The organism is Streptomyces sp. NPDC018964, from assembly GCF_044390325.1.
In the GTDB taxonomy this organism is placed as follows: Bacteria; Actinomycetota; Actinomycetes; order Streptomycetales; family Streptomycetaceae; genus Streptomyces.
The window spans coordinates 249,673-307,343 of the sequence record NZ_JBIRYZ010000002.1 but is presented as its reverse complement, the minus strand read 5'-3'; the positions used below and the strand labels follow the sequence as shown (position 1 = coordinate 307,343).

Sequence of the window (57,671 nt, the reverse complement as noted above, 5' to 3'; positions counted from 1 at the left end):
GAGCTTGGGGTCGGGGAACAGGCCGAGGCCGTCGGCGAGTTCGTAGGCGCGGGCGAAGTGCGGCAGGGAGCGTGCCGACTGCAGGCCGCCGACCATCGTGAAGTGGGACTGGTGGCCGGCCAGCCAGGCCAGGAGGACCACGCCCGTCTTGTAGAAGCGGGTGGGGGCCTGGAAGAGGTGGCGGGAGAGCGCGACGGTGGGGTCGAGGAGGGCGCGGAAGCCCTCCGTGTTCCCGGTGTCGAGGACGCGGACCGCCTCCGCCGCGAGCGGGCCGAGCGGGTCGAAGATGCCGAGCAGGGCGTGGCTGAAGCCCTGTTCGTCGCCGGCGATCAGCTCGGGATAGTGGAAGTCGTCGCCGGTGTAGCAGCGCACGCCCTGCGGGAGGCGGCGGCGCAGGTCGACCTCGCGCCGGGCGTCGAGGAGGGAGACCTTGATGCCGTCGACCTTGTCGGGGTGGGCGGCGATGACCTGCAGGAAGGTGTCGGTGGCCGCGTCGAGGTCGGAGGAGCCCCAGTACCCCTCGAGGGCCGGGTCGAACATCGGGCCGAGCCAGTGCAGGATCACCGGTTCGGCGGCCTGGCGGAGCAGGTGGCCGTAGACCTCCAGGTAGTCCTCCGGGCCCCGCGCCGTCGCGGCCAGGGCGCGGGACGCCATCAGGATGGCCTGCGCGCCGGACTCCTCGACGAGCGCGAGCTGTTCCTCGTAGGCCGCGCGGACCTCGGCGAGGGTGGCGGCGGCGGTGAGCTGGTCCGTTCCCACGCCGCAGGCGATGCGGCCGCCGACGGCCTTCGCCTCGGCGGCGGAGCGGCGGATCAGCTCGGCCGCGCCCGCCCAGTCCAGGCCCATGCCGCGCTGCGCGGTGTCCATGGCCTCGGCGACGCCCAGGCCGTGCGACCACAGGTGGCGGCGGAAGGCGAGGGTGGCGTCCCAGTCGACGGCGGCCGGTGAGTCGGGGGTGGTGTCGGCGTACGGGTCGGCGACGACGTGCGCGGCCGAGAAGACCGTACGGGAGGTGAAAGCGCTTCCCGGAGTGACGGCGAGGGGCTCGGTGCGGGGCTCGTAGGCGCGCAGGGTGCCGTTCGCGTCGGGCAGGTGGAGGGTCACAGCGCGATCTCCGGGACGTCGAGGCGGCGGCCCTCGGCCGAGGACCTCAGGCCCAGCTCGGCGAGCTGGACACCGCGGGCGCCGGCCAGCAGGTCCCAGTGGTAGGGGGCGCCGGCGTAGACGTGGCGCAGGAACAGCTCCCACTGGGCCTTGAAGCCGTTGTCGAACGCGCCGTTGTCCGGGACCTCCTGCCACTGGTCGCGGAAGACCTCGGTGGCGGGGATGTCCGGGTTCCAGACCGGCTTGGGGGTGGCGGAGCGGTGCTGGACGCGGCAGCCCCGCAGTCCCGCGACGGCGGAGCCCTCGGTGCCGTCGACCTGGAACTCGACGAGTTCGTCGCGGTGGACGCGGACCGCCCAGGAGGAGTTGATCTGGGCGATGGCGCCGCCCTCGAGCTCGAAGACGCCGTAGGCGGCGTCGTCGGCGGTGGCGTCGTAGGGCTTGCCGTTCTCGTCCCAGCGCTGCGGGATGTGGGTGGCGGTGAGGGCCTGGACGGACCTCACGCGGCCGAACAGCTCGTGCAGCACGTACTCCCAGTGCGGGAACATGTCGACGACGATGCCGCCGCCGTCCTCGCTGCGGTAGTTCCAGGACGGGCGCTGGGCCTCCTGCCAGTCGCCCTCGAAGACCCAGTAGCCGAACTCGCCGCGCACGGAGAGGATCCGGCCGAAGAAGCCGCCGTCGATGAGGCGCTTCAGCTTGAGCAGGCCGGGGAGGAAGAGCTTGTCCTGGACGACGCCGTGCTTGATACCGGCCGCGTTCGCCAGGCGGGCGAGTTCCAGGGCGCCGTCGAGGCCGGTGGCGGTGGGCTTCTCGGTGTAGACGTGCTTGCCGGCGGCGATCGCCTTCTTGATCGCCTCCTCGCGGGCCGAGGTGACCTGGGCGTCGAAGTAGATGTCGACGTCGTCGTCGGCGAGGACGGCGTCCAGGTCCGTCGAGACGTGCTCGAGTCCGTGCCGTTCGGCCAGCGCCCTCAGCGCGTGCTCGCGGCGGCCGACCAGGACCGGCTCCGGCCACAGCACGGTGCCGTCACCGAGGTCGAGGCCGCCCTGCTCGCGCAGGGCCAGGATGGAGCGGACGAGGTGCTGGCGGTAGCCCATGCGCCCGGTCACGCCGTTCATGGCGATACGCACCGTCTTGCGTGTCACGTCATTCCCTTCGTACGCGGTTCGCGCGCCGCGTACGCCCCACTGGTGAGCGTGACAGCAAGCGCTTTCTATGTACGTAGAAGCTAGCCTCTGGACAGCGGTGCGGACAAGACCACGGCGAACCCGAGTTGTTCGAGGGGGCGAACAGTCGGTCGGATGGCCGTAGGGTCTGGTCGGAACCACGGGTGTGGGCGTGGGTGTGGGTGTGTACGACGGCGTACGGCGAACGTGCGAGGCGGAGGACGAGACATGACGGTGACCCTGGCGGACGTGGCGGCTCGCGCGCAGGTCTCCCCCGCGACGGTGTCGCGCGTGCTCAACGGGAACTATCCCGTGGCCGCGTCCACCCGTGAACGGGTGCTGAAGGCCGTGGACGAGCTGGACTACGTCCTCAACGGCCCCGCGAGCGCCCTGGCCGCCGCCACCTCCGACCTGGTGGGCATCCTGGTGAACGACATCGCCGACCCGTTCTTCGGGCTCATGGCGAGCGCGATCCAGGCGGAGATCGGCGGGCCGGGCGGGCGCGCGGGCGGGGAGAGACTCGCGGTCGTGTGCAACACGGGCGGCTCGCCCGAACGCGAACTGACCTATCTCACGCTGCTCCAGCGGCAGCGGGCGGCGGCGGTGGTGCTGACCGGCGGCGCGATCGAGGACGCGCCGCACAAGGCGGCCATGGACGCGAAGCTGCGGAAGCTGGCGGACGCCGGGACCCGGGTGGTGCTGTGCGGCCGGCCGCCGGCACCGGAGACCGGGGCGATCGCGCTGACCTTCGACAACCGGGGCGGCGGGCGGGAACTCACCGAGCACCTCATCGGGCTGGGGCACCGGCGGCTGGCGTACATCGCGGGCCCCCGGGAACGCACCACCACCCGTCACCGGCTGGAGGGACACCGGGACGCGCTGGCCGCGCACGGCATCGAGGAGGACCCGCGGTGGACGGTCCACGGCCGGTACGACCGGCGGTCGGGGTACGAGGCGACGCTCGAACTCCTGCGCCGTGATCCGTCGTTGACCGCCGTCGTCGCCGCGAACGACTCCGTCGCGCTGGGGGCGTGCGCGGCGCTGCGGGAGTCGGGGCTGCGGATCCCGGACGACGTGTCGGTGGCCGGGTTCGACGACCTGCCGTTCAGCATCGACGCGGTGCCGGCGCTGACGACGGTGCGGTTGCCGCTGGCGGAGGCGGGGGCTCGGGCGGGGCGGATCGCGATGGGGCGGGAGGAGGCGCCGCACGGGGGGATCGCGTCGGTGCGGGGGGAGTTGATGGTGCGGGGGTCCACGGCGGGGCCGCGGGACTGATCGGACCTCGGTCCGGGGTCTTGCACCGCCGGTGCGGGTTCGTTTGGGTTCTGCGCAGTTCCCCGCGCCCCTGGAAAGGTGCGGCTCCGTCGGGGGATTCGCGCAGTTCCCCGCGCCCCTGAAAAGGTGCGTCGTCAAGCGCGGGTCCGTGGGGGCTGTTCGCCGGATTCTTCGTGACTCCGGCGCGGGCACCTCCTCAGGGGCGCGGGGAACTGCGCGACAAGCCACGACGGACCCGCACCCGACCGAAGGTCTCCCAGGGTCGCGGCGAACCCCTGCGGATTCGCGACGCCGACACCACGGTGAGGGAGAGGAGTCGGTCCGGGCGACGCGGGTAGGGTCCGGTTTCATGAAGCTGGCGTTCTCCACCCTCGGCGTCCCCGGGTTGCCCCTCACCGACGTGCTGGGCCTCGCGACCACGCACGGCTATCACGGTGTCGAGCTGCGCGCCCACCCCGAGGAACCCGTCCATCCGGGGCTCGGCCCCGCCGAACGCGCCGACGCGGCCGCCGCGTTCAAGGCGGCCGGCGTGGAGGTCCTGGGCCTCGCCGGGTACGCCCGGGTCGCCGCGCCCGGCGAGGACGAGCCCGTCCTCGCCGAGATCCGCGCCCTCCTCGACCTCGCCCGGGACCTCGGCGCCCCCTTCGTCCGGGTCTTCCCCGGCGGCGGCGAGCAGAGCCCCGAGGAGGCGGACGCGACGGCCGCCCGCCGGCTGGGCACGGCCGCCGAGTACGCCGCCGACCTGGGCGTACGGATCCTGCTGGAGACCCACGACTCGCACCGTACCGGCGCCGACGCGATCAGGGTCCTCGGCCTGGTCGGCCACCGTCAGGTGGGCGCCCTGTGGGACGTGATGCACACCTGGCTCGGCGGCGAACAGCCCGCCGAGAGCCACGCGGCCCTCTCCCCGCACCTCGGCTACGTCCAGGTCAAGGACATCGCCTCCGCCGACGACACGACGCCGTTGCCGCTCGGCGCGGGCGTCCTCCCGCTGGCGGACTGCGTGGAGGTCCTCTCCCGCCACGACTGGGACGGCTGGCTCTGCTGGGAGTACGAGAAGCGCTGGTACGCCGACGCCGCCCCGCTGCCCGGCCTGCTCACCCCCGGCCGGGAGCACCTGACCCGGCTGCTGAACGAGTCGGCCTGACCGGCCGCGGAAATTCACTGGCCGGGGCGGCCGGCGTCCGGTTAGCGTCCCCTCCATGCCTCAGTACGCCCGCCGCTCCTCCGCCATGCCCTCATGAGCCTGTCGCGCACGTTCATCGACGTGCGTCCCCTGCGTACCTCGCCGGTCTTCCGGCGTCTGCTGATCGGGCGGACGGTGTCCACGCTCGGCGGCTTCATGACCATGGTCACCGTCATGTACCAGGTCTGGGAGATGACGCACAGCGCGGCCTGGAGCGGCGCGGTGGGGCTCGCCCAGGCGGTGCCGCTGGTCTGCTTCGGCCTGTTCGCCGGGGCCTGGGTGGACCGGGGGGACCGGCGCCGGATCTTCCTGGCGGCGACGGTGGGCCAGGCGCTGTGCTCACTGCTGCTGGCGGTCCAGGGGTTCACCGGGAACGTGCCGGTGGCCGGTGTGCTCGCCCTGGTCGCCGCCCAGTCCGCCTGCGCGGCGGTCGGTGGTCCGGCGGCCGGTGTGTTCGTCCCCCGGCTGCTGCCCAAGGAGCAGGTGGCCTCCGGACTGGCGCTCTACCAGGTCACCGGTCAGGCGATGATGCTCCTCGGCCCCGCGCTCGGGGGCCTGCTGCTCGGCTGGTTCGGCATCGGCGTCTGCTATCTGCTCGACGCGCTGAGCTTCCTGCTGTCCTTCTACGGCGCGTTCGGTCTGCCCGCGCTGCCACCCGAGGGCGAGCCGTCCCGCGCGGGGCTGCACGGGGTGCTGGACGGGCTGCGCTTCCTGGCCGGCCACCGGGTGGTGCGCGGTGCGCTCGTCACCGACCTCGCCGCCACCGTCCTGTCGATGCCGGCCAGCCTGTTCCCGCTGATCAACGACGAACGGTTCGGCGGTGATCCGCGCACGCTGGGCCTGTTCCTGTCGGCGATCGCGATCGGCGGCGTGCTGGCGTCCGCGCTGTCCGGGGCGGTGACCCACCTGGGCCGTCCCGGCCTCGTGATGCTGTGCGGGGCCGGCGTGTGGGGTGCCGCGCTGGCCTCGTTCGGCGTCATGAGCAGCCCCTGGGTCGGTCTGGGGCTGCTGGTCGTGGCCGGTGGGGCCGACGCCCTGTCGGTGCTCTCCCGCACCACGATCGTGCAGACCCGTACGCCCGACGCCCTGCTGGGCCGGGTCACGGCCGCCGAGCAGATCGTCGGGCAGGCCGGCCCGCACCTCGGCAACATGCGCGCGGGGCTGGTGGCCGGCGCGACGTCCGGTGTGACGGCGCTGGTGACGGGCGGGCTCCTGTGCGTGGTCGCGGTGGTGTACGTGGGGGTGAGTACGCCGGAGCTGCGTGAGAGGGCTCCCGCGCCGGAGGCGCCCTGACCCTCCGGGGGTGGGGTGGCTGGAAGGCTCGGGGTGGTGGTGTCGTGGGGCGGGTGCGGGTGCGTCGTGGTTGGTCGCGCCCACGCGGCGGAGCCGCGGATGTCACAGCCCCGTGCCCCTGAGGAACGCTCCGCTCCCCGGCGTGTCCCGAAACCCTCCGTTCCGGCCGGTGGTGGACCTCCGGCCGGTCCTCCCCCGTGACCGAGCGGACCACCGAGTCGCACGGGCGGTCCCCTCACCCGCCGACCGGGGAGTCCTCCGTACGCGCCCCCGTCCGGTGAACGGGTTTCACCGCCGGCACCGCCACCGGCCGCCGCCGCAAGGTCACCGAGGCCAGCGCCACCCCGCCCACCAGCAGTGCCGCCGCGCACCAGCGCAGCGGGGTCACCGGCTCGCCCAGGAACAGCGCGGCCGACGACATGCCGAAGACCGGGACCAGCAGGGAGAAGGGCGCGACCGTGGAGGCGGGGTGGCGGCGCAGCAGCCAGCCCCAGGCGCCGAAGCCGAACACCGTGGCGACCCAGGCGACGAAGAGCACCGTGCCCGCGCCCTGCCAGTCCAGGCCGCGCAGGGCGTCGAGGTCCCGTGACGGGCCCTCGAGGAGCAGGGAGAGGCCCAGCAGCGGAAGTACCGGCACCGTGCTCACCCAGATCATGAAGTTCAGGGCGTCGGGGGGTGCCGCCTTGCGGGTGAGGATGTTGGAGACGCCCCAGCAGGCCGCCGCCGCGACGACCAGGGCGAAGCCGAGCAGCGGCCCGGAGGTGCCCTCGTCGACCGCGGCCACGCCGATCCCGGCCAGCGCCACCGCCATGCCCACCAGCCGTACGCGCGAGGGGCGTTCGCCGAGGAGCGCGAAGGCGAACAGGGCGGTGAACACCGCCTGGATCTGGAGCACCAGCGAGGACAGTCCGCCCGGCATCCCCGCGTCCATGCCGACGAACAGCAGCCCGAACTTGGCCACCCCCAGCGCCAGTCCCACCCCCACGATCCACTTCCACGCCACCTTGGGCCGTCCCACGAGGAACACCGCGGGCAGCGCCGCCACCAGGAAGCGCAGGGCGGAGAAGAGCAGCGGCGGGAAGTGGCCGAGCCCGATCTCGATGACGGTGAAGTTCACTCCCCACACGGCGGTGACGAGGACGGCGAGGAACAGGTGGGAAGGGCGCATGCGTCGAGGATCGCCGCCCACCACACTTCAGCACCAGCGATGATTCCTGCATGGTTGGATGAAGCATTACTAACCGATCGGGGAGCCGTCATGCTCGACCTCCAGCGGCTGCGCGCCCTGCACGCCGTCTCCGTCCACGGCACCGTCGGCGCCGCCGCCGTGGCGCTCGGCTACACCTCGTCCGCCGTCTCCCAGCAGATCGCCAAGCTGGAGCGGGAGACGCGGACGGTGCTGCTGGAGCGGGAGGGCCGGGGCGTGCGGCTGACCGACGAGGCGCATCAGCTGGTGCGCGCCGCGCGGGAGCTGCTCGCCATCGTGGAGCGGGCGGAGACCGAGCTGGAGGAGCGGCGCGGAGTGCCGGCCGGGCGGCTGACCGTCGCCGCGTTCGCGTCGGCGGCGCGCGGGCTGATGCCGTCCGTCCTGGCCGACCTGGCCCGCCGGCATCCCACGCTGGACACGCGGCTCACCGAGATCGACCCCCATCTCTCGGTGGACCTGGTCGCCAAGGGCGCGGTCGACCTCGTCGTCGCGCACGACTGGGACATCGCGCCGCTGCCCGCTCCGGCGGGCGTGGAGCAGGCGGTCATCGGGGACGACCTGTGCGATCTGCTGGTGCCCGAGGGGCACCGGTTCGCGGGGCGTACGGCGGTACGGCGGGAGGAACTGGGCGGTGAGCGGTGGATCTGCCAGCCGCCGGGGCGGGTCTGCCACGAGTGGCTGGTGCGCACCCTGCGCACGGCCGGGCACGAGCCGGAGATCGTCCACCAGGCCGACGAGAACCCGACCCTGGTCGCCCTGGTCGCCGCCGGGCTCGGCATCGCGCTGATCCCCCGGCTGGGGCGCGGCCCGCTGCCCGCCGGGGTGGTGGAGGTGCCGCTCGACCCCGTGCCCGTACGGCGGCTGTACGCGCTGTGGCGCACCGGGGCGGCCCGCCGCCCGGCGATCGCGGAGACCGTCCGCGCGCTGGGCGCGCACTGGCCCGGAGTGTCGGCCCGCACGCCCCGCTGACCCCCACCGGCCCCTCGGTTCCCGATTTCGGGGAACACGCCCCGGGCGGGGAACCCGTCCCCGCCTCCGTCCGTCCCATGTGCGGCTGCCGGATGAGTCTCCGTGGCGCGGTGTCGGCTCTCGCTGCTGGCTGCGATCGCTGACCACCCCTCTCCGCCGTGCCGCGGCCGGCAGCACGCCGTCATCGGCGCGCCCCCTCCCTTTGCGCCGATGACGGCCCCTCCCGGTTGCCGCGCACGCCCTTGACTGGCAGAAACTTCCCGGATATTGGTGGCTTCCCGGCAGTTTCCTTCAAGCGGATCCCCGGTCCCCGCGGATCACCTTCCAAAGGAGCGCACGTGCCCGACAGCAGTACCGGCAACGCCGGAAGCACGGGATGCACCGCACGTCCGTCCAGACGCGCCGTCCTCGCCGCGACGGCGGGCGTCACCACCGCCCTCGCGGCCGGCGGCACCGCCCACGCGGCCGGCGGCCCGTCCGCGCACGACGACAGGAGGCTGCGCGCCCTCGTCTCGCGCATGACGCTGGAGGAGAAGGTCGGCCAGCTGTTCGTGACGCGGGTCTACGGCCACTCCGCCACCGACCCGGACCAGGCCGACGTCGACGCCAACCTGAAGGAGATCGGCGTCCGCACGGCCGCCGAACTGCTCGCCAGGTACCGGGTCGGCGGCATCATCTACTTCACCTGGGCGCACAACACCCGCGACCCGCACCAGATCGCCGACCTGTCCAACGGCATCCAGAAGGCGTCCCTCGGTCTGGAGCGCGGGCTGCCCGTGCTGATCTCCACCGACCAGGAGCACGGCATCGTGGCCCGCGTCGGCGAACCCGCCACCCTGTTCCCCGGCGCGATGGCCGTCGGCGCGGGCGGTTCCCGTTCCGACGCCCGGACCCTCGGCCGGATCGCGGGCCGTGAACTGCGTGCCCTGGGCATCCGCCAGAACTACTCCCCGGTGGCCGACGTCAACGTCGACCCGGCCAACCCCGTCATCGGCGTCCGTTCCTTCGGCGCCGACCCGCGGGCCGTCGCGGAGCTCGTCGCGGCGGAGGTCGAGGGCTACGAGTCGTCCCGCGTCGCCGCGACGGCCAAGCACTTCCCCGGACACGGCGACACGGTCACCGACAGCCACGCCGAGCTGCCGTACATCCACCACACCCGCGAGGAGTGGGAGCGGCTGGACGCGCCGCCGTTCCGGGCCGCGATCGGCGCGGGCATCGACTCCGTCATGACCGCGCACATCGTCGTCCCGGCCCTCGACGCCTCCGAGGACCCGGCCACCCTCTCCCGCCCCATCCTCACCGGCATCCTGCGCGAGGAGCTGGGCTACGACGGGGTCGTGGTCACCGACTCGCTCGGCATGGAGGGCGTCCGCACGAAGTACGGCGACGACCGGGTGCCGGTGCTGGCGCTGAAGGCGGGCGTGGACCAGCTGCTCAACCCGCCCTCCCTGGACGTCGCCTGGCACGCGGTCCTGAACGCCGTGCGCGACGGCGAGCTGACCGAGGAGCGGCTCGACGAGTCGGTCCTGCGGGTGCTGCGGCTGAAGGCGGGACTGGGCCTGTTCGAGGACCCGTACGTCTCGCACGCCGGGGTCGACCGCACCGTCGGCACCCGTGCGCACCTGGCCGCCGCCGACCGGATCGCCGAGCGCACCACCACCCTGCTGGTCAACGAGGGCGGCCTGCTGCCGCTGTCCCGGCGCCGGCAGCCGAGGCTGCTGGTGACCGGCGCCGACCCCGCCTCCCCGTCCGGTACGACGGGGCCGCCGACCGGGGTGCTCGCGGACGCCCTGACCGGGCTGGGCTTCACGGCCACCGCCCTGCCCACCGGCACGGCACCGTCCGCCGCCACCGTCGCCGAGGCGGTCGCGGCGGCCCGGGACGTGGACGCGGTGGTCGTCGGGACGTACAACGTCGACGCGGCGAGCAGCCAGAAGACGCTGGTCGAGCAGTTGCTGGCGACCGGGAGGCCGGTGGTGGCGGTCGCGATCCGCAACCCCTACGACGTGGCCCACCTGCCCGGCGTGGCGGCGTGCCTGGCGACGTACTCCTGGACCGACGTCGAACTGCGGGCGGCCGCACGGGTGATCGCGGGCGCGGTGGACCCGCGCGGGACGCTGCCGGTGCCGGTACCGCGGGCGGACGACCCGACGGCGGTGCTGTACCCCGTCGGGCACGGGCTGACCTACTAGCCGCCGCGCACGGGCACCGCTTCTCCCCCGTCGGACGTAGCGCCCGTACGTCACACACCCGACGCACCACCCCCAAGGTGCGCAAACCGTCCTGTATGTCTGGCGTGACCCGGCGGACCGGGTCACGCTGGACGGGGTGTCCGGGGGGATGACGATGCACGTGGGAAACGGGTGGGGGACGCGCGCCGCGCTCGCGGCGGCGGCCGTGGTGCTGCTCACCGGCTGCCGGGGCGCGCCGGGCGGCGCCGCCGAGGAGGACCTCCGGCCGGACGGGCGGCGCACGGCGACGCCGACGGCGGTCCCGCCGTCCGGGTACGGGGCGGTGTTCCTCGCGGTCGACGAGTGCAGCTCCTTCGGCCGGACCAGCTTCACCGAGGTGTCCTGCGGGAGCGAGCGGGCGGCGGCCCGGGTCGTGGCCCGCCACGACGGGACCGTGCGCGACGGGCCGCGCTGCCCGGCCACCACCGACTTCGTGCTGCACATCAGCGAGCGGCGCCCCTCCTCCGACGAGGACGGCGACGGTTCGGTGCCGCGCGGCTACGCCTGCATGCGCCACCTCCAGCCGCCGCACCCCGGGGACCCCGGCGGCGGGGGCGGGCCGCGCACCATCGTCGGCGACTGCGTCTACGACCTGGGCGACGGCAAGGTCCGCGAGACGGCGTGCGACGGCAGCGGCGAGCGGAGACCGGAGTTCGAGGTGACGAAGGCCGTGGACGCCCGGTCGAAGTGTCCGGAGTCCACGGCCCTCTACGTCCGGCTCGGCGGGGCCACCCCGGTGGGCTGCGCCCGCCCGGTGTAGTCCCGCGCGGGCCCTACGGCCGCAGCGTCCGCTGCCGCTCGACGTCCCGCTTGTCGAGCTTGGCGTCGAACGCCGCCAGCGGCTTCGCCGCCGCCGGGTTCTCCTGGACCGCGTTCGGCGCGACGTCCGCCCAGTCGAGGATGCGGGCCGTGGCGAGCGCCTTCTCCTCGGCGACGAGTCCGGCCACGTTCGCACCGTGGTTCATGCCGGGCGCGGTGAACACGTACGCGTCACGCGCGCCGTGCCCGACCCGGAACGGCTCGGCGCCCCACGGGTCGTTCTCGCCGTACACGAACAGCATGTGCCGCGCGTGGTGGCGGACCCAGGAGTCGACGTCCCGCATCGCCCGCGGCTCGAACTCCATGTCGATCGAGCGGGGCACGAAGTTGCGCGGCGGCTGGTAGCCGTAGCGGACGTACTTCTTCTCGATGTGCGGGAAGTGGATGGTCGGCGCGCCCAGCTGCGTGCCGGCCTGGTAGTAGTACGGCGTGTACGGGCTCAGGCCCTGGTCCGTGTAGAACGAGAACCCGGAGACCGTGTCGATCGAGGTCCAGATCTCGTCGTCGGTGGCGTTCTTCGCGTCCGCCGGGATCTCCTCGCAGTCGGCGAGGGTGCTGTACTGCCAGAAGCCCCACACGTAGTCGAGGACGACGGCCTCGTAGGCGCGGTCCAGGCTGCCGATGGTGTCGAAGGTGTAGCCGTTCTCGGCGGCGTACGCCTCGTACCTCTCCTCCAGCGGCGCCCGGCGCACCAGCGCCTCGCGCTGCACGGCGTTCAGGCGGTCGCGGCACTCCTTGGTGCCGACGGTGCGGAAGAAGCGGTCGTAGGCCGAGTCCTCCTTGTTCACCACGTCGTTGGGGGCGACGTAGGCGACCACGCCGTCCATGTCACGCGGGTAGAAGCGCTCGTAGTAGGTGGCGGTCATGCCGCCCTTGGAGCCGCCGGTGGAGATCCAGTTCTCGGGGTAGATCTTCTTCAGCGCCTTGAAGATGCGGTGCTGGTCGCTGGCGGCCTGCCAGATGTCCAGCTTCGACCAGTCGGCCGGCTCGGGCCGGGACGGGGTGAAGAAGCGGTACTCCATGGAGACCTGGTTGCCGTCCACGATCTGGGTCGGCTCGGCGCGCCGCGGCGTCGTGGAGACGCTGTAGCCGCCGGTGTAGAAGACGGTGGGCCGCGCGGTGTCCTTGTGCAGCACGGTGATCCGCTGCTGGAACGTGCCCTTGGAGGGCCTGCGGTGGTCGACCGGCTGGGTGTACTCGAGGACGAAGAAGCGGTACCCGGGGGACGGCTTCTCCTCGATCAGGCTCATGCCCGGTACGGAGAGCAGTCTCTCCTTGATGTCAGTGGTGCCGGTGGCCTCCGGCTCGGCGGCGGTGGCCGCCCCGGCCGTACTCATGGTGCCTATGAGCACCGTGAGCGCCAGCAGCCATCTGAGCGCCTTGCGCATGCGCACTCCCCTGTGAGACAGATGTGCGCCGGAAGCTACTGGACCAACTCCCCGCAGCACCAGGGGACATAGGGTTAACCCTCGGTCGGGCGCCGGTCAGCACAGGATCCAGCCGGAGCTGACGGACCCCCGGCCGACCTTCCCCTTCACCCACACGCAGCGGCGGCCGGCGTGCACGGTCACCGGCCCGGCGTGGTGCTTGAAGTCGCCCTCGTCGACGACCGGGCGGCCCCCGCGCGCCCGCACGCTCACCGACATCTTCCGCCGGGTGCCGGGCTTCTCGGCGAGGGTGACGGCGCAGACGTAGCCGCCCCGCTTGTAGACGGCCACCGAGCCGGTGGAGAACGGCAGCGTGCGCACCTTGCGCCCGGCGCAGTACGCGGCGGCGTGCGCGTCGGCCGGCGCGGCGACGACGAGCAGCCCCGAGACGGTCAGAGCCGCAAGGACCGGCGCGAGTCGCCGACGTATCGCTCCACTGCTCACAGTCGTCCTCCCCGTACCGCACCTGCCGCGTCAGGCGGCGTACGCGTGTACGGACGCATGGCGTACGCCGGATGGTTGCGCACGGAGCCGTCGTGACCGCCGTTCACGCCGGTGCCGGTACGTCCTCCCCCACGAACGTCCGCCACAGCCGGGCGTACGCGCCGCCGAGCCGGAGCAGTTCCTCGTGCGTGCCGTCCTCCACGACCCGGCCGTGGTCCATCACGACCACCCGGTCGGCGCGGGCGGCGGTGGTGAGGCGGTGGGCGACGACGAGCGTCGTACGGCGTCCCGCGAGCCGGTCGGTGGCCTGGTTGACCTGCGCCTCGGTGGCCAGGTCGAGCGCGGCCGTCGCCTCGTCGAGGAGCAGGACGTCCGGGTCGACGAGTTCGGCGCGCGCCAGCGCGATCAGCTGGCGCTGTCCGGCGGACAGGTTGCGGCCCCGCTCGGCGACCTCGTGGAGGTAGCCGCCGTCCAGCGTGGCGATCGTCTCGTGCGCGCCGACCGCGCGGGCCGCCGCCTCCACCTCGGCGTCGGTGGCGTCCGGGCGGCCGTAGGCGATGGCGTCGCGGACGGTGCCGGGGAAGAGGTACGCCTCCTGCGGTACGACGCCGAGCCGGTGCCGGTAGGCGGTGAGGTCCAGGTCCCTCAGGTCGGTGCCGTCGACGGTGACCCGCCCGCCCGTCGGGTCGTAGAACCGGGCGACCAGTTTGACCAGCGTGGACTTCCCGGCGCCGGTCTCGCCGACGAAGGCGACGGTCTGCCCGGCGGGGATGGTGAGGTCGATGCCGTCGAGGGCCTCCTCGCCGTCCCCGTACGCGAAGCGCACGTCCTCGAAGGTGATCTCGCCGCGCAGCGACGGCACGTCGAGCGGCTCGGCGGCGGCGCCCGTGGAGGCCGGCTCGCGCAGCAGTTCCTGGATGCGGCCCAGGGAGACGGACGCCTGCTGGTAGCCGTCGAAGACCTGGGAGAGCTGCTGCACGGGCGCGAAGAACAGGTCGATGTAGAGCAGGTAGGCGACCAGCGAGCCGATCGCCAGCGTCCCGTCGTCGACCCGGCCCCCGCCCACGACCAGCACCGCCACGGCCGCGACCGAGGACAGCAGCTGCACGAACGGGAAGTACACCGAGATCAGCCACTGGCCCCGTACGCGCGCCTCGCGGTAGTCGGCGCTGCGCTCGGCGAAGCGGCGTCCGCCGTCCCGTTCGCGGCGGAACGCCTGCACGATCCGCAGTCCCGCCACCGACTCCTGCAGGTCGGCGTTGACCACCGACACCCGTTCCCGCGCCAGCTCGTACGCCTTCACGCTGGCCCGGCGGAAGAAGTACGTGCCGACGACCAGCGGGGGCAGGGTCGCGAAGACGACCAGGGCGAGCCCGACGTCGAGGACCAGCAGGGCCACCATGATGCCGAAGAAGGTGACCACCGAGACGAACGCGGTGACCAGGCCCGTCTGCAGGAACGTCGACAGCGCGTCGACGTCCGTCGTCATCCGGGTCATGATCCGGCCGGTCAGCTCGCGCTCGTAGTAGTCGAGGCCGAGCCGCTGGAGCTGGGCGAAGATCTTCAGCCGCAGCGCGTACAGGACGCGTTCGCCGGTGCGTCCGGTCATCCGGGTCTCGCCGACCTGCGCCGCCCACTGGGCGAGCACGGTGAGCAGGCCCAGCAGGGAGGCCGCCCAGACCGCGCCGAGGGCGGTCTGGGTGACGCCCTCGTCGATGCCGTGCCGGATCAGCACCGGCAGCAGCAGGCCCATGCCGGCGTCCACGGCGACGAGGCCGAGGCTGATGAGGAGGGGGGTGCGGAAGCCGCGCAGGAGGCGGCGCAGGCCGTAGGAGTCCTCGGGCCGGACGGCCTGCTCCTCGTCGACGTCGGGGACGTCGTCGGCCGGGGGCAGCGCCTCCACCTGGGCGAGGAGTTCCGGGGTGGCCGGGGTGCCGGCCAGGGCGGTGTCCTTGGGTTCGCGGTCGCCGGTCCACAGCCGGGGGGTGACCCCGCGTTCGGCGTCGAACTCGGCGTCCAGCTCGGCGCGGACCGAGGTGTCCTCCTCCCGCGGTCCGGCGGGCGGGGTGTGGCCCGGGGAGACGGCGCCGAGCTCGTCGGGGTCGGTGAGCAGCCTGCGGTAGAGGGCGGAGCGCCGCTGGAGCTCGTCGTGGGTGCCGATGTCGGCGAGCCGGCCGCCGTCGAGGACGGCGATGCGGTCGGCGAGGTTGAGGGTGGAGCGGCGGTGGGCTATCAGCAGGGTCGTACGGCCCCGCATGACGCTCTTCAGCGCCTCGTGGATCTCGTGCTCGACGCGGGCGTCCACGGCGGAGGTGGCGTCGTCCAGGACCAGCAGGCGCGGGTCGGTGAGGATCGCGCGGGCGAGGGCGACGCGCTGGCGCTGGCCGCCGGAGAGGGTCAGGCCGTGCTCGCCGACGGTGGTGTCGTAGCCGTCGGGCAGCTCGTCGATGAACCGATCGGCCTGGGCGGCGCGGGCGGCGGCGGTGATCTGCTCGTCGGTGGCGTCCGGGCGGCCGTACGCGATGTTGTTGCGCACGGTGTCGGAGAAGAGGAACGAATCTTCCGGGACCAGTCCGATCGCGGCCCGCAGGGACTCGGTGGTCAGTTCGCGCACGTCGTGGCCGCCGACGAGGACGGCGCCGTGGGTGACGTCGTAGAAGCGCGGCAGGAGCAGGGAGACGGTGGACTTGCCGGAGCCGGAGGCGCCGACGACGGCGAGGGTCTCCCCGGGGCGGATCTCGAAGGAGAGGCCGTCCAGGACGGGCCGGGCGGGGTCGTAGCCGAAGGAGACGTCGTCGAACTCGACGGTCGCCGGGGCGTCGGCGGGCAGCTCCTTGGTGCCGTCGGTCAGGGACGGCTCGGTGTCGATCAGCTCCAGGACGCGTTCGGTGCCGGCGCGGGCCTGCTGGCCGACGGTGAGGACCATGGCGAGCATCCGGACCGGGCCGACGAGCTGGGCGAGGTAGGTGGAGAAGGCGACGAACGTGCCGAGCGTGATGTGCCCGCGCACCGCGAGCCAGCCGCCGAGGGCCAGCATCGCCACCTGGCCGAGGGCGGGGACGGCCTGGAGGGCGGGGGTGTAGCGGGAGTTCAGCCGGATGGTGCGCAGCCGCCCCGCGAACAGCCGCCGTCCGACCTCGCGCAGCTTGCCGGTCTCCTGCTCCTCCTGCCCGAAGCCCTTCACCACGCGTACGCCGCTGACCGCGCCGTCGACCACCCCGGCCACGGCTCCCGCCTGCGCCTGCGCGTACCAGGTGGAGGGGTGCAGCCGGGTGCGGCTGCGCTTGGCGATCCACCACAGGGCGGGGGCGACGGCGAGGGCGACGGCGGTGAGCGGCAGCGACAGCCACGCCATGATCACCAGGGAGATCAGGAACAGCAGGAGGTTGCCGATGGTCATCGGCAGCATGAAGAGCAGGCTCTGGATGAGCTGGAGGTCGCTGGTGGCGCGTCCAACGACCTGCCCGGTGGACAGTTCGTCCTGGCGTCTGCCGTCGAGCCGGGTGATCGTCCCGTACATCTCGGTGCGCAGGTCGTGCTGGACGTCGAGGGCGAGCCGGCCGCCGTAGTAGCGGCGGACGTAGGTGAGGACGTAGACGGCGAGCGCGGCGCCGACGAGCAGTCCGGCCCAGGTCGTCATGGACTTGGTCTTGTCGCCGATGACGTCGTCGATGATCACCTTGGTGATCAGCGGGACCAGTGCCATGACGGCCATGCCGCCGAGGGAGGAGCCCAGCGCGAGGATCACGTCCCCCGGATGCCGCCACGCGTATGCGGCCAGTCGCCGTGCCCATCCCCGTTGCGGTGTCACGCGGGTGCCCTCCGATCGTCCTGATCTGCCGGAAGGCACCAACGCGGCCGGCGGCGGATTTCATCCCTCCGCAACATTCAGAGGCGTACGCGCAGAGCGTAGAGGCGGGTGGTCTGGCTCGCGTTCTGGTTGTCGTCGCTGACCAGGAGGAGGTTCAGGCGGCCCTTGGACCGGCCGGTGACGGTCATGCCCTCGATGTTGTCGAGGAGGGGGTTGGCCTGGGGCTGCTTGGCGGTGGCGCCGAGGGTGGGGCAGTCGGCGAGGTCGGCGAGCAGGGTCTTGTCGTACGCGGTGCCGTGCCGGCCGGCCAGGTAGAGGCGGACGGTGTTGCCGACGCCGGAGGTGAAGCCGCGTTCCAGGACGAGCAGCCGTCCGTCGGGGACGGCGGCGATCTCGGTGACCCCGAGCCCTCGGTCGGTCGTGTACGTGTACTGGGCACCGAGCCGGAAGTCACCGTGGGCGGTGCGCCGCCAGGTCTGGAGACGGACCTGGTCGTCGGGGTCGCCGGTGAGGGCGTACTCCATGGACGCGATCAGGGTGCGTCCGCCGGGGAGGAGGGTCAGCCCCTCGAAGCTGCCGTTGGCGCGGGCGCGGGTGCCGAGCTCCTCGGGCACGGGCAGCCGGTCGAGGATCTTCCCGTCCCGGGAGTAGCGGCGTACGGAGGGTTCGGTCTCGGAGGAGACGAGGTACGTGCCGGTGGGGGTCCCCCCGCTCGAGCGGAGCCGGGAGTGGGGGAGGTCGACGACCAGTCCCTCGGCGTCGAGCGCGGCCCCGTTCTCGTCGGCGAGCGGGATCACGCCCTCGGGCCGCAGGGTGCGGGCGTCCAGCCGGAACAGGGCGGACCGGTCGGAGAGGGCGACGACCGTGCGGTGCCGGTCCCTGGCGAGGGCGGAGAGGTTGCCGACGTAGGTGCCGTCGTAGGTCGTCTTGTCGAGCGCGTCGGAGAAACGGTCGACGGAGACGGACGTGGAACAGGCGTGGCGCGTCCCGTGCCCCTGGGCGCCGGCGGGTCCGGCTGCGGTCAGGCAGGTCGCGGCGGCGAGGGCGGCGGCGGTGGTGGCGAGGAGGGTTCTCAGGCGCATGCCGCCACGGTAGGGCGGCCGGGTGACGGCCGGTCACCGCCTACCGACACACGACCGACACCTCTCCTTCACCCCCACGCATACATGTCCATGTCACTCTTCGGTTCGGCCGCTCAATCAACTCGCGTAGATCGGACGCCCCCATGCCCGTGACACCCATACGCCGCCGCTGGAAGAGCCTCGCCCTGGCCACCTCGGCCGTCCTGGTCGGCCTCGCCGTCCCCGCGCTGAACGCCCCCTCCGCCGGCGCCGCGACCACCGCGTACGACGACACGTACTACGCCGCCGCGATCGGCAAGTCCGGCACGGCGCTGAAGGACTCCCTGCACACGATCATCAGCGACCAGACGAAGATCTCGTACTCGGCCGTCTGGGAGGCGCTGAAGGTCACCGACCAGGACCCGAACAACAGCGGCAACGTGATCCTGTTGTACTCGGGCATCTCCCGCAGCAAGTCCCGCAACGGCGGAGACTCGGGCGACTGGAACCGCGAGCACGTGTGGGCCAAGTCCCACGGCGACTTCGGCACCTCCACCGGTCCCGGCACCGACCTGCATCACCTGCGCCCCGAGGACGTCCAGGTCAACTCCGTGCGCGGCAACAAGGACTTCGACAACGGCGGCAGCTCGTTCACCAACAGCGGCGGCAGCCTGACCGACTCCAACTCCTTCGAGCCGCGCGACGCGGTCAAGGGCGACGTGGCCCGCATGATCCTCTACATGGCCGTCCGTTACGAGGGCACCGACGGCTGGCCCGACCTGGAGCCCAACGACTCCGTCACCAACGGCAGCAACCCGTACCACGGCCGCCTCTCGGTCCTGAAGCAGTGGCACCAGGAGGACCCGCCGAGCGCGTTCGAGGAGCGCCGCAACGAGGTCATCCACGACTCGTACCAGCACAACCGCAACCCGTTCATCGACCACCCGGAGTGGGTCGAGTCGATCTGGTAGCCACCGGGTGGACGCCCCGGCTCCGGGCGATCCGACGCATGCCGGTGAGCGACTCGCGCATGCGTGCGAGCAGGGACCGGAGCTGGTCCGCGGTCACGCGGCGGTCGGCCGGCAGGTCCGCCGCGTGACCGAGCGGTTCGTCGGCCGTGGTGAGTCGCGTCCGCTTCGACGGCCTCGGCATGGCGCGAGAGGTGCCTGGTTCCGTCGGTGACGAGGCAGCAGGGTTTCCGCTGGACCCCGTCCAGGGCAGGAGGCTCGGTTCGGGGTCCTGGTACGTCATGCCGCCCTACCTTCCTGAGTGCGTCCCACGAGTTCGCGACTCTGGGACTGCGCGGGTGAGGCAGGGATGGCTCTCATGCCGGCTGCCCTCGATGGCTCAGGTGGCTGATCCCCCTGCCCCGCCGCTTCTTCCGGACTGCTGATCGGGCTCTGCGGACCATCGCTCGGTAGGGCGAGGACAGGCGGGAAGAGCCGCGCCGCCCGGCGCGATCCGCCGCGGGACGGGCGCGGAGACGGTGCGGTGCCGGAGAGGTCGCGCGGAACGGCCGTGGACAAGCCGTCCCCGCCCGACGCCCCAGGAGAACCGGCCCGACGGCGCGATGCGGGACGCAGGCCCCGAGCCCGTACCTCCCCGCACGTGCGGCACCTGTGCAACAGCACACCAACCCGCGGAAGACCACACCCCGCACCTACGGCACCCGCGCCACAGCGCACCACCCCCACAGACCACCGGACCCCGCACCCCTCGCGCGCGGCGCCCGCCGCTCGGTGTGAAGCGCCTCCGTCGGGTCTCCGGTTCGCCCCATCAGGTGATGTGGACGGTGGCGGGGGGGGGGGGGGGGCCCCCCCCCCCCCCCCCACACAACCCCCCCCCCCCCCCCCCCCCCCCGCCCCCCCGCGGGGGGGGGGGGCGCGCGGGCGCCGCGGGGGGGGGGGGGGGGGGGGCCCCCCCCCCCCCCCCCCCCCCCCCCCCCCCACGACCATGGAATCGCCCCGGTACGGACACCGGGGCGATTCCGCGCTTCGACGACGCCTTACTGGAGAGTGCCGTGAAGACTCGTTCCTGGTCCCTCGCCGCCACCCTCGGCCTGACCGCCCTCCTGCTGCCCGCCCACACGGCGTCCGCCGCCTCGGACGAGCTCCCGCCCTGCCCCGGCGGGGCGGTGTGCTTCTGGAGCGAGGAGGACTTCAGCGGCGACTACTGGGAGTGGCACACGCGCAGCGGCTACCGCGACGCGCCGTCCCGCTTCCACGACCACGTCGGCTCGTTCGTCGCCAGTACCCGGGCCTGCTTCGTGAACTGGCAGTCGGCCGAGAAGCAGGACGTCTCCGAGGGCGACTGGCGCTCCCACTACCTCGGCGACTTCGGCGGACGCATCGACGGGGTCGGCCCGGGCGGCTGCTGACCCACCGGGGTCGCCCCGGGAGCACCGACGGCACCCTCGCGAAGCCGGCGCTCCTGGTTTCCGGAGCCGTACGGGCTCCCGGGCCCGAACGCCCCGGTGCCGGCGCTCAGTTCGCGGGCCACCCGCCGGTGACGGACGACGGGCGGCCGCACGTGAGGGTCAGCGTGCGCCTCTGCCGGTCGACCCCGGTGACGGCGACCGTGAGCTCATCTCCGACCTGGACCGCGTCCGACGCGGCGCCCACGGGCGCCCCGGGGAGGTCCCGCAGGTGAACCAGCCCTACGATGCCGTCGGTGACCTCGACGAAGGCACCGAACGGCGCCAGCCGGATGACCCTTCCCCAAAGGACCCGGCCCACCGGGGTGCGGTCGGCGAACTCCTGGAAGGGGTCCGGCCGCATGCCTCGCAGGGACAGCCTGGCCTCCATGTTCCACGTGTCGAACTGGAGGAACACGCAGGAGACACGCCGTCCGACCTCGACGGCCTCCGCGGCCGAATCGAGGATCCGCCAGGACAGTTCGGGGATCGTGATGAACCCGACGCCGGGGAAGACCGGATGGTCGGGGCCCTCGTCCAGCGCCACGAACACACCGAACCGTTCGATCGCGGCGACGGTGCCCGAGAGGACCTGACCCTCGGTCAGTGATTCCAGGAACGTCCGCAGTTCCGGGGTCTCGAACCGGCTCTCCACACCGGTCAGCCTCTCACGGGGAGCGGGCGCGGACGAGCCCGGGACGGGCCTCGCCGGTCGCTCCGGGTGAGGGTCACTTCATGTGGGTCGGGGCGAACATCCGCAGCACGGCGGGGAGGACGACCACCGCCGGGCCCGGTGTCGTCAGGGCCTTCGCGAGGTCCTGTTCCAGGGTTTCGGGGCTGGTCCGCAGGCCGGGGACGCCGAAGGACTCCGCCAGGGCCACGTAGTCGGGGCGGGTGAGTTCCGTCGCCGTGGGCTCGCCGAAGGCGTCGGTCATGTACTCGCGGAGGATGCCGTAGCCGCCGTCGTCGACGATCAACCAGGTGACGTCGAGGTCGTGCTGGCGGGCCGTGGCCAGCTCGGCGACGGAGTACAGGGCGCCACCGTCCCCGGAGACCGCGAGGACCGGGCGGGTGGGGTCGGCGACCGCCGCGCCCAGGGCGGCCGGGAAGCCGTAGCCCAGGCCGCCGGCGCCCTGCGCGGAGTGCAGGTGGTTGGGGCCCATGGCGTCGAACGCGGACCAGGCCCAGTACGTCAGGATCGTCATGTCCCAGAAGGACGGCGATCCGGTGGGCAGGGCGCGGCGGACCGCCGTCAGCACCTGCTGTTCCAGGGCGAGTTCCTGGGCGGCGAGGCGCTCGCGGACGCGGTCCAGCACTCCCCGTACGCGCTCGGGCGCGGTCGCGTCCTCGCGGGCCTCCACCGTCTCCAGCAGCGCCTGGAGGGCGAGGCGGGCGTCGGCGTGGATGCCGAGGGCCGGGTGGTTGGACTCCAGTTTGCCGAGGTCGGCCTCGATCTGGACGACCCGGCCGCGCGGCTCGAACGTGTGGTAGTTGGAGGAGAGTTCGCCGAGGCCGGAGCCGACGACCAGCAGGACGTCCGCGTCCTGAAGGAAGTCGGTGGTGTGGCGGTCCTCCAGCCAGGACTGCAGCGACAGCGGGTGCGTCCAGGGGAAGGCGCCCTTGCCGCCGGGGGTGGTGACCACGGGCGCCTGGATCCGCTCGGCAAGCTGCCTCAGCTTGCCGGAGGCGTCCGAGCGGACCACGCCCCCACCCGCGATGATCGCGGGACGGGCGGCGTTCGCCAGCAGACGGGCGGCGAGCGCGGTGAGTTCGGGGCGCGGGGGCAGCTCGTCGGGGGTGGCGTCCATCGCCGTCACCACCGGCAGGGCGGTCTCCGCGAGCAGGACGTCCTGCGGGATCTCCACCCACACCGGCCCGTGCGGGACGGTCAGTGCCGACTTCCAGGCCTCCGCGATCGCGGACGGGATCTGGGACTGCGTACGGGCCGTGTGGACGGACTTGACCACGCCGCGGAACGAGGCCGCCTGGTCGGGGAGTTCGTGCAGGTAGCCGTGGCGGCCACCGCCGAGCCCCGGCGTCGGGACCTGGCTGCAGATCGCCAGCACGGGGGCGGAGGCGGCGGCCGCCTCCTGGAGCGCGGCCAGCGAGGTGAGGGCTCCCGGGCCGGTCGACAGCAGCAGCGGGGCGGCCTCACCGGTGATCCGGCCGTACGCGTCCGCCGCGAACCCGGCGTTGTTCTCCACCCGCAGGCCGATGTACCGCAGGTCGGAGCGGCGCAGGGCGTCGAACACGCCGAGGGCGTGCTGGCCGGGCAGGCCGAAGACGGTGGTCGCGCCGAGCCCGGCCAGGGTCTCCACGACCAGGTCTCCGCCGTTGCGGCCGGGGGGAGGGTTCAGCGCGGCCTCCGTCTGGGCGGCGGTCGGGCGGAGCACCAGGTCGTGGTCGTGGGTCACTGTGCGCGGGCCTCCGCGATCCGGCGGGACATGATCGTGGTCAGCTCGTACGCCGTGTGGGACGCGGCGACCGAGGTGATCTCGGCGTGATCGTACGCGGGGGCCACCTCGACGACGTCGGCCGAGACCAGGTTGCAGGAGGCCAGTCCGCGCAGGATCTCCAGGAGCTCGCGGGAGGTCATGCCGCCGGCCTCGGGGGTGCCGGTGCCGGGGGCGTGGGCCGGGTCGAGGCAGTCGATGTCGACGGAGATGTACAGCGGGCGGTCGCCGATGCGCTGGCGCAGCTGGTCGGCGACCTCGTCGGCGCCCCGGCGGTAGACGTCCGCGGAGGTGACGATGCCGAAGCCCATCTTCTCGTCGTCGGTGAGGTCCTGCTTGCCGTAGAGCGGGCCGCGGGTGCCGACGTGGGAGAGGGCGGAGGTGTCGAGGATGCCCTCCTCGACCGCGCGGCGGAAGGGGGTGCCGTGGGTGTACTCGGCGCCGAAGTAGGTGTCCCAGGTGTCGAGGTGGGCGTCGAAGTGGAGCAGGGCCACGGGGCCGTGCTTCCTGGCGACGGAGCGGAGCAGCGGCAGGGCGATGGTGTGGTCGCCGCCCAGGGTCATCAGGCGGGCGCCGGTGCCGAGGAGGTCGTCGGCGGCGGCCTCGACCGTCTCCACGGCCTCGTTGATGTCGAAGGGGTTCACGGCGATGTCACCGCCGTCCGCGACCTGGGCGAGGGCGAAGGGGGAGGCGTCCTGCGCGGGGTTGTAGGGGCGCAGCAGCCGGGATGCCTCGCGGATGGCGTTGCCGCCGAAGCGGGCGCCCGGCCGGTAGGAGACGCCCGAGTCGAAGGGCACGCCCACCACGGCGACGTCGGCGCGGCCGACCTCGTCGAGGCGGGGCAGCCGGGCGAAGGTCGCGGGGCCGGCGTACCGCGGGACGCGGGACGAGTCGACGGGGCCGCGGGGCGTCTCGTTGCTGCTCACGGGGTACTGCCTTCTTTCCTACGCTTCGTCGCGTATGCGCTGCCCACCCTGATGACTCTACTGGGCGGCGGGGACCCTGACGGCCGACTGCCGTGCGGGGCCTTCTTCGCGCACTGCCGGTCACCTCGACCCTAGGTGGCCGGGAAGCGACTGCGAAGTGTACGTTTCCTCCATATCGTCCGCACAGGACGGAGGAAACGTCCACCATGCCGGACCCCATGGTCCCGCCCACGCCGCCCGTGCCCCTGGAGGCCCTGCTGGCCCGCGCGGACCTCGGCCTGCGCCGGATCGCGGGGCCCGACGACCCCGGCACCGTCGTGCACTGGGCGCACGCCTCGGAGATGGCGGACCCGTACCCGTATCTGCTGGGCGGGGAGCTGCTGCTGTCGGCGGGGGTGCACATCCCGGAGGGGGCGGGCGCGGGGTATTTCGACGCCTATGTCTCCAGGATCGTGGCGGCGGGCGGGGCGGCGCTCGGTTTCGGTCTGGCGCCGGTCCACGACGCGGTGCCGGGGGCGCTGGTGGAGGCCTGCGAGATGCACGGGCTGCCGTTGCTGGAGGTGCCGCCGCGGACCACGTTCTCGGGGGTGGCGCGGGCGGTCTGGCAGTTGATGGCGCAGGCCCGTCTGGCGGAGCTGCGCCGGGTCACGGAGGCCCAGCAGAGCCTCGCCACCGCGGCGGCCCGCCCGGACCCGGTCCGGCCGGTACTCCACCAGCTGGCCCGGCGGACCGGCGGCTGGGCCGTCCTCTTCGCCCCCGACGCCACCGAACTCGCCACCGCGGGCACCGCCCCACCCCCCGGAACAAGACAGTCCCTGTCCGCCCTGACCAAGCGGCTCCGCCCCCACCCGACCACGAACAACCACACCACCACAGCCACAGCCACAGCCACAGGCAGCCAGGCCAACGTAGCTGCGGGCAGTCGTGCCGCTGGGGCGGCACGGGTGGGCGATGGGGGTCCCCCCGCTCGAGCGAAGCCGAGAGTGGGGGAGGCATCCGGCGAACGCCGGTCAGTGAAACCCATCCCCGGCAAGCACCGACAAGCGGCACCCACCCCCACCCCCGCCTCCGCCAGTGACACAGTCAACGGCACCCACCTCACCGCCTACGCCCTCGGCCCCGGACAGGGGTACGTACTCGGCGTGGCCACCCCCCACCGCACCCCCGGCGACCACACCATCACCTCCGTCGCGGCCGCCCTGCTCACCCTCCTCACCGGCCGCCGGCAAAGCGGCACCGGCACGGCCCACTCCTCCGCCCTCGTACGGCTCCTGCTGGGCGCCCCGCCCGAGGACGTGACACCGCTCCTCGGCGGAGGGCACTGGCGGGTGGTGCACGCCGAACCGGACGGGCGGGCCGCCCCCGACCCCGTGTCCGCCGCCGCGCTCGGCGCCGCACTCGGTTCGTCCCTCGTGGACCCGGCGGGCGAGGTCGTACGGGTCCTGGTACCGGCCGACCGGCCCGTGGAGCCGCTGCCGGGCTGGACCCTCGGCGTCAGCGCGGCCGCCGCCCCGCCCGACTGGCCGGACGCCGACACCGGGGCCGCCCGCGCCCTGGCCCGGGCCCGCGCCACCCGCGTCCCGCTGCTCCGGCACGGCGACCGCCCCGCCCTCGCCGACCTCGTCCCGCCGCGTGACGCGGACGCCCACGCCCGGTCGCTGCTCGCGCCGATAGCGGCCGCTCCCGCCCTCACGGACACCCTGCGCACCTGGCTCTCCCTGCACGGCAGTTGGGACCGTACGGCGGTGGCGCTCTCCGTGCACCGCAACACCGTGCGGCAGCGGATCGCGCGGTGCGCGGCGCTGCTGGAGGCGGACCTGGACGACCCGGACGTACGGATGGAACTGTGGTTCGCGCTGCGGCGGACGTGAGGGCCTGAGTAGCCGTACGGAGTCGGCTGAGTACGTGACGCACATCCCAGGAGGCGATACGCCGGAGACGCCCACAGGGCGCTGCTCCACAATGGTGGGCATGCCGATACCCGGGACACCCAGCCGCGCCGAACTCGTCGAGCACCTGGTCGCCACACGCATCGCGGGCGATGTCGCCACGCCGCGCGAGAACAACCTCTCCCACTACCGCAAGCTGGCGAACGGCGACCGCCACTTCTGGCTCGGTCTGGAGCTCGGCGACCGCTGGACCGACGAGCAGGACGTGCTCGCGGTGATGGCGGAGCGGGTCGGCGTCAACGACGACCCCGAGTACCGGTACGGGCAGGACACCATCGACCCGGAGCTGACCGTGGCCGGGCTGGAGCGCATGGCCGGGCGGCTGCGCAAGGCGGCGGACGGGCAGCAGCGGGTGCTGTTCGCGACCGGTCACCCGGGCGGACTGCTGGACGTGCACCGTGCGACGGCCGCCGCGCTGCGGGCCGCCGGCTGCGAGATCGTCGTCATCCCGGACGGGCTGACGACGGACGAGGGTTACGTGATGCAGTTCGCGGACGTGGCGGTGCTGGAGCACGGCGCGACGTTGTGGCACACCCACTCCGGCGAGCCGATGAAGACCATCCTGACCGCCCTGGAGCGCGAGGGCCGCCCGCTGCCGGACCTGGTCGTCGCCGACCACGGCTGGGCGGGTGCGGCAGGACAGTACGGCGTCGACTCCGTCGGCTACGCCGACTGCAACGACCCGGCCCTGTTCGTCGCCGAGGCGGAGGGCACCGTCCAGGTCACGGTCCCCCTCGACGACCACGTCACCAGCCCCCGCCACTACGACCCGATGACGGCGTACCTGCTGGCGGAGGCCGGACTGGCCCGGTGAGAACGCCCTCGCCGGCCGGGCGCGGGGCACACGCCCGGCCGGCGGGGGCAGCCGGTGGACGCCGGTTCAGCCGATGAACGGGACGGCGTCGGCGGGGTCGGCGTGCCAGTTGGTGGCGACGGGCCGGTCGACGGTGGCGGTGTCGGGGAGGCGGAGCGTGACGGAGTTCTCCTCGTCGCCGGCGACCGAGAGGTGGAGCCGGTCGAACTGGACGCCGTCGTTGTTGTTGGTGCTCTTGGGGCTGATGCCGGCGTAGGCGGCGGTGGAGCCGCCGAGGACGATGTCGTCGCCGGCGCTCTGCTCGGCGGGCGAGACCTCGGTGTCGGGGGAGGAGCCGAAGGAGGCGGAGGGGAACACGCCCTCCAGGTGGCAGACGATGCCGGACTTGGCCTTGGCGGTGATCAGGTAGTAGCCGCCGGCCTGCGTCTCGGACGTGACCTTGAACTTCAGGTCGCTGGTCGCGCAGGGCCGGGTGGTGGAGCTGCCGCTGTCGGCGGTGGCCGTGGCGGTGGCGGCGCCGCCGAGGGCGAGCGCGGCGACGGCGGCCAGGGCGAGGCGGGCGGAGCGGGTGGCGAAGCGAGCACGCATGGTGGTCTCCGTGGTGTGACGAGGTGGATCGGCCGGCGGGCTGCCGGGATGACCGCAGCTTGTGCCGTGATCCGTCCCGCTCGCCACACCGGACGCCCAGCACGGGACGCCGGAACGCTGGAACGTCCTCTGACCAGCACGGATACCGATCGCCTGGAATGGTCCGCCGGGACGCGGACAGCCGTCAGGCCCGTGCGCCGTGGAGAGGGAGGGCGCGCCCGGGGCCGGCCCGGAGGCACGGGACCCGGACCGCCGTCCAGCCCGTCCGACCCGTCCGGCGTGGATGGGGAGGAAGGCACCCGAACCCGAACCGCCCTCCGGCCCGAACCGCCCGGAGAGCAGGAAAGCACCCGGAACCGGCCCGGAAGCACGGCACCCGAACCGCCCTCCGGCCCGTACCGCACGGAGAGGAAAAAGGCGTCCGGAGCCGGCTCAGGGGCGCGGGACGCGGACCACGCCCTCCTGGATGACCGAGACCGCGAGGCGGCCGTCCTGGGTGTAGATGCGGGCCTGGCCCAGGCCCCGGCCGCCGTGGGCCGAGGGGGAGTGCTGGTCGTACAGGAGCCACTCGTCGGCGCGGAACGGGCGGTGGAACCACATCGCGTGGTCCAGGGAGGCGCCGACGACGTCGCCGACGGCCCAGCCGCCGCGGCCGTGGGCGAGGAGGACGGAGTCCAGGAGCGTCATGTCGGAGACGTACGTGGCGAGGACGACGTGCAGCAGGGGGTCGTCGGCGAGCTTGCCGTTGGTGCGGAACCACACCTGGGAGTGGGGTTCGCGGGGCTCACCGAACCGGCCGTAGGGCGGCTCGTCGACGTAGCGCAGGTCGACGGCGGCGCGGGCCTCCAGGAAGCGCTCCACGACCTCGGGGTCGAGGTGGGCGTAGCCGCGCAGGCGTTCCTGCGAGGTGGGCAGCGTGGCCGGGTCGGGGGACGGCGGCATCGGGGCCTGGTGGTCCAGGCCCTCCTCGTACGTCTGGAAGGACGCGGAGAGGTGGAAGATCGGCTTTCCGTGCTGGACCGCGACCACCCGCCGGGTGGTGAAGGAGCGGCCGTCGCGGATCCGGTCGACGGTGTAGACGATCGGGGCGCCGGGGTCGCCGGGGCGCAGGAAGTACGCGTGCAGGGAGTGGGCGGGCCGGTCCTCGGGGACGGTCCGCCCGGCCGCGACCAGCGCCTGCGCCGCGACCTGCCCGCCGAAGACGCGGGGGACGACGGCGCTGCGCGAGCTGCCGCGGAAGATGTTCTCCTCGATCTGCTCGAGGTCGAGCAGATCGAGGAGTTCCTGTAGTGCCTGACTCATGGGGTCAGTTGTATACGGCAGGGATTTCGGGGGGCTTACAGGCCCATGTCCTTGGCGATGATCGTCTTCATGATCTCGCTGGTGCCGCCGTAGATGCGGTTGACGCGGTTGTCCGCGTACAGGCGGGCGATCGGGTACTCGTTCATGTAGCCGTAGCCGCCGTGCAGCTGGAGGCAGCGGTCGATGACGCGGTGGGCTACCTCGGTGCAGAACAGCTTGGCGCTGGCGGCCTCGGCGGGGGTGAGCTCGCCGGCGTCCAGGGCCTCGGTGGCGCGGTCGGCGACGGCCTCGGCGGCGTCCACCTCGGCCTGGCAGGCGGCCAGCTCGAACTTGGTGTTCTGGAAGTGGGCGACCGGCTTGCCGAAGACGGTGCGCTCCTGCACGTACTGCTTGGCGAACCGGACGGCGGCCTTGGCCTGCGCGTAGGCGCCGAAGGCGATGCCCCAGCGCTCGGAGGCCAGGTTGTGGCCGAGGTAGTAGAAGCCCTTGTTCTCCTCGCCGAGCAGGTCCTCGACGGGGACCTTGACGTCGACGAAGGCCAGCTCGGCGGTGTCGGAGGTCTTCAGGCCGAGCTTGTCGAGCTTGCGGCCCACCGAGTAGCCCTCGGACTTGGTGTCGACGGCGAAGAGGGATATGCCGTGGCGGCGGTCCTCGGCCGTCGGGGCGGCGGTGCGGGCGCAGACGATCACCTTGTCGGCGTGGACGCCGCCGGTGATGAAGGTCTTGGCGCCGTTGAGGACGTAGTGCGTGCCGTCCTCGCTGAGCTTGGCGGTGGTCTTCATGCCCGCGAGGTCGGAGCCGGTGCCCGGCTCGGTCATCGCGATGGCCCACATCTCCTCGCCGGTGACGAACTTCGGCAGGTAGCGCTTCTTCTGCTCGTCGGTGGCGAGCATCTTGATGTAGGGCAGGGCGAGCAGCACGTGGACGCCGGAGCCGCCGAACTGGACGCCCGCGCGGGCGGTCTCCTCGTAGAGGACGGCCTCGAACTTGTGGGTGTCCATGCCGGCGCCGCCGAACTCCTCGGGCACGCTGATGCCGAAGATGCCCAGCTCACCGAGCTTGTAGTAGAAGTCGCGGGGTGCCTGGCCCGCCGCGAACCACTCGTCGTAGACGGGGACGACCTCGGCCTCGATGAAGGCGCGGAGGGTCTCCCGGAACGCCTCGTGATCCTCGTTGAAAACCGTACGGCGCACTGTTCGCCACCTCCGCGACCTGGGCATGTCTAAGCGCTTGCTCAGAGCAAAGGTACCGGCGAGTATCCACAGCCGTCCAGAGCGGAGGCCCCGTAACGCTCGTCACTCCGCCGGGGTCAGGGCGAGCCCGCCGCCGCGAACGCGCCCCGGGCCATCCGGTGCAGCAGTTCGGCGGTGCCGGCGCGGCCGGGCAGGGAGCCGGGGCGGGTCAGGTGGGGGGTGGAGTTGAGCAGGCCGAACACCGAGTGGACGGCCGAGCGGGCGGCCGGTTCGGCCAGCTCCGGGTAGAGCTCGCGCACCACCCCGACCCACAGCTCGACGTACTGCCGCTGCAACTGGCGCACCAGCTTGCGGTCGCTGTCCCGGAGGCGGTCCAGCTCACGGTCGTGCAGGGTGATGAGGGGGCGGTCGTCGAGCGCGAAGTCGATGTGCCCTTCGATCAGCGAGTCGAGGACCGCCTCGGGGGCCGCCGTCCCGTCGGCCTCCGCCAGGCGCCGCTTCGCGCCGGTCAGCAGCGAGCCGCTGATCCCCACCAGCAGCTCCGCGAGCATCGCGTCCTTGCCCGCGAAGTGCCGGTAGAGACCGGGTCCGCTGATGCCGACCGCGGCGCCTATCTCGTCGACCCCGACGCCGTGGAAGCCGCGTTCGGCGAAGAGCCGCGCGGCCTCCTTGAGGATCTGCTCGCGGCGGGTGGGGGCGTCGGTTCTGGTGGCCATGAAGACGATTCTAGACAGCACGGTTAGCGGTCGTTAACCTGAAGGAAATGCGTTAACGCTCATTAACAAGGTGAGGGGGCTCGCGAGGATGCACGAGGCACCGGAGCTTCACAGCGCGGCCGATCCCGCGTCGGAGGCCTTTCGGGCCAACGAGGAGGCGCACCGCGCCCTCGTCGAGGAGCTGCGCGGCAAGCTGGCCGCGGCGGCGCTCGGCGGTGGCGAGCGGGCGCGGGCGCGGCACACCGCGCGCGGCAAGCTGCTCCCGCGCGAGCGCGTGGACACCCTCCTCGACCCCGGCTCGCCCTTCCTGGAGCTGGCCCCGTTGGCGGCCGACGGGATGTACGAGGGGCAGGCCCCGGCGGCCGGCGTGATCGCCGGGATCGGGCGGGTGGCCGGCCGGGAGTGCGTGGTCGTGGCCAACGACGCCACCGTCAAGGGCGGCACGTACTACCCGATGACGGTGAAGAAGCACCTGCGCGCGCAGGAGGTGGCGCTCGACAACCGGCTGCCCTGCGTCTACCTGGTGGACTCGGGGGGTGCCTTCCTGCCGATGCAGGACGAGGTGTTCCCGGACCGGGACCACTTCGGGCGGATCTTCTACAACCAGGCCCGGATGTCCGGCGCCGGCATCCCGCAGATCGCGGCGGTGCTCGGCTCGTGCACGGCGGGCGGGGCGTACGTCCCGGCGATGAGCGACGAGGCGGTGATCGTCCGCGGTCAGGGCACGATCTTCCTCGGCGGTCCGCCGCTGGTGAAGGCGGCCACCGGTGAGGTGGTCACGGCGGAGGAGCTGGGCGGCGGCGAGGTCCACTCACGGGTGTCGGGCGTGACCGACCACCTCGCGGAGGACGACGCGCACGCGCTGCGGATCGTGCGGAACATCGTCTCCACGCTCCCCCCACGGGGAGCCCTGCCCTGGGGGGTGGAGCAGGCCGTCGAGCCCAAGGTGGACCCGGCGGGACTGTACGGCGCGGTGCCGGTCGACTCCCGCACGCCCTACGACGTGCGCGAGATCATCGCGCGGGTCGTGGACGGCTCCCGTTTCGCCGAGTTCAAGTCGGAGTTCGGGCAGACCCTGGTCACCGGCTTCGCCCGGATCCACGGCCACCCGGTGGGGATCGTCGCCAACAACGGCATCCTGTTCTCCGAGTCCGCGCAGAAGGGCGCCCACTTCATCGAGTTGTGCGACCAGCGCGGCATCCCGCTGGTGTTCCTGCAGAACATCTCGGGCTTCATGGTCGGCCGGGACTACGAGGCGGGCGGCATCGCCAAGCACGGCGCCAAGATGGTCACGGCGGTCGCCTGCACGCGCGTGCCGAAGCTGACGGTGGTGGTCGGCGGGTCGTACGGGGCGGGCAACTACTCGATGTGCGGGCGGGCGTACTCCCCCCGCTTCCTGTGGATGTGGCCCAACGCCAAGATCTCGGTGATGGGCGGCGAGCAGGCCGCCTCCGTCCTCGCGACCGTGAAGCGGGACCAGCTGGAGGGGCGCGGCGAGGAGTGGCCGGCGGCGGACGAGGACGCCTTCAAGGCCCCGATCCGTGCGCAGTACGAGCGTCAGGGGAACGCCTACTACGCGACGGCCCGCCTGTGGGACGACGGCGTGATCGACCCGATGGAGACCCGGCAGGTGCTGGGCCTGGCCCTGACCGCGTGCGCCAACGCGCCACTGAGCGACCCTCAGTTCGGCGTCTTCCGGATGTGAGGGGACCCCTGACGATGACAGATCAGATGTTCGAGACGGTGCTGGTGGCCAACCGGGGCGAGATCGCGGTGCGCGTCATCCGCACGCTGCGGTCGATGGGCGTGCGCTCGGTGGCGGTGTACTCCGACGCGGACGCCGACGCCCGGCACGTGCGGGAGGCCGACACGGCGGTACGGATCGGTCCGGCGCCGGCCTCGGAGAGCTACCTGTCGGTGGAGCGGCTGCTGTGGGCCGCCGCCCGCACCGGCGCGCAGGCGGTCCACCCCGGATACGGCTTCCTCGCCGAGAACGCCGCCTTCGCGCGGGCGTGCGAGGAGGCGGGGCTGGTGTTCATCGGGCCCCCGGCGGACGCGATCGCCCTGATGGGCGACAAGATCCGCGCGAAGGAGACGGTGAAGGCGGCCGGGGTGCCGGTGGTGCCCGGCTCCAGCGGCGGCGGGCTCACGGACGGGCAGCTCGCCGAGGCCGCCCGGGAGATCGGCATGCCGGTGCTGCTGAAGCCGTCGGCGGGCGGCGGCGGCAAGGGCATGCGGCTGGTGCGGGACGCGGAGAAGCTGGCCGACGAGATCGCCGCCGCGCGACGCGAGGCCCGCGCCTCCTTCGGCGACGACACGCTGCTCGTCGAGCGGTGGATCGACCGGCCCCGGCACATCGAGATCCAGGTGCTGGCCGACGGCCACGGGGGCGTCGTCCACCTGGGTGAACGCGAGTGCTCCCTGCAGCGCCGCCACCAGAAGATCATCGAGGAGGCGCCCAGCGTGCTCCTCGACGAGGAGACCCGGGCCGCGATGGGCGAGGCGGCGGTCCAGGCGGCCCGCTCCTGCGGCTACCGGGGCGCGGGCACGGTGGAGTTCATCGTCCCGGGCGACGACCCGTCGTCGTACTGCTTCATGGAGATGAACACCCGCCTCCAGGTGGAGCACCCGGTCACCGAGCTGATCACAGGGCTGGACCTGGTGGAGTGGCAGCTGCGGGTGGCGGCGGGCGAGCCGCTGCCGTTCGGTCAGGACGACGTCCGGCTCACCGGGCACGCGGTCGAGGCCCGTCTCTGCGCGGAGGACCCGGCGCGCGGCTTCCTCCCCTCCGGCGGCACGGTGCTGAGGCTCCGCGAACCGCGGGGCGACGGCGTGCGCACCGACTCCGGGCTGAGCGAGGGCACGGAGGTGGGCAGCCTCTACGACCCGATGCTGTCCAAGGTAATCGCGTACGGCCCCGACCGGGCGACCGCGCTGCGCAGGCTCCGGGCGGCGCTGGCGGAGACGGTGACGCTGGGCGTGCAGACCAACGCCGGGTTCCTGCGGCGGCTGCTCGCACATCCGGCGGTGGTCAGCGGCGACATGGACACCGGGCTGGTGGAGCGCGAGGTGGACGGGCTCGTACCGGACGGGGTGCCGGCGGAGACGTACGCGGCGGCGGCGCTGCTGCGCCAGGCCGCCCTCCGGCGGCCCGCCGGCGGATCCGGCTGGGCCGACCCGTTCGCCGCCGCCGACGGCTGGCGCATGGGCGGCGAGCGGGCGTGGACGGCGCACCACCTACGGGTGGCGGGCCACGACCCGGTGACCGTGCGCGTGCGCGGCACGGCGGACGGTGGGACGGAACTGCTGCTGCCGGGCGCCGGCACCCCGGTGCGGGGGTCCGCGGGCCCGCTGGACGGGCACCGGTTCACCTGCGCGCTCGACGGCGTCACCCACACCTTCGCCGCCCTGCCGGACGGCACCTGGCTCGGCCGGGACGGCGACGCCTGGCACGTGCGCGACCACGACCCGGTCGCCGCCTCCCTCACCCGGGCGGGTCAGGCGGGCGCCGACTCGCTGACCGCGCCGATGCCGGGCACGGTGACGGTGGTGAAGGTCGCCGTCGGCGACGAGGTGGCGGCGGGCCAGAGCCTGCTGGTGGTGGAGGCGATGAAGATGGAGCACGTCATCTCCGCCCCGCACGCCGGCACGGTCACCGAACTGGACGTGGCCCCGGGCACGACGGTCGCGATGGACCAGGTGCTGGCGGTCATCGCACCGGTGGAGGAGGAGACGGCATGAACGCCCCGGAACTGGATCTGCCGATGGTCGTACCGGCCGAGGGGCTGCCCGCGCGGGTGCGCATCCACGAGGTGGGCGCGCGCGACGGACTGCAGAACGAGAAGGCGACCGTGCCGACGGCCGTCAAGGCGGAGTTCGTCCGCCGCCTGGCCGGCACCGGTCTGAGCACCATCGAGGCGACGAGCTTCGTGCACCCGAAGTGGGTGCCCCAGCTCGCGGACGCCGAGGACCTGTACCCGGCGGTGTCCGACCTGCCGGTGTCGCTGCCGGTCCTGGTGCCGAACGAGCGCGGCCTGGACCGCGCGCTGGCGCTGGGCGCCCGGCGGGTCGCGGTGTTCGCCAGCGCCACGGAGTCCTTCGCCAGGGCCAATCTCAACCGCACGGTGGACGAGGCGCTGGCGATGTTCGAGCCGGTGGTGCGGCGGGCGAAGGCGGAGGACGTCCACGTCCGCGGCTATCTGTCGATGTGCTTCGGCGACCCGTGGGAGGGTGCGGTCCCGGTCCCCCAGGTGGTGCGGGTGTGCCGGGCCCTGCTCGACATGGGCTGCGACGAGCTGAGCCTGGGCGACACCATCGGGGTGGCGACCCCGGGCCATGTAACGGCCCTGCTCACCGCGCTCGGCGAGGCGGACGTCCCGGTGTCCGCGCTGGCCGTGCACTTCCACGACACCTACGGCCAGGCCCTGGCCAACACGCTGGCCGCGCTCCAGTACGGCGTCACCACGGTCGACGCCTCCGCCGGCGGACTGGGCGGCTGCCCGTACGCGAAGTCCGCCACCGGCAATCTCGCCACCGAGGACCTCGTGTGGATGCTGCGGGGCCTCGGCATCGACACCGGGGTCGATCTCGACCGTCTGGTCGCCACGAGCGTCTGGATGGCCGCACACCTGGGCCGACCCAGCCCGTCCCGCACCGTACGAGCCCTCTCCCACCAGGAGCAGTGAACGACATGGACCACAAGCTCTCCCCCGAACTGGAAGAACTCCGCCGCACGGTGGAGGAGTTCGCGCACGACGTGGTGGCGCCGAAGATCGGCGACTTCTACGAGCGGCACGAGTTCCCGTACGAGATCGTGCGGGAGATGGGCCGGATGGGCCTGTTCGGGCTGCCGTTCCCGGAGGAGTACGGCGGCATGGGCGGCGACTACTTCGCGCTCGGCGTGGCCCTGGAGGAGCTGGCGCGGGTGGACTCCTCGGTGGCGATCACCCTGGAGGCGGGCGTCTCGCTCGGCGCGATGCCGGTGCACCTCTTCGGCACCGAGGAGCAGAAGCGCACGTGGCTGCCCCGGCTGTGCTCGGGCGAGATCCTGGGCGCGTTCGGCCTGACGGAGCCGGACGGCGGCAGTGACGCGGGCGCGACCCGTACGACGGCCCGGCTGGACGAGTCGACGAACGAGTGGGTGATCAACGGCACCAAGTGCTTCATCACCAACTCGGGCACGGACATCACGGGCCTGGTCACGGTCACGGCGGTGACGGGCCGCAAGCCCGACGGGGGGCCGCTGATCTCGGCGATCATCGTCCCGTCGGGCACGCCGGGCTTCACGGTGGCGGCCCCGTACTCGAAGGTCGGCTGGAACGCCTCGGACACGCGGGAGCTGTCCTTCCAGGACGTGCGCGTCCCGGCGGCGAACCTGCTGGGTGAAGAGGGCCGCGGGTACGCGCAGTTCCTGCGCATCCTGGACGAGGGCCGCATCGCCATCGCGGCGCTGGGCACGGGGCTCGCGCAGGGCTGTGTGGACGAGTCGGTGAAGTACGCCAGGGAGCGGCACGCCTTCGGCAGGCCGATCGGCGCCAACCAGGCGATCCAGTTCAAGATCGCGGACATGGAGATGAAGGCCCACACGGCCCGCCTCGCCTGGCGCGACGCGGCCAGCCGGCTGGTGGCCGGGGAGCCGTTCAAGAAGGAGGCGGCGCTGGCGAAGCTGTACTCGTCCACGGTCGCCGTGGACAACGCCCGCGACGCCACGCAGATCCACGGCGGGTACGGCTTCATGAACGAGTACCCGGTGGCCCGCATGTGGCGCGACTCCAAGATCCTGGAGATCGGCGAGGGCACGAGCGAGGTCCAGCGCATGCTGATCGCACGGGAGTTGGGGCTGGCGGGCTGATCCCCGGGTTCCGGCCCGCGTCCAGTGGGTACGCGGGCCGGCCGCCCCGTCGACGAGGGGGCCGACACCAGCTTGATCACTTGACGTACGCGGGCGGACACTGTACGAAGTCGTCAGTACCCTGGAGCCATGGACTACGCGAAGATGCGCGCGATCGCCGAGCAGCTCGGGGCCCATGCCGAACAGCTCGAAGGTTCCTGGAGCGTGGAGATCGGACCGTCAGGTCCGATACTGGCCATGACGTGCCCCTCGAAGCGTCACGAGGGCACCGTCCGGCGCATCCGCAACCAGCTCGATGAGCAGCTTCCCGCGACCCACCCGGGCTACATCTGCGAGAGCGGCCCGGAGATCGAGCACCCCGCGATCGGCCGCATGCGCCGCCCGGACGCCGTCGTCATCCCCGAGTCCGTCCTCGACGAGGAAGGCCTCGCCGTCGACGCCACGCAGGTCCTGGCGGTGGTCGAGATCGTTTCCCCGTCCAACCCGAACAACGACTACATCGAGAAGCTCTGCGAATACCCCGCGATGGGCATCCCCCACTACATGATCGTCGATCCACGCACCGGCACGATCGAGGTGCACTCGGTCCCGTGCGGGAACCGCTACAGCGCCAAGGACCCGTACATCTTCGGGGACATGGTCCCGTTCGGCCCCTGGACGGTGGACACTTCCGCGTTCCGCCGCTACGGCAAGGACCGGGACACCGCCTCTCCTGTGTGAGGGGATGCATACGGAGCCCCCTCTGGACAGATCATGAGGTTAGGCTAACCTAAGCCTGTTTCCGGCCGAGGCCGGCTCCGTACGCACGAAAGCAGACCCGCCCATGTCGAACGCCAGTACCGCCCGCCTCTCCCGCCGGGGACTGCTCGCCGCCGGTGGCGTCCTCGGACTCGGCGCCGTGCTCACCGCCTGCGGGGACGACGACGCGAAAAGCGGCGGCTCGGACGCGACGGGGTCCGGCGCCTCCAAGTCCGGCCCGTGGTCCTTCAAGGACGACCGCGGTACCACCGTGAAGCTCGACAAGGTGCCGACGAACATCGTCGCGTTCACCGGTGTCGCCGCCGCGCTGTTCGACTACGGCATCGAGGTGAAGGGCGTCTTCGGGCCGACCAGGACGACGGACGGCAAGGCCGACGTCCAGGCCGGCGACATGGACGTCAGCAAGCTGACGATCTTCGGCAACAAGTTCGACAGCTTCAACGTCGAGCAGTACGCGGCCTTCCAGCCCGAGGTGCTCATCACCACGACCTTCGACGCGGCCGGGTCGCTCTGGTACGTCCCGGTGGCGTCCAAGGACAAGATCGCCAAGCTCGCCCCGAGCGTCGCGATCTCCGTCTACGACCTCCAGATGCCCAAGCCGCTGCAGCGCATGGCCGAGCTGGCCGAGTCGCTGGGCGCCGACATGAAGGCGACGAAGGTCGTCGAGGCGAAGAAGAGGTTCGAGGCCGCCGCCGAGCGGCTGCGCAAGGCCGCGAAGGCCCGCCCGGAGATCAGGGTGCTGGCTGGTTCCGCCGCGCAGGACGTCTTCTACGTCTCCGGCTCCAACTACTCCATCGACCTGGAGTACTTCAAGGCCCTCGGCGTGAACCTGGTGGAGCCCCCGGAGGAGGCGAAGAAGGACACCGGCGGCTGGTTCGAGACACTGAGCTGGGAGAACGTCGACAAGTACCCGGCCGACGTCATCATCATGGACGACCGCGCCTCGACCATCCAGCCCGCCGACATCACCGAGGCGACCTGGAAGAAGCTCCCCGCGGTCAAGGCCGGCCAGGTCATCGCCCGCTCCCCCGAGCCGATCCTGTCCTACGACAAGTGCACGCCGCTCCTCGACAACCTCGCCGAGGCCATCGAGAAGGCCAAGAAGGTCGGCTGACCACCTGACCGCCCGAACGAGGGCGGCCGAAAACGGATGTGATGTCCGATCACTCCCGAGTCGGGAGTGATCACGGTCACGACGGGGTCCGGTGTCGCGGCGTGTTACTTAGGTTAGGCTAACCTAAGTAACACGCCGCCGGCTTTCCCCTGCCCCGGACCGTCCCCACCGGAGGACCCCCACATGCGCTCGCACCTGCTCAACGGCACCACCGCGGAGCACTACCGCCGCTCCGTGACCGAAGGGGTCGAGCGGGTGGCGGCCAGACTCGCCACCACCGAACGGCCGTTCACCGGCGTCACCGTCGACGCGCTCTCCCCCCGCGTCGACCGCATCGACCTCGACCGGCCGCTGCACGACACCACCGCCGCGCTGGATGAACTGGAGGACGTCTACCTCCGGGACGCCGTCTACTTCCACCACCCCCGCTACCTCGCCCACCTCAACTGCCCGGTCGTCATCCCGGCCGTGCTCGGCGAGGCCGTGCTCTCCGCCGTCAACTCCTCCCTGGACACCTGGGACCAGTCGGCCGGCGGCACCCTCATCGAGCGGAAGCTCATCGACTGGACGACCGGCCGCATCGGCCTCGGCCCGGCCGCCGACGGCGTGTTCACCTCCGGCGGCACCCAGTCCAACCTCCAGGCCCTGCTGCTGGCCCGCGAGGAGGCCAAGACCGACGACCTGGCGAAACTGCGCGTCTTCGCCTCCGAGGTCAGCCACTTCAGCGTGCAGAAGTCCGCGAAACTGCTCGGCCTCGGCCCCGACGCCGTCGTGTCCGTCCCCGTCGACCACGACAAGCGCATGCGGACCGTCGCCCTCGCCCGCGAGCTGGAACGCTGCGCCGAGGCGGGCCTGGTCCCCATGGCCGTCGTCGCCACCGCCGGCACCACCGACTTCGGCTCCATCGACCCGCTGCCGGAGATCGCCGGACTGTGCGAGCGGTACGGCGTGTGGATGCACGTCGACGCCGCCTACGGCTGCGGACTGCTCGCCTCCCTGAAGCACCGGGACCGCATCGACGGCATCGAGCACGCCGACTCCGTCACCGTCGACTACCACAAGTCCTTCTTCCAGCCGGTCAGTTCGTCGGCCGTGCTGGTGCGCGACGCGGCCACGCTGCGGCACGCCACCTACCACGCCGAGTACCTCAACCCGCGCCGCATGGTGCAGGAACGTATCCCCAACCAGGTGGACAAGTCCCTGCAGACCACCCGCCGCTTCGACGCGCTCAAGCTGTGGATGACGCTGCGCGTGATGGGCGCCGACGGCATCGGGCAGCTCTTCGACGAGGTGTGCGACCTGGCCGCCGAGGGCTGGAGAATGCTGGCCGCCGACCCCCGCTTCGACGTCGTGGTCGAGCCGAGCCTGTCCACCCTGGTCTTCCGCTACGTCCCGGACGCCGTCACCGACCCCGCCGGGATCGACCGCGCCAACCTCTACGCCCGCAAGGCCCTGTTCGCCTCCGGTGACGCGGTGGTCGCGGGCACCAAGGTGGGCGGGCGCCACTACCTGAAGTTCACCCTGCTCAACCCCGAGACCACCACCTCCGACATCGCCGCCGTCCTCGATCTGATCGCCGGCCACGCCGAGCAGTACCTGGGAGAGTCCCTTGACCGCGCTTCCTGAAGCCCCCGACACCGTCCACGACTTCGTGGGCATCGGCCTGGGCCCCTTCAACCTCGGCCTCGCCTGCCTCACCGAGCCCATCGACGAGCTGAACGGCGTCTTCCTGGAGTCCAAGCCGGACTTCGAGTGGCACGCCGGCATGTTCCTCGACGGCGCCCACCTGCAGACCCCGTTCATGTCGGACCTGGTCACCCTGGCCGACCCGACGTCCCCGTACTCCTTCCTCAACTACCTGAAGGAGAAGGGGCGGCTGTACTCGTTCTACATACGAGAGAACTTCTACCCGCTGCGCGTCGAGTACGACGACTACTGCCGCTGGGCCGCGGGGAAGCTGAGCAGCATCCGCTTCGGCACCACGGTCACCGAGGTGACGTACGACGAGGGCGACGGCCTGTACGCGGTGGCGACGGCGGACGGCGGGACGTACCGCGCCCGGCACCTGGTGCTCGGCACCGGCACCGTGCCGTTCGTCCCGGAGCCCTGCCGCGGACTGGACGGCGGCCTCTTCCACACCGCGCAGTACACGCACCGCAAGGCGGAACTGCTGAACAAGGAGTCGATCACGGTCGTCGGCAGCGGGCAGAGCGCCGCCGAGATCTACTACGAGCTGCTCTCCGAAATGGACGTCCACGGCTACCGGCTCAACTGGGTCACCCGCTCCCCGCGGTTCTTCCCGCTGGAGTACACCAAGCTGACCCTGGAGATGACCTCCCCGGACTACATCGACTACTTCCGCGCGCTGCCCGAGGAGACCCGCTACCGGCTGGAGAAGCAGCAGAAGGGCCTCTTCAAGGGCATCAACTCGGAGCTGATCGACGCGATCTTCGACCTGCTGTACCAGAAGAACGTCGAGAGCGGCGGCCGCGGCGTCCCCACCCGGCTGCTCACCAACTCCTCACTCACCACCGCCCGGTACGAGGACGGCGGCTACACGCTCGGCTTCCACCAGGACGAGCAGGACAAGGACTTCGAGATCCGCACCGAGGGCCTGGTCCTGGCCACCGGCTACCACTACGAGCCGCCGGCCTTCCTCGACCCCGTCCGCGACCGGCTCCGCTTCGACGGGCACGGCCGCTTCGACGTGAGCCGCGACTACGCCATCGACGTCACCGGCCGCGGCATCTTCCTGCAGAACGCCGGCGTCCACACCCACAGCGTCACCAGCCCCGACCTGGGCATGGGCCCGTACCGGAACGCGACCATCATCCGCGAGCTGCTCGGCACCGAGTACTACCCCGTCGAGAAGACCATCGCGTTCCAGGAGTTCTCCGTATGAGCATCGGTACGTTCACCGTCCGCCCCCTGGACCCGCTGCGGGACGCCGAGCTGGTGCACCGCTGGGTCACCCACCCCAAGGCGGCGTTCTGGATGATGCAGGACGCGAAACTCCAGGACGTCGAGCGCGAGTACCTGCGCATCGCCGCCCACGAGCACCACCACGCCCACCTGGGCCTGCACGACGGCGAACCGGCCTTCCTGATGGAGACGTACGACCCCCGGTACGTCGAACTGACCGGCCTGTACGACCCCGAGCCCGGCGACGTCGGCATGCACTTCCTGGTCGCCCCCACCGACCGGCCGGTGCACGGCTTCACCCGGGCCGTCATCACCGCCGTGATGGAGGAGCTGTTCGCCGACCCGGCCACCCGGCGGGTGGTGGTCGAGCCGGACGTGAGCAACAAGGCCGTGCACGCGCTCAACGAGGCCGTGGGCTTCGTGCCCGAGCGTGAGATCGACAAGCCGGAGAAGCGCGCGCTGCTGAGCTTCTGCACGCGCGCGCAGTTCGAGGCCGCCCGAGGAGCAACCGTATGACCCTGTCCGACGCCGTGGCGCACCTGTCCCCCCACCGCTGGGCGCGGGCCAACCGCCTGCTGATCCGCAAGGCGCTCGCCGAGTTCGCGCACGAGCGGCTCGTCACGCCGGAGGCCACCGACGACGGCGGGTACGTCGTCCGCAGTGACGACGGCCTGACCCGGTACGCCTTCACGGCGACGCTCCGCGCCCTGGACCACTGGGTGATCGACGCCGACTCGATCACCCGCCACCGGGACGACACCGAACTCGAGCTCGCGGCCCTGGACTTCTTCATCGAGCTGCGGAAGTCGCTGGGCCTGAGCGACGAGATCCTGCCGGTGTACCTGGAGGAGATCTCCTCCACCCTCTCCGGCACCTGCTACAAGCTCACCAAGCCGCAGGTACCGGTCGCCGAGCTGGTCGACGCCGGCTTCCAGGCCGTCGAGACCGGGATGACCGAGGGCCACCCCTGCTTCGTCGCCAACAACGGGCGGCTCGGCTTCGGCGTCCACGAGTATCTGGCGTACGCGCCGGAGACGGCGAACCCGGTGAGGCTGGTGTGGCTGGCCGCGCACCGCTCGCGGGCCGCGTTCACGGCCGGGGCGGGGATCGAGTACAAGTCGTTCATCCGGCAGGAGCTGGGCGAGGAGACCGTCGAGGGCTTCCACGCCGTCCTGCGCGGGCGGGGCCTCGACCCCGACGACTACCTCCTCGTCCCCGTCCACCCCTGGCAGTGGTGGAACAAGCTCTCCGTCACCTTCGCCGCCGAGGTGGCGCGCGGGCACCTGGTCTGCCTGGGCGAGGGCGACGACGAGTACCTGGCCCAGCAGTCCATCCGCACCTTCTTCAACACCTCGCACCCCGAGAAGCACTACGTGAAGACGGCCCTGTCCGTCCTCAACATGGGCTTCATGCGCGGACTGTCCGCCGCCTACATGGAGGCGACCCCGGCGATCAACGACTGGCTGGCCCGGCTCATCGACGGCGACCCGGTGCTGAAGGCGACGGGGCTGTCGATCATCCGGGAGCGGGCCGCCGTGGGCTACCGGCACCTGGAGTACGAGCAGGCCACGGACCGCTACTCGCCGTACCGGAAGATGCTGGCCGCGCTGTGGCGGGAGAGCCCGGTGCCGTCCCTGGAGGACGGCGAGTCGCTCGCCACCATGGCCTCCCTGGTCCACGTCGACCACGAGGGGAGGTCCTTCGCGGGCGCGCTGATCGAGCGCTCGGGGCTCGCCCCCGCCGAGTGGCTGCGGCACTACCTGCGGGCGTACTACGTCCCGCTGCTGCACAGCTTCTACGCCTACGACCTGGTGTACATGCCGCACGGCGAGAACGTGATCCTCGTCCTGGAGGACGGGGTGGTGAAGCGGGCGATCTACAAGGACATCGCCGAGGAGATCGCGGTGATGGACCCGGACGCGGTACTGCCGCCGGAGGTCTCCCGCATCCGGGTGGAGGTCCCGGAGGACACGAAACTCCTGTCGGTCTTCACGGACGTCTTCGACTGCTTCTTCCGCTTCCTCGCGGCGAACCTCGCCGAGGAGGGCATCGTGGCGGAGGGCGTCTTCTGGGGCACGGTCGCGGAGATCACCCGCGAGTACCAGGCGTCGGTCCCCGAACTCGCCGACAAGTTCACCCGGTACGACATGTTCGCCCCCGAGTTCGCCCTGTCCTGTCTCAACCGCCTCCAGTTGCGCGACAACCGGCAGATGGTCGACCTGGCGGACCCGTCCGGCGCGCTCCAGTTGGTGGGCACGCTGAGGAACCCGATCGCGGGGTTCTGACCCGAAGACGGACGGGCGCCCCGGAGTACGGTCCTCCGGGCGCCCGTCACTGAAAGCACCCTCGGGGCAAACCCCCTAGGGGCGCGGGGTTGTATCGATGTGCGGCTCCGCCGCGTGGGCGCGATCAGCCCCACCGGCCCGCGGATCCAATGAAACAATCCCCCCATGGCGGAAATCATCCAGAAGGACGGCACCTGGATCTTCGACGGAGACACCCTGCGGCTGACTCCCGGACGGGACAAGAACGTCGGACTGCTGCGCAGGACCCTGGGTGAACTGGTGGTGCCGCTGCGGGCGTTGGCGGGGATATCGTTCGAGCAGGGCAAGAAGTCGGGACGGCTCAGGCTGCGGCTGCGCGACGGCGCCGATCCCCTGCTGCACACGGCCGGCGGCCGGCTCACCGAGCCGCACGATCCCTACCAGCTGATCGTCGACTCCGACCGCTACGGCGTCGCCGAGTACTTCGCGGAGGAGGTCCGCACCGCCCTGCTGCTGGACCAGGTCCCCGCCGAGCCGGTCACCGAGTACCTGCTGCCCGGCCCGTCCGTGCCGCTGTCCGTCTCCGCCGGGGACGGCACGGTCAGCTTCGACGGCGAGCGCGTCCGGCTGGAGTGGAACTGGAAGACGGAGGACGCCAAGGCCGCCGCCGGCACCCGCACCCTCGCGCTGGCGGACCTGACCGGCGTGGAGTGGCAGCCGGCGGTCGGACTGGAGAACGGCCACATCCGCTTCCTCGTGCGGCACTCCCCCACCAAGGCCCCCGCCAAGTACGACCCGCACTCGGTGGAGCTGTGGGGCTTCAAGAAGGACCCGCTGATGGCGCTCGTCGCCGCCGCCGTCCAGGCCCGTCTGCCGCACCCGTCCGCGCCCGCCGACGAGCGCCCGCGGGAGCCGGAGGCCGCACCGCCGCAGGCGGCCCCGGCCGAGGACGGCCACGACGCCCTGCTGCGCCGGCTGCGGGAGCTGGGCGAACTGCACCGGTCCGGGGTGCTGACGGACGAGGAGTTCACCCTGGCCAAACAGGCGGTCCTCAAGCGCCTGTGAGCCGACCCCGGGCCCCGGCGATGAGCCGGGGCCCGGGCCCGTTCATGAGCCGATCCTGGGTCCCGCCTGTGAGTCCTGCCCGAAATCGGGCAGGATCCTTGCGAAACCATGACCGGTACCTCAGGATCATCGGGTGCACGACGAACTTGTTGATCATCTGACGCGGTCCACGCCCCTCAGCCGGGGCGAGGCACTGCGCGTGGTCCAGGACGTGCTCGCCTACTTCGACGAGACGACCGAGGAGTACGTCCGTCGCCGCCACCGCGAGCTCCAGGCCCAGGGCCTGGTGAACGCGACGATCTTCGAACGGATCGAGGCGGACCTCAGATACCGCGCGGTGGCCCCGCCCGAGCTCTCGCTCCGGCAACTGCGCCGCATCGTCTACGGCTAGGAATACACATATGTGCGGAATCGTCGGATACATCGGCAGGCGTGAGGTCGCTCCCCTACTGCTGGAGGGCCTCCAGCGCCTGGAGTACCGCGGCTACGACTCGGCGGGCATCGCCGTCACCTCCCCGAAGGCGGCCGGTCTGAAGACGGTCAAGGCCAAGGGCCGGGTGCGCGACCTGGAGGCCAAGGTCCCGGCACGCTTCAAGGGCACCACCGGCATCGCCCACACCCGCTGGGCCACCCACGGCGCCCCCTCCGACGTGAACGCCCACCCGCACCTGGACGCCGAGGGCAAGGTCGCCGTCGTCCACAACGGCATCATCGACAACGCCTCCGACCTGCGCCGCAAGCTGGAGGCGGACGGCGTCGAGTTCCTCTCCGAGACGGACACCGAGGTCCTCGTCCACCTGATCGCCCGCTCGACGGCTGAGAAGCTGGAGGACAAGGTCCGCGAGACCGTGCGCCTCATCGAGGGCACGTACGGCATCGCCGTGCTGCACGCCGACTTCCCGGACCGCATCGTGGTGGCCCGCAACGGCTCGCCGGTCGTCCTCGGCATCGGCGAGAAGGAGATGTTCGTCGCCTCCGACATCGCCGCGCTGGTCGCCCACACCCGCCAGATCGTCACCCTGGACGACGGCGAGATGGCGACGCTGAAGGCCGACGACTTCCGCACCTACACCACCGAGGGCACCCGTACGACCTCCGAGCCGACCACCGTGGAGTGGGAGGCGGCCTCGTACGACATGGGCGGCCACGACACCTACATGCACAAGGAGATCCACGAGCAGGCGGAGGCCGTGGACCGCGTGCTGCGCGGCCGGATCGACGACCGCTTCTCCACCGTGCACCTGGGCGGCCTCAACCTGGACGCCCGCGAGGCGCGCCGGATCCGCCGGGTGAAGATCCTCGGCTGCGGCACCTCGTACCACGCCGGCATGATCGGCGCGCAGATGATCGAGGAGCTGGCCCGGATCCCCGCCGACGCCGAGCCGGCCTCCGAGTTCCGCTACCGCAACGCGGTCGTGGACCCCGACACCCTGTACGTGGCGGTCTCCCAGTCCGGTGAGACGTACGACGTGCTGGCGGCCGTGCAGGAGCTGAAGCGCAAGGGCGCGCGGGTGCTGGGCGTGGTCAACGTCGTCGGCTCCGCGATCGCCCGCGAGGCGGACGGCGGCGTCTACGTGCACGCCGGGCCCGAGGTCTGCGTGGTGTCCACCAAGTGCTTCACCAACACCACGGTCGCCTTCGCCCTGCTCGCCCTGCACCTGGGCCGCACCCGTGACCTGTCGGTGCGCGACGGCAAGCGGATCATCGAGGGCCTGCGCAGGCTCCCGGGCCAGATCGCCGAGATCATGAAGCAGGAGGAGGAGATCAAGAAGCTGGCCCTGCGGTACGCGGAGGCCCGCTCGATGCTCTTCATCGGCCGTGTCCGGGGCTACCCGGTGGCCCGTGAGGCCTCCCTGAAGCTCAAGGAGGTCTCCTACATCCACGCCGAGGCGTACCCGGCCTCCGAGCTGAAGCACGGCCCGCTGGCCCTGATCGAGCCGGCCCTCCCCACGGTCGCGATCGTCCCGGACGACGACCTGCTGGAGAAGAACCGAGCGGCCATGGAGGAGATCAAGGCCCGCAGCGGCCAGATCGTGGCCGTCGCCCACCAGGAGCAGGAGAAGGCCGACCACACGATCCTCGTCCCCAAGAACGAGGACGAGCTCGACCCCATCCTCATGGGCATCCCCCTCCAACTCCTCGCCTACCACACGGCCCTGGCCCTGGGCAGGGACATCGACAAGCCGAGGAACCTGGCCAAGTCGGTGACGGTCGAGTAGAGGGCTTTCGGGGGGGGGCGGGGAACCGCGCGTCTTCCAGGGGCGCGGGGAACCGCGCGACAAGCCTCCACGCGCCCGCACAGGCCGAATCACAGGACGGGCTCCGTGTGCTGCCACCCCACGCACGGGGCCCGTGAACGGCTTACGGAATGACGACGACCGGCCGCCGCGCCCGCTTCGCCAGCCTCCCGGCGACGGACCCGAAGATCCGCCCCACGAGCCCGTGGGTGGAACCCACGACGATCGCGTCGGCGGCGTACTCCCGCCCCACCTCTTCGAGTTCATGGCAGATGTCCCCACCACGCTCGACGAGGATCCACGACACCTCGGTCAGGTAGTCCGCACAGGCGAGTTCGAGCCCGAGCACCTCCGTGCGGTGATCGGGGACGTCCACGAAGACCGGGGGCTCGCACCCCGCCCACACCGTCGTGGGCAGCCGGTTGGCGACGTGAACGATGATCAGGCCCGAACCGAGACGCCGCGCCATGCCGATTGCGTACGCGAGGGCCCGTTCACTGGAGGTGGAGCCGTCGAAGCCGACGACGACACCGTGCCGGAACGCGGGGTCGCAGGGATGACGCGACTCCTCCGCCGCCAGGGGTTCGGCCGCCGTGGGATCGGCGACCGGCCGCTTGCGGTCCGCGGGTTCGAAGAATTCGTGACCGGCCATGGCTGTCTCGGGGTGGTGATCCTTTGTGGGGGACGACAGTGGGCGGCGGAGCTGTGTCCGGGAAGTATCTTCCCAACCCCATACCCTCCAGGGTACGGCGGCACGCCTCCTGAGCCCAGATCCCGCGCGCACCGGCAGACGGGTTCCCCGGAGCATGCACGAGGGTCCGCCCGTCACGCAATGGTCGCTGCCCCGTACAGGTGGTTTGCGCGGGGTTCACCCGCCGTTGCGAGGGCCCGCCACGGATCCGCGGCGCCCGGCGGTCCGACCGCGCGCCGAGGTGCGTGACCCGCGTCACAGGGCTCGTCGTGCCGGCTACCGTCCGGGAGGGCCGGAGCCCTTGCGGGGCCGGCCAGGGCGGGCCGGAGGGGACCGGAGCGGAGCCGGAGCAGGGGCGGGGCGGGGGACACCGGCGGAACCGGGGGCGCACCGGCGGCATACTGGCGGCACACCGCGCGAGCACACCGGTCAACTGACCGGTTTCCGCGCCCCCGCACGTATCTTTTCAGCCAACTTCCGGCTTGTGTGCTTCCCCCGCCGCACCCACCTCGCGACCCCCGTTCGACCTGCGCGGAAAGGGTCCAACGGACCCTGCGCACCCTACGTGGATTGGCCACTGCGACAAGGCGCACTTCCCCGCACGGCCCACGAGTGCAACGCTTCGTGATCGAATGCTTCACGCCAAGGTGCCAAGTCGACAATGTGCCGGGTGGCGAACCGGCCACCGGCGCGCGACGGGACGCAGTAGATTCGATCTTGATGTCTTACGGCGGGGGACTCGTGCAGGACCGAGGGGAAACGTGCAGGAGCGACACAACCGAGGAGCCGCGACCACCGAGGGGGGCTTAGCAGTATGAGCCACGACTCCACTGCCGCGCCGGAAACCGCGGCCCGGAAACTCTCCGGGCGCCGCCGCAAGGAGATCGTCGCGGTGCTGCTGTTCAGCGGCGGCCCCATCTTCGAGAGTTCCATACCGCTGTCGGTGTTCGGGGTTGACCGCCAGGACGCCGGCGTACCGCGCTACCGCTTGCTCGTATGCGGAGGCGAGGAGGGCCCGCTGCGGACCACAGGGGGCCTGGAACTCACCGCGCCACATGGCCTGGAGGCGATATCCCGGGCGGGCACCGTCGTGGTGCCGGCCTGGCGTTCGATCACCTCGCCACCGCCGGAGGAGGCCCTGGACGCACTGCGCCGGGCCCACGAGGAGGGCGCCCGCATCGTCGGGCTGTGCACCGGCGCCTTCGTCCTCGCGGCGGCGGGCCTGCTGGACGGCCGTCCCGCGACCACGCACTGGATGTACGCGCCGACGCTGGCGAAACGCTATCCGTCGGTGCACGTCGATCCACGGGAGCTCTTCGTGGACGACGGCGACGTGCTGACGTCCGCGGGCACCGCGGCCGGAATCGACCTGTGCCTGCACATCGTGCGCACCGATCACGGCAACGAGGCGGCCGGCGCGCTGGCCCGCCGCCTGGTGGTGCCGCCACGCCGCAGCGGAGGCCAGGAACGCTACCTGGACAGGTCTTTACCGGAGGAGATCGGCGCCGACCCGCTCGCCGAGGTCGTCGCCTGGGCGCTGGAGCACCTCCACGAACAGTTCGACGTGGAGACCCTGGCGGCACGCGCGTACATGAGCCGTCGTACGTTCGACCGCCGCTTCCGCTCGCTGACCGGCAGCGCGCCGCTGCAGTGGCTGATCACGCAGCGGGTGCTCCAGGCGCAGCGCCTGCTGGAGACGTCGGACTACTCGGTGGACGAGGTCGCCGGCCGCTGCGGGTTCCGCTCGCCGGTGGCGCTGCGCGGCCACTTCCGGCGCCAGCTGGGTTCGTCCCCGGCCGCCTACCGGGCCGCGTACCGCGCGCGGCGCCCGCAGGCCGACCGGAACCAGGACACCGAGGGCACCCCGAGCACCGTGGGAGCCCTCCCACCGGGCCAGCCGGGCCACGCCGCCGTCCAGGCGCCGCCCGTCCTGTCCCCGGACAGCCCGCTCCCGCACCAGTCCCGCCGCACGGCGGCGGCGAGCGCCCTGGGGCCGTCCCTGACGGCCTCGGCCCTCCCGGGCCAGCGCGGCGCGCCGTGAGGTGACGGCGACGGCCGACGGGCCGGAGGCATCGGCCTCCGGCCCGTTCGCCGTGTCCGTGCACCCGCCCGGCCCCGTGGCGTCCGCACCGGAACCGGCACCGGCCCCCGCACCGGCGCAGCGCGGAAACCCGCGCTTCACCACCCGGTCCCGCACGGCGCGGGGCCCCGTAAGGTTAGACACATGAACGATCGCATGGTGTGGATCGACTGCGAGATGACCGGCCTCTCGCTGTCGAACGACGCGCTCATCGAAGTGGCCGCCCTCGTCACCGACTCGGAGCTGAACGTGCTCGGCGAGGGCGTGGACATCGTCATCCGCCCGCCGCAGCGGGCCCTGGAGACGATGCCGGAGGTGGTGCGGGAGATGCACACCGCGTCCGGGCTGCTCGCCGAGCTGGAGGGCGGCACGACGCTCGAGGAGGCCGAGCGGCAGGTCCTCGACTATGTGAGGGAACACGTCAAGGAGCCCGGCAAGGCACCCCTGTGCGGCAACTCCGTCGGCACCGACCGCGGTTTCCTGCTGCGGGACATGCCGACCCTCGAGGACTACCTCCACTACCGCATCGTGGACGTGTCCAGCATCAAGGAGCTGGCCCGCCGCTGGTTCCCGAAGGCGTACTTCAACAGCCCCGAGAAGAACGGCAACCACCGCGCCCTCGCCGACATCCGCGAGTCCATCGCGGAGCTGCGCTACTACCGCGAGGCCGTCTTCGTACCGCAGCCGGGGCCCGACTCGGACACCGCGAAGAAGATCGCCGCGAAGCACGTCCTGCCTGCTCAGTAGGCGGATCGGGGGGTCGTCGGGGGCCGCCGCGGAAAGCGTGCGCGAGCACCCCTTCGGACCCTGTACACTTTTTCTCGGCCGGTCGGAGAAGTCACTGACCTCGACCGACAAGGCCATGGTGGGTGTAGCTCAGCTGGTAGAGCACCTGGTTGTGGTCCAGGATGCCGCGGGTTCGAGTCCCGTCACTCACCCTCATCGGTTCAGCCGGTGACCTCGCGTCGAGGTCACCGGCTGAACTCGTTTCCGCCACCGGGATGTCAGTGGGCCGCCCTAAGGTCGTCGGTGGGCAGGCGAGGGGCCTGCTCGTCGCCGTAGGGGAGGGCACGTGAGCGACGGTGTGCAGTGGATGGCCGGCGCGGTGACGAGTTCCGGGTGGATGTTCGACGTGCACTTCGCGCGCGGCATCGACGCCGAGGAGCTGGCGGTCCGCATGGGGGCGCGGCGCGGAGCGGCCGCCGGGCCGATGACCGACGCCGAGATCGCCGGCCTCGAGGTCGACTCCTACGACGGACCGGACAGTGCCGTGGTCCGCGTCGGCGAGCACGCGGGCTGGGCGTTCGCCGTCCTCTACGGCTGCTACCTCGACCGGCTGGAGGAGGTCTCGCGCGACGGCGTGGAGGCCGTCCACCACCACTACAACTCGGAGCACCCGCCCACCACCGTCCTGTACGCGCGCGACGGCCGCACCGTCTGCGGGTACGGGCTGTGCGAGGAGCGGATCCGCTGGGGCGAGGAGCCCGACCTGTTCCTGCCGGACCTGGTGGCCGCCGGGATCCTGCACCCCGACGGGGACACGTACCAGGACACCGGCGACTACGACCACGACGAACGCAGGCGCCGCGGACTGGCCGTCTTCGAGAAGCGCCTCGGCCTCTCCCTGCCCCGCACCGTGCTCACCGAGGACCGCCTCCCCGTCTACGCGGTCGAGGGGTCGCCGGCGGACGACTTCGAGGAGATCAGCGCCTGGGCCGGGGCCAACGGCAGACCGCTGCCGGACCGGCGCCTGGGCCTGGTCCCGGCCGGTCTGCGCAGGGAGTACGAGCAGGCCACCGACCCCCGGTGGTGGGAGCGCGGGACATGGCGCAGCGTCGCCGCCTCCACGCTGCACGCCGAGGCGGTCCTGAAGGCCCCGGACCCCGACGGCACGGAGCACTGAGGCGTCACGAGGAGGCGCGGGCCACCAGTTCCGTCGCCAGGACCATCTGGCGCCGCCCCAGTTCCCGGGACACCGGCGGGCGACGGTCGGCGACCTCCGCGAGGAGGAGGTCGATCATCGCGCGGCCCATCTCCTCTATCGGCTGGCGCACACTGGTCAGCGGCGGGTCCATGTGGCGGGCGATGGCGGAGTCGTCGTAGCCGACCAGGGCCACGTCGTCGGGGATGCGGCGGCCCGCGTCGCGCAGGGCGTGCCGGGCACCGGCCGCGGTGACGTCCGAGGCGGCGAAGACGGCGTCCAGGTCGGGGCGGCGCTCCAGCAGGGCCGCCATCGCGTGCCGGCCGCCGTCCTCGGAGAAGTCGCCCGGTTCGATCAGCAGCTCGTCCGCCTCGTGGCCCGCGTCGCGCAGGGCGTCGCGGTAGCCGTCGACGCGCCGCTGGGCGCCGTACACGTCGAGGCGGCCGGTGATGTGGGCTATGGTGCGCCGGCCCCCGTCGATGAGGTGCTCGACGGCCTGGCGGGCGCCGCCGTAGTTGTCCGAGTCCACGGAGGCGAGCGTCTCCGCGGCCGAGCGGGGGCCGCTGATCACGGCCGGGATCTCCAGCCGGGACAGCATGTCGGGCAGCGGGTCGTCGGCGTGCACCGAGACCAGCAGCACCCCGTCCACCCGGTGGGCGGCGAGGTACTCGGCGAGCCGCTGCCGTTCCCGGTCGCTGCCCGCGAAGATCAGCAGCAGCTGCATCTGGGTGTCGGAGAGCGCCGCGCCGACGCCCCGGAGCATGTCGGAGAAGTACGGCTCGGCGAAGAACCGGGTCTCCGGTTCGGGCACGACGAGGGCGATGGCGTCCGTGCGGTTGGCGGCCAGGGCGCGGGCCGCCGTGTTCGGGACGTAACCGAGCTCGGCGACCGCGGCCTCCACGGCGGCGCGCGTGGCGTCGCTCACCCGGGGCGAACCGTTGATCACCCGGGAGACCGTGCCGCGGCCGACACCGGCGCGCGCGGCCACCTCTTCGAGGGTGGGCCGACCGCCGCTCCGGCTCCGCGCTCCGTGGCTTGCCATCGGACCCGCCTTCCGTCGTATGTCACGCTGGCCTGGAATGTAACAGTCCCGCCAGTGAGGACGACCACCGCCGCGACCGCCTTCGGCGGACTCCGGGCTTCCGGGGGCGGGCGCGCGGCGTCAAGTTAACAGGCAGATAACTGAAGGCACTTTGCCGCGTCTGTTCCCTTGACACCCCCGCTCCGACCCGCGACTCTTCAACACATCACTTGTGGGAGCGCTCCCACAGTACCTGACACATACACAACCCGCACGTTCCCCGCCCGAGCCGCAGCGAGTCAAGATACGGGCCCAACAATGCCGTTGGCCGGGGGGTCGGCACGTCAGGGCAACAGGAGGACGCAATGCGAGCACGTACCCTCCCCCTCTCCCGTCAGCGGTCGGGCGGGGGGAAGCCCATCGCCCGTAAGGCGCTGGCCATCGCGGCCGTGGTGTCGCTGGGCACCGGGCTGCTGGCCGGCTGTGCCGACGACGGCGGTAGCGACGGCGACGGTTCCTCGACCGACAGCGAGGGCAAGACCAAGATCACGATGGGCCTGTTCGGCACCATGGGCTTCCAGGAGGCCGGTCTCTACGCCGAGTACGAGAAGCTGAACCCGGACATCAAGATCGAGCAGACGGTCGTCGAGCGGAACGAGAACTACTACCCCGCTCTGCTGAACCACCTCACCACCAACAGCGGCCTGATGGACGTCCAGGCCATCGAGATCGCCAACATCGCCGAGATCGTCGGCACCCAGGCGGACAAGTTCGTGGACATGTCCAAGGTCGAGGGTGTCGACAAGAAGAACTGGCTCGACTGGAAGTGGGCGCAGGCCACCACCAAGGACGGCCAGACCGTCGGTCTCGGCACCGACATCGGCCCGATGGCCATCTGTTACCGCAAGGACCTCTTCGAGAAGGCCGGCCTGCCGACCGACCGCGAGGAAGTCGGCAAGCTGTGGGCCGGTGACTGGAACAAGTTCATCGAGACCGGTGAGAAGTACAAGAAGAAGGCCGGCGACGAGACCTTCTTCATGGACTCCCCCGGCGGCCTGCTCAACGCCGTCCTCAGCAGCGAGGAGGAGAAGTTCTACGACTCCTCCGGCAAGGTCATCTACAAGACCAACCCGGCCGTCAAGGACGCCTTCGACCTGACCGCCGAGGCCGCCGAGAAGGGCCTGGTCCAGTCGCAGACGCAGTTCCAGCCGGCCTGGGACACGACGATCGCCAACAGCAAGTTCGCCACCGTCGCCTGCCCGCCGTGGATGCTCGGCACCATCAAGGGCAAGGCCAAGCCGGAGGACGCCGGCAAGTGGGACGTGGCCGTCGCGCCGAAGTCCGGCAACTGGGGCGGTTCCTTCCTGGGCGTGCCGAAGAGCGGCAAGAACGTCGAGGAGGCGCAGAAGCTGGTGACCTGGCTGACCGCGCCCGAGCAGCAGGCGAAGCTGTTCAAGGTGCAGGGCAGCTTCCCGAGCACCCCGGGCGCGTACGACAGCCCCGAGGTGACCGGCGCGAAGAACGAGATGACCGGCGACTCCCCGATCGGTGAGATCTTCTCCGCGGCCGCCGAGCAGATCCCGAGCCAGGTCATCGGCCCGAAGGACCAGGTCATCCAGCAGGGTCTGACGGACAACGGCGTCATCCTGGTGACCAAGGGCAAGTCCGCCAAGGAGGCCTGGGAGACGGCCACCAAGACCATCGACAACAGCCTGGACCAGTGACCGAGATGGCAACCCGCCACGACACCGCCGCGCTCCCCTCCAAGGAGGGGGGCGCGGCCCCGGGCCGTCCGTCCAAGGACTCCGCGCCCATGGACAAGGAGCAGCGACGCCGGGCCAAGCTGTCCCGGCGCTGGCAGCGCGACATGCGCTGGAGCCCGTACGCGTTCGTCTCCCCGTTCTTCCTGCTCTTCCTCGCCTTCGGCCTGTTCCCGCTGATCTACACCGGCTGGGCCTCGCTGCACCAGGTGGAGCTGACCGCCCCGACCGACATGAACTGGGTCGGGCTGAAGAACTACACCCGGATCTTCGACGACGATTTCTTCTGGAACGCGGCGCAGAACACCCTGACCATCGGCATCATCTCAACCGTTCCGCAGCTGCTGATCGCGATGGGCATCGCCCACGTCCTCAACTACAAGCTGCGGGCCTCGACCTTCTACCGGGTCGCGATGCTCGCGCCGTACGCCACCTCGATCGCCTCCGCCTCCCTGGTCTTCGTGCTGCTCTTCGGCTACGACTACGGCATGATCAACTGGGGTCTCGACCTCGTCGGGATCGACCCGGTCGACTGGCAGGGCGACAAGTGGCCCTCGCAGTTCGCCGTCTCCTCGATCATCATCTGGCGCTGGACCGGCTACAACGCGCTGATCTACCTGGCCGCGATGCAGGCGATCCCGCAGGACCTGTACGAGTCGGCGGCGCTGGACGGCGCCAGCCGCTGGAAGCAGTTCATCCACGTGACGCTGCCCTCGCTGCGTCCGACGATCCTGTTCACCGTGGTGGTCTCCACCATCGGTGCCAGCCAGGTCTTCGGCGAGCCGCTGCTGTTCGACGCCAACAAGGGCGCGTCCGGCGGCGCGGAGCACCAGTTCCAGACGCTCGGCCTGTACCTGTACGAGCAGGGCTGGGTCAACCAGCACCTGGGCCGTGCCTCGGCGATCGCCTGGGCGATGTTCGCGATCCTGATCGTCATCGGCATCATCAACCAGCTCATCTCGCGCCGGCTGCGCGCCAGCAGTTAAGGAGTTGTGGCCGTGACGACGACTGTGACGCCCCCCGAGACCACGACCGCCAAGGAGTCCAGGCGCCCGCGCCTGCCGAAGTCCGCGCGGGCCGGCGGAACGCTGCACGGCGGTCCGATCGCGTACGCGATCCTGATCGTGTTCACGATCGTGTCGCTGTTCCCGCTGGTGTGGACCGCGATCGCCGCCTCCCGTGACAACCAGCGGCTGGCGCAGAACCCGCCGCCGCTCTGGTTCGGTTCCAACCTGTTCAAGAACCTGGAGATCGCCTGGAAGGACGCCAACCTCGGTGAGGCCTTCCTCAACACCACGATCGTGGCGGGCATCTCGGCGGTGACCATCGTCGTGCTGTCGACGATCGCCGGGTTCGCCTTCGCCAAGCTGCGGTTCAAGGGCCGCAACGCGCTGATGCTGATCGTGATCGGCACGATGATGGTGCCGCCGCAGCTCAGCATCATCCCGCTGTACATGATGGTCGCCAAGCTCGACTGGTCCGACCAGCTCCAGGCGGTCATCTTCCCGTCGCTGGTGAGCGCGTTCGGCGTGTTCTTCATGCGGCAGTACCTGCTCCAGGCGCTGCCGGACGAGGTCATCGAGGCCGCCCGGGTGGACGGCGCGAGCAGCTGGCGCGTCGTGTGGCACGTGGTGTTCCCGGCCGCGCGGCCGGCGATGGCGGTGCTGGGCATGCTGATGTTCGTGCAGACCTGGAACGACTTCCTGTGGCCGTTCCTGGTGCTGACCCAGACCGGCAGTCCGACCGTGCAGGTGGCGGTGGCGGGCCTCGGCCGCGGATACACCCCGGACCAGTCCCTGATCATGGCGGGTGCGCTGCTGAGTACGCTGCCCCTGCTGCTGGTCTTCACGATCTTCGGCAAGCAGATCGTGGGCGGCATCATGCAGGGTGCCGTCAAGGGCTGACGCCCGCTGCACGTTCGTACCCCTGGGGGCCGGGTCACCGCCGCCTCGGCCCCTCCCCCCTCTTTCCGTACCCGTCGGTCTTCCACGACCTCCTATGGGAGCGCTTCCATGTCTGACTCCGCAACGCCGGCGACCCCGGTGACCTTCCCTCCCGCCTTCCTCTGGGGCGCCGCGACCTCCGCGTACCAGATCGAGGGAGCGGTGCGGGAGGACGGGCGTACGCCTTCCATCTGGGACACCTTCAGCCATACGCCGGGCAAGACGGCCGGCGGCGAGACCGGTGACGTCGCCAACGACCACTACCACCGCTACCGCGACGACGTGGCGATGATGGCGGACCTCAACCTGAACGCCTACCGGTTCTCCGTCTCCTGGTCGCGGGTGCAGCCCACCGGCCGCGGCCCGGCCGTGCAGCGCGGCCTGGACTTCTACCGCAAGCTGGTCGACGAGCTGCTGGAGAAGGGCATCAAGCCGGCCGTCACCCTCTACCACTGGGACCTGCCGCAGGAGTTGGAGGACGCGGGCGGCTGGCCGGAGCGCGACACCGCCTACCGCTTCGCCGAGTACGCGCAGATCATGGGCGAGGCGCTCGGCGACCGCGTGGAGAACTGGATCACGCTCAACGAGCCCTGGTGCAGCGCCTTCCTGGGCTACGCCTCCGGTGTGCACGCCCCCGGCCGCACCGACCCGGTGGCCGCGCTGAGGGCCGCCCACCACCTCAACCTGGCGCACGGCCTGGGCACCAAGGCGCTGCGTTCGGTGATGCCGGCCCGCAACACCGTCGCGCTCAGCCTCAACACCTCGGTGGTCCGGCCGCTCTCGCCGGGCGACCCGGCGGACGTGGCGGCGGCGCGCAAGATCGACGACCTGTCCGGCGGCATCTTCCACGGCCCGATCCTGCACGGCGCCTACCCGGAGACCCTGCTGGAGGCGACCTCGTCGCTCACCGACTGGTCGTACATCGAGGACGGTGACCTGGACCTGATCCACCAGCCGCTGGACGCGCTCGGCCTCAACTACTACACGCCCACCCTGGTCTCGGCGGCGGACCCGGACGACAAGGGCCCGCGGGCCGACGGCCACGGGTCGAGCGAGCACTCGCCGTGGCCCGCCGCGGACGACGTCGCCTTCCACCAGTCGCCGGGCGAGCTGACCGAGATGGGCTGGTCCGTCGACCCGACCGGCCTGCACGAGCTGATCATGCGCTACCACCGTGAGGCGCCCGGTCTGCCGATCTACATCACCGAGAACGGCGCGGCCTACGACGACAAGCCGGCCGCCGACGGCACGGTCCACGACCCGGAGCGCGTCGCCTACCTGCACGGCCACCTCTCGGCGGTGCACCGGGCCATCGCCGACGGCGCGGACGTGCGCGGCTACTTCCTGTGGTCCCTGATGGACAACTTCGAGTGGGCGTACGGCTACGACAAGCGCTTCGGCGCGGTGTACGTCGACTACGTGACCCAGCAGCGGACCCCGAAGTCCAGCGCCCTGTGGTACGCGCGTGCAGCGAAGGCCGGAACGCTTCCGGAGCCGGAGGGCATCTGACCGGCTCCCGCTCCGGGAGACGGGGGGAGCGGGGAACGGGGGAACGGGGGAACGGGGGAACGGGGGGCGGGGGGGGGGGGCCCCCCCGGGGGGGGCCCCCCCCCCGCCCGGGGGGGGGGGCCGCGGGGCCCCCCCCCCCCCCCCCAGAATCAAACAAACAAAAAAGTGTGGGTGGACGGACGAG

The 57,671-nt window shown here is 71.9% G+C and carries 46 protein-coding genes and 1 tRNA gene (1 of these 47 running past the window's edge); 31 read left to right on the top strand and 16 right to left on the bottom strand.

The window, feature by feature from the left end; all coding sequences use genetic code 11:
* Together ACH5AO_RS04160 and ACH5AO_RS04155 are read right to left on the bottom strand one after the other, a co-directional pair.
* On the bottom strand, positions 1–1,104 hold the 5' portion of the coding sequence (locus ACH5AO_RS04160) for a dihydrodipicolinate synthase family protein (protein ID WP_398921565.1). Its footprint begins 51 nt before the window's first position; the window shows 1,104 of its 1,155 coding nt (coding positions 1–1,104); the start codon lies at positions 1,102–1,104; its stop codon lies beyond the left edge, outside the window.
* Entirely contained in the window at positions 1,101–2,252 is a 1,152-nt protein-coding gene (locus tag ACH5AO_RS04155; RefSeq protein ID WP_398921563.1) for a Gfo/Idh/MocA family protein, read from the bottom strand. Before ACH5AO_RS04155 ends, ACH5AO_RS04160 begins: the two co-directional genes overlap by 4 nt.
* Positions 2,253–2,501: 249 nt before the next feature.
* Between ACH5AO_RS04155 and ACH5AO_RS04150 the strand changes: the two genes are divergently transcribed.
* From ACH5AO_RS04150 to ACH5AO_RS04140, 3 genes are all read left to right on the top strand, one after another.
* Positions 2,502–3,548: a LacI family DNA-binding transcriptional regulator gene (locus ACH5AO_RS04150; protein ID WP_398921561.1), complete on the top strand. Its 1,047-nt coding sequence runs from the start codon at positions 2,502–2,504 to the stop codon at positions 3,546–3,548.
* A gap of 349 nt (positions 3,549–3,897) precedes the next feature.
* Complete coding sequence (locus ACH5AO_RS04145) at positions 3,898–4,695, top strand: sugar phosphate isomerase/epimerase family protein (RefSeq protein ID WP_398921559.1); 798 nt, start codon at positions 3,898–3,900, stop codon at positions 4,693–4,695.
* Between the two features lie 93 nt (positions 4,696–4,788).
* Positions 4,789–6,027 (top strand): MFS transporter, encoded by a 1,239-nt coding sequence (locus ACH5AO_RS04140; protein WP_398921557.1) that lies wholly within the window; start codon positions 4,789–4,791, stop codon positions 6,025–6,027.
* 235 nt (positions 6,028–6,262) lie between these two features.
* Here ACH5AO_RS04140 and ACH5AO_RS04135 read toward each other — a convergent pair whose 3' ends face one another.
* Positions 6,263–7,195, bottom strand: coding sequence for an EamA family transporter (locus ACH5AO_RS04135; RefSeq protein WP_398921556.1), 933 nt, complete (start codon positions 7,193–7,195; stop codon positions 6,263–6,265).
* Positions 7,196–7,285: 90 nt separating this feature from the next.
* On the opposite strand from ACH5AO_RS04135, the gene ACH5AO_RS04130 reads away from it, so the two are divergent.
* From ACH5AO_RS04130 to ACH5AO_RS04120, 3 genes are all read left to right on the top strand, one after another.
* Positions 7,286–8,203, top strand: a complete 918-nt coding sequence (locus ACH5AO_RS04130) for a LysR family transcriptional regulator (protein ID WP_398921554.1) — start codon at positions 7,286–7,288, stop codon at positions 8,201–8,203.
* Between the two features lie 338 nt (positions 8,204–8,541).
* Entirely contained in the window at positions 8,542–10,395 is a 1,854-nt protein-coding gene (locus ACH5AO_RS04125; protein ID WP_398921552.1) for a glycoside hydrolase family 3 protein, read from the top strand.
* Positions 10,396–10,543: 148 nt separating this feature from the next.
* Positions 10,544–11,194 carry a hypothetical protein gene (locus ACH5AO_RS04120; RefSeq protein ID WP_398921551.1) on the top strand — a complete coding sequence of 217 codons (651 nt, stop codon included), beginning with the start codon at positions 10,544–10,546 and terminating at the stop codon, positions 11,192–11,194.
* 13 nt (positions 11,195–11,207) lie between these two features.
* On the opposite strand, the gene ACH5AO_RS04115 is transcribed toward ACH5AO_RS04120, so the two are convergent.
* The 4 genes from ACH5AO_RS04115 to ACH5AO_RS04100 all read right to left on the bottom strand — a co-directional run bounded on the left by ACH5AO_RS04115 (position 11,208) and on the right by ACH5AO_RS04100 (position 18,017).
* Positions 11,208–12,641 (bottom strand): S28 family serine protease, encoded by a 1,434-nt coding sequence (locus tag ACH5AO_RS04115; protein ID WP_398921549.1) that lies wholly within the window; start codon positions 12,639–12,641, stop codon positions 11,208–11,210.
* 96 nt (positions 12,642–12,737) lie between these two features.
* A complete protein-coding gene (locus ACH5AO_RS04110; protein ID WP_398921548.1) occupies positions 12,738–13,124 on the bottom strand; it encodes a hypothetical protein in 387 nt (128 codons plus the stop codon).
* 103 nt (positions 13,125–13,227) lie between these two features.
* Complete coding sequence (locus ACH5AO_RS04105; RefSeq protein ID WP_398921546.1) at positions 13,228–16,935, bottom strand: ABC transporter ATP-binding protein; 3,708 nt, start codon at positions 16,933–16,935, stop codon at positions 13,228–13,230.
* Positions 16,936–17,012: 77 nt separating this feature from the next.
* The gene (locus tag ACH5AO_RS04100; protein ID WP_398921544.1) at positions 17,013–18,017 is read right to left on the bottom strand and encodes an esterase-like activity of phytase family protein; all 1,005 of its coding nucleotides are present in this window, start codon (positions 18,015–18,017) and stop codon (positions 17,013–17,015) included.
* A gap of 143 nt (positions 18,018–18,160) precedes the next feature.
* Here ACH5AO_RS04100 and ACH5AO_RS04095 point away from each other — a divergent pair, with 143 nt between their 5' ends.
* Positions 18,161–18,967: an endonuclease I family protein gene (locus ACH5AO_RS04095; protein WP_398921542.1), complete on the top strand. Its 807-nt coding sequence runs from the start codon at positions 18,161–18,163 to the stop codon at positions 18,965–18,967.
* Between the two features lie 1,049 nt (positions 18,968–20,016).
* Positions 20,017–20,373 (top strand): peptidase inhibitor family I36 protein, encoded by a 357-nt coding sequence (locus tag ACH5AO_RS04090; RefSeq protein ID WP_398921540.1) that lies wholly within the window; start codon positions 20,017–20,019, stop codon positions 20,371–20,373.
* A 106-nt stretch (positions 20,374–20,479) separates the two neighbouring features.
* Here ACH5AO_RS04090 and ACH5AO_RS04085 read toward each other — a convergent pair whose 3' ends face one another.
* The 3 genes from ACH5AO_RS04085 to speB all read right to left on the bottom strand — a co-directional run bounded on the left by ACH5AO_RS04085 (position 20,480) and on the right by speB (position 23,788).
* Positions 20,480–21,064, bottom strand: a complete 585-nt coding sequence (locus ACH5AO_RS04085) for a S1 RNA-binding domain-containing protein (RefSeq protein WP_398921538.1) — start codon at positions 21,062–21,064, stop codon at positions 20,480–20,482.
* A gap of 73 nt (positions 21,065–21,137) precedes the next feature.
* Entirely contained in the window at positions 21,138–22,823 is a 1,686-nt protein-coding gene (locus ACH5AO_RS04080; protein WP_398921535.1) for a thiamine pyrophosphate-binding protein, read from the bottom strand.
* Positions 22,820–23,788, bottom strand: a complete 969-nt coding sequence (gene speB, locus ACH5AO_RS04075; RefSeq protein ID WP_398921533.1) for an agmatinase — start codon at positions 23,786–23,788, stop codon at positions 22,820–22,822. Before speB ends, ACH5AO_RS04080 begins: the two co-directional genes overlap by 4 nt.
* A gap of 206 nt (positions 23,789–23,994) precedes the next feature.
* Between speB and ACH5AO_RS04070 the strand changes: the two genes are divergently transcribed.
* Complete coding sequence (locus tag ACH5AO_RS04070; RefSeq protein ID WP_398921531.1) at positions 23,995–25,659, top strand: helix-turn-helix domain-containing protein; 1,665 nt, start codon at positions 23,995–23,997, stop codon at positions 25,657–25,659.
* A 100-nt stretch (positions 25,660–25,759) separates the two neighbouring features.
* Positions 25,760–26,551, top strand: a complete 792-nt coding sequence (locus ACH5AO_RS04065) for a phosphatase (RefSeq protein WP_398921529.1) — start codon at positions 25,760–25,762, stop codon at positions 26,549–26,551.
* 66 nt (positions 26,552–26,617) lie between these two features.
* On the opposite strand, the gene ACH5AO_RS04060 is transcribed toward ACH5AO_RS04065, so the two are convergent.
* The 4 genes from ACH5AO_RS04060 to ACH5AO_RS04045 all read right to left on the bottom strand — a co-directional run bounded on the left by ACH5AO_RS04060 (position 26,618) and on the right by ACH5AO_RS04045 (position 30,350).
* Positions 26,618–27,139: a DUF4232 domain-containing protein gene (locus tag ACH5AO_RS04060; protein ID WP_398921526.1), complete on the bottom strand. Its 522-nt coding sequence runs from the start codon at positions 27,137–27,139 to the stop codon at positions 26,618–26,620.
* Between the two features lie 432 nt (positions 27,140–27,571).
* Positions 27,572–28,441 carry an acyl-CoA thioesterase II gene (gene tesB, locus ACH5AO_RS04055; RefSeq protein WP_398921524.1) on the bottom strand — a complete coding sequence of 290 codons (870 nt, stop codon included), beginning with the start codon at positions 28,439–28,441 and terminating at the stop codon, positions 27,572–27,574.
* 35 nt (positions 28,442–28,476) lie between these two features.
* Positions 28,477–29,634, bottom strand: a complete 1,158-nt coding sequence (locus tag ACH5AO_RS04050; RefSeq protein ID WP_398921522.1) for an acyl-CoA dehydrogenase family protein — start codon at positions 29,632–29,634, stop codon at positions 28,477–28,479.
* A gap of 116 nt (positions 29,635–29,750) precedes the next feature.
* A complete protein-coding gene (locus tag ACH5AO_RS04045; protein WP_398921519.1) occupies positions 29,751–30,350 on the bottom strand; it encodes a TetR/AcrR family transcriptional regulator in 600 nt (199 codons plus the stop codon).
* A gap of 88 nt (positions 30,351–30,438) precedes the next feature.
* Here ACH5AO_RS04045 and ACH5AO_RS04040 point away from each other — a divergent pair, with 88 nt between their 5' ends.
* The 13 genes from ACH5AO_RS04040 (at position 30,439) to glmS (ending at position 46,544) form a co-directional block, all read left to right on the top strand.
* On the top strand, positions 30,439–32,055 hold the full coding sequence (locus ACH5AO_RS04040) for a carboxyl transferase domain-containing protein (protein ID WP_398921517.1): 1,617 nt from the start codon (positions 30,439–30,441) through the stop codon (positions 32,053–32,055).
* 26 nt (positions 32,056–32,081) lie between these two features.
* Entirely contained in the window at positions 32,082–34,091 is a 2,010-nt protein-coding gene (locus tag ACH5AO_RS04035; RefSeq protein ID WP_398921994.1) for an acetyl/propionyl/methylcrotonyl-CoA carboxylase subunit alpha, read from the top strand.
* Entirely contained in the window at positions 34,088–35,035 is a 948-nt protein-coding gene (locus ACH5AO_RS04030) for a hydroxymethylglutaryl-CoA lyase (RefSeq protein ID WP_398921516.1), read from the top strand. The genes ACH5AO_RS04035 and ACH5AO_RS04030 overlap by 4 nt, the downstream gene beginning before the upstream one ends.
* 5 nt (positions 35,036–35,040) lie before the next feature.
* The gene (locus ACH5AO_RS04025) at positions 35,041–36,201 is read left to right on the top strand and encodes an acyl-CoA dehydrogenase family protein (RefSeq protein WP_398921514.1); all 1,161 of its coding nucleotides are present in this window, start codon (positions 35,041–35,043) and stop codon (positions 36,199–36,201) included.
* A gap of 129 nt (positions 36,202–36,330) precedes the next feature.
* The gene (locus ACH5AO_RS04020) at positions 36,331–36,921 is read left to right on the top strand and encodes a Uma2 family endonuclease (protein ID WP_398921511.1); all 591 of its coding nucleotides are present in this window, start codon (positions 36,331–36,333) and stop codon (positions 36,919–36,921) included.
* Between the two features lie 103 nt (positions 36,922–37,024).
* A complete protein-coding gene (locus tag ACH5AO_RS04015; protein WP_398921508.1) occupies positions 37,025–38,074 on the top strand; it encodes an ABC transporter substrate-binding protein in 1,050 nt (349 codons plus the stop codon).
* A 183-nt stretch (positions 38,075–38,257) separates the two neighbouring features.
* A complete protein-coding gene (gene desA, locus ACH5AO_RS04010) occupies positions 38,258–39,700 on the top strand; it encodes a lysine decarboxylase DesA (protein ID WP_398921505.1) in 1,443 nt (480 codons plus the stop codon).
* A complete protein-coding gene (locus ACH5AO_RS04005; RefSeq protein ID WP_398921503.1) occupies positions 39,684–40,976 on the top strand; it encodes a lysine N(6)-hydroxylase/L-ornithine N(5)-oxygenase family protein in 1,293 nt (430 codons plus the stop codon). The genes desA and ACH5AO_RS04005 overlap by 17 nt, the downstream gene beginning before the upstream one ends.
* A complete protein-coding gene (locus ACH5AO_RS04000; RefSeq protein ID WP_398921501.1) occupies positions 40,973–41,512 on the top strand; it encodes a GNAT family N-acetyltransferase in 540 nt (179 codons plus the stop codon). The genes ACH5AO_RS04005 and ACH5AO_RS04000 overlap by 4 nt, the downstream gene beginning before the upstream one ends.
* Positions 41,509–43,281, top strand: a complete 1,773-nt coding sequence (locus ACH5AO_RS03995; RefSeq protein ID WP_398921499.1) for an IucA/IucC family protein — start codon at positions 41,509–41,511, stop codon at positions 43,279–43,281. Before ACH5AO_RS04000 ends, ACH5AO_RS03995 begins: the two co-directional genes overlap by 4 nt.
* Before the next feature lie 165 nt (positions 43,282–43,446).
* Positions 43,447–44,325: a DUF4429 domain-containing protein gene (locus ACH5AO_RS03990; protein ID WP_398921498.1), complete on the top strand. Its 879-nt coding sequence runs from the start codon at positions 43,447–43,449 to the stop codon at positions 44,323–44,325.
* Positions 44,326–44,458: 133 nt separating this feature from the next.
* Complete coding sequence (locus tag ACH5AO_RS03985) at positions 44,459–44,716, top strand: hypothetical protein (RefSeq protein ID WP_030217181.1); 258 nt, start codon at positions 44,459–44,461, stop codon at positions 44,714–44,716.
* Between the two features lie 10 nt (positions 44,717–44,726).
* Entirely contained in the window at positions 44,727–46,544 is a 1,818-nt protein-coding gene (gene glmS / locus ACH5AO_RS03980; RefSeq protein WP_398921496.1) for a glutamine--fructose-6-phosphate transaminase (isomerizing), read from the top strand.
* Positions 46,545–46,686: 142 nt separating this feature from the next.
* Here the strand turns inward: glmS and ACH5AO_RS03975 are convergent, their stop codons facing one another.
* The gene (locus ACH5AO_RS03975; RefSeq protein ID WP_398921494.1) at positions 46,687–47,214 is read right to left on the bottom strand and encodes a universal stress protein; all 528 of its coding nucleotides are present in this window, start codon (positions 47,212–47,214) and stop codon (positions 46,687–46,689) included.
* An 853-nt stretch (positions 47,215–48,067) separates the two neighbouring features.
* Here ACH5AO_RS03975 and ACH5AO_RS03970 point away from each other — a divergent pair.
* The 4 genes from ACH5AO_RS03970 to ACH5AO_RS03955 all read left to right on the top strand — a co-directional run bounded on the left by ACH5AO_RS03970 (position 48,068) and on the right by ACH5AO_RS03955 (position 51,236).
* The gene (locus tag ACH5AO_RS03970) at positions 48,068–49,294 is read left to right on the top strand and encodes a helix-turn-helix domain-containing protein (RefSeq protein WP_398921493.1); all 1,227 of its coding nucleotides are present in this window, start codon (positions 48,068–48,070) and stop codon (positions 49,292–49,294) included.
* A gap of 183 nt (positions 49,295–49,477) precedes the next feature.
* Positions 49,478–50,080: an oligoribonuclease gene (gene orn / locus ACH5AO_RS03965; RefSeq protein WP_398921491.1), complete on the top strand. Its 603-nt coding sequence runs from the start codon at positions 49,478–49,480 to the stop codon at positions 50,078–50,080.
* Between the two features lie 118 nt (positions 50,081–50,198).
* Positions 50,199–50,271, top strand: a tRNA-His gene (locus ACH5AO_RS03960).
* 134 nt (positions 50,272–50,405) lie between these two features.
* Positions 50,406–51,236, top strand: coding sequence for a DUF6461 domain-containing protein (locus ACH5AO_RS03955; RefSeq protein ID WP_398921489.1), 831 nt, complete (start codon positions 50,406–50,408; stop codon positions 51,234–51,236).
* A 4-nt stretch (positions 51,237–51,240) separates the two neighbouring features.
* Here ACH5AO_RS03955 and ACH5AO_RS03950 read toward each other — a convergent pair whose 3' ends face one another.
* A complete protein-coding gene (locus ACH5AO_RS03950; RefSeq protein ID WP_398921487.1) occupies positions 51,241–52,296 on the bottom strand; it encodes a LacI family DNA-binding transcriptional regulator in 1,056 nt (351 codons plus the stop codon).
* Positions 52,297–52,640: 344 nt separating this feature from the next.
* On the opposite strand from ACH5AO_RS03950, the gene ACH5AO_RS03945 reads away from it, so the two are divergent.
* From ACH5AO_RS03945 to ACH5AO_RS03930, 4 genes are all read left to right on the top strand, one after another.
* Positions 52,641–53,999: an ABC transporter substrate-binding protein gene (locus tag ACH5AO_RS03945; protein ID WP_398921485.1), complete on the top strand. Its 1,359-nt coding sequence runs from the start codon at positions 52,641–52,643 to the stop codon at positions 53,997–53,999.
* Between the two features lie 5 nt (positions 54,000–54,004).
* A complete protein-coding gene (locus tag ACH5AO_RS03940) occupies positions 54,005–55,021 on the top strand; it encodes a carbohydrate ABC transporter permease (protein ID WP_398921992.1) in 1,017 nt (338 codons plus the stop codon).
* 12 nt (positions 55,022–55,033) lie between these two features.
* On the top strand, positions 55,034–55,939 hold the full coding sequence (locus ACH5AO_RS03935) for a carbohydrate ABC transporter permease (RefSeq protein WP_398921483.1): 906 nt from the start codon (positions 55,034–55,036) through the stop codon (positions 55,937–55,939).
* Positions 55,940–56,047: 108 nt separating this feature from the next.
* The gene (locus tag ACH5AO_RS03930) at positions 56,048–57,487 is read left to right on the top strand and encodes a GH1 family beta-glucosidase (RefSeq protein WP_398921481.1); all 1,440 of its coding nucleotides are present in this window, start codon (positions 56,048–56,050) and stop codon (positions 57,485–57,487) included.
* Positions 57,488–57,671: the final 184 nt, after the last annotated feature.

Bases quoted from the DNA above. Each gene is read 5' to 3' on its own strand.
- ACH5AO_RS04150 (WP_398921561.1), top strand. From the start codon at position 2,502: ATGACGGTGACCCTGGCGGACGTGGCGGCTCGCGCGCAGGTCTCCCCC.
- ACH5AO_RS04145 (WP_398921559.1), top strand. From the start codon at position 3,898: ATGAAGCTGGCGTTCTCCACCCTCGGCGTCCCCGGGTTGCCCCTCACC.
- ACH5AO_RS04140 (WP_398921557.1), top strand. From the start codon at position 4,789: ATGAGCCTGTCGCGCACGTTCATCGACGTGCGTCCCCTGCGTACCTCG.
- ACH5AO_RS04135 (WP_398921556.1), bottom strand. From the start codon at position 7,195: ATGCGCCCTTCCCACCTGTTCCTCGCCGTCCTCGTCACCGCCGTGTGG.
- ACH5AO_RS04130 (WP_398921554.1), top strand. From the start codon at position 7,286: ATGCTCGACCTCCAGCGGCTGCGCGCCCTGCACGCCGTCTCCGTCCAC.
- ACH5AO_RS04120 (WP_398921551.1), top strand. From the start codon at position 10,544: ATGACGATGCACGTGGGAAACGGGTGGGGGACGCGCGCCGCGCTCGCG.
- ACH5AO_RS04115 (WP_398921549.1), bottom strand. From the start codon at position 12,641: ATGCGCAAGGCGCTCAGATGGCTGCTGGCGCTCACGGTGCTCATAGGC.
- ACH5AO_RS04100 (WP_398921544.1), bottom strand. From the start codon at position 18,017: ATGCGCCTGAGAACCCTCCTCGCCACCACCGCCGCCGCCCTCGCCGCC.
- ACH5AO_RS04095 (WP_398921542.1), top strand. From the start codon at position 18,161: ATGCCCGTGACACCCATACGCCGCCGCTGGAAGAGCCTCGCCCTGGCC.
- ACH5AO_RS04070 (WP_398921531.1), top strand. From the start codon at position 23,995: ATGCCGGACCCCATGGTCCCGCCCACGCCGCCCGTGCCCCTGGAGGCC.
- ACH5AO_RS04065 (WP_398921529.1), top strand. From the start codon at position 25,760: ATGCCGATACCCGGGACACCCAGCCGCGCCGAACTCGTCGAGCACCTG.
- ACH5AO_RS04060 (WP_398921526.1), bottom strand. From the start codon at position 27,139: ATGCGTGCTCGCTTCGCCACCCGCTCCGCCCGCCTCGCCCTGGCCGCC.
- tesB (WP_398921524.1), bottom strand. From the start codon at position 28,441: ATGAGTCAGGCACTACAGGAACTCCTCGATCTGCTCGACCTCGAGCAG.
- ACH5AO_RS04045 (WP_398921519.1), bottom strand. From the start codon at position 30,350: ATGGCCACCAGAACCGACGCCCCCACCCGCCGCGAGCAGATCCTCAAG.
- ACH5AO_RS04040 (WP_398921517.1), top strand. From the start codon at position 30,439: ATGCACGAGGCACCGGAGCTTCACAGCGCGGCCGATCCCGCGTCGGAG.
- ACH5AO_RS04035 (WP_398921994.1), top strand. From the start codon at position 32,082: ATGTTCGAGACGGTGCTGGTGGCCAACCGGGGCGAGATCGCGGTGCGC.
- ACH5AO_RS04030 (WP_398921516.1), top strand. From the start codon at position 34,088: ATGAACGCCCCGGAACTGGATCTGCCGATGGTCGTACCGGCCGAGGGG.
- ACH5AO_RS04025 (WP_398921514.1), top strand. From the start codon at position 35,041: ATGGACCACAAGCTCTCCCCCGAACTGGAAGAACTCCGCCGCACGGTG.
- ACH5AO_RS04020 (WP_398921511.1), top strand. From the start codon at position 36,331: ATGGACTACGCGAAGATGCGCGCGATCGCCGAGCAGCTCGGGGCCCAT.
- ACH5AO_RS04015 (WP_398921508.1), top strand. From the start codon at position 37,025: ATGTCGAACGCCAGTACCGCCCGCCTCTCCCGCCGGGGACTGCTCGCC.
- desA (WP_398921505.1), top strand. From the start codon at position 38,258: ATGCGCTCGCACCTGCTCAACGGCACCACCGCGGAGCACTACCGCCGC.
- ACH5AO_RS04000 (WP_398921501.1), top strand. From the start codon at position 40,973: ATGAGCATCGGTACGTTCACCGTCCGCCCCCTGGACCCGCTGCGGGAC.
- ACH5AO_RS03995 (WP_398921499.1), top strand. From the start codon at position 41,509: ATGACCCTGTCCGACGCCGTGGCGCACCTGTCCCCCCACCGCTGGGCG.
- ACH5AO_RS03990 (WP_398921498.1), top strand. From the start codon at position 43,447: ATGGCGGAAATCATCCAGAAGGACGGCACCTGGATCTTCGACGGAGAC.
- glmS (WP_398921496.1), top strand. From the start codon at position 44,727: ATGTGCGGAATCGTCGGATACATCGGCAGGCGTGAGGTCGCTCCCCTA.
- ACH5AO_RS03975 (WP_398921494.1), bottom strand. From the start codon at position 47,214: ATGGCCGGTCACGAATTCTTCGAACCCGCGGACCGCAAGCGGCCGGTC.
- ACH5AO_RS03970 (WP_398921493.1), top strand. From the start codon at position 48,068: ATGAGCCACGACTCCACTGCCGCGCCGGAAACCGCGGCCCGGAAACTC.
- orn (WP_398921491.1), top strand. From the start codon at position 49,478: ATGAACGATCGCATGGTGTGGATCGACTGCGAGATGACCGGCCTCTCG.
- ACH5AO_RS03950 (WP_398921487.1), bottom strand. From the start codon at position 52,296: ATGGCAAGCCACGGAGCGCGGAGCCGGAGCGGCGGTCGGCCCACCCTC.
- ACH5AO_RS03945 (WP_398921485.1), top strand. From the start codon at position 52,641: ATGCGAGCACGTACCCTCCCCCTCTCCCGTCAGCGGTCGGGCGGGGGG.
- ACH5AO_RS03940 (WP_398921992.1), top strand. From the start codon at position 54,005: ATGGCAACCCGCCACGACACCGCCGCGCTCCCCTCCAAGGAGGGGGGC.
- ACH5AO_RS03930 (WP_398921481.1), top strand. From the start codon at position 56,048: ATGTCTGACTCCGCAACGCCGGCGACCCCGGTGACCTTCCCTCCCGCC.